Genomic DNA, 56523 nt, shown 5'->3' on the forward strand with positions numbered 1-56523 from the left:
GCAAACGAGCAAAGCCTGACAAGAAAGGCACTCGCGCTCAGTTCGGTACGCCTCTCTCTGCGCCAGCAACACGTTGTTTTTCAACAATATCGGCTCTCTGCGGACTTCGGATGCGATGCGGCATCCAAACCCTGAGTAACAATTAGCACTGCGAGTTCGGCCCAAAGGAGACATTTAGGGTACCGTTCGGATGCCGCATCGGCAGCCCGCATTGCCGCCATTCGCTGCAGGTGCGCAGTCAAAGGGAAATCGAACTGGTGGTCTGCGGGACAAACCTGACATTCGGAACTACTACGTGTACCCTATCGGCATCGATTAGGGAGGCTTCGAAATGACCAATCCCAATGAAGTCGCGCACCATTACCATTCTGGACACTTGCTCAAGAGGATTTCCGATGGTTGCGCAGCATTGGACTTGACCCCACCAATTTCCCACGACGCTTTGGCTCCGGTTGACGAGTTCCACATTGGCGGGCGCCTCGCGACCGAACCGTTTGTGAAGGCTCTCGGTCTTTCCCCCGACAGCCGGGTTGTCGATTTTGGATGCGGTCTCGGCGGTCCAGCACGATATGTCGCTGCTGCTACCGGGGCGCATGTAACTGGCGTCGATTTGACCGCTGAGTTTGTGGAAACAGGACGCGCGCTTACAGAATGGACAGGTTTGTCTGATCGGGTGCAACTCATCGAAGGCAGCGTACTTGAGCTGCCGCTAGAAGCTCAGTCAATGGACGCTGCATACATGATCCATGTTGGCATGAACATCGCGGACAAGGCCGGCATAGCGCGCGAGGCAAAACGGGTTCTAAAGCCAGGAGGCATCTTTGCAATCTACGATGTGATGCAAGTGGGAGAAGGGCAAATGGACTATCCTGCGCCTTGGGCGTCTTCATCAGATCAAAGCGCGCTTGCTCCACCTGAGACATATGAGGCTGCTCTGAAGTCTGTTGGTTTCGAGATCAGAGCCCAGATTGACCGCACTGCATTCGCTAAGCAGTTTTTTGCAGATCTGGCGGCTGCGCAAAGCCGTTCAGATGGCCCTCCAGCTTTGGGTCTTCATCTGATCATGGGCGACGACACTGCACTTAAGGTTCAATACATGGTTCGGAACATCGAACGTGGTTTGATTGCTCCAATTGAAATTCACGCGCGCTTGCCGGTTTAGAAGACCGTCCATTTGATAGTTGTACGGACTAGTCAAGCATTTCTGAACGGCAACCGTTCAATACTTAGTCGCCTAAATCAGAAATAACGGACTTTAGCCGACGGATGGCTTCCGCGGTTATACGATCCTGGTCCACAGTGAGGGTGTAGCCCTCATCCTCCTCGTGAATGATGCGGCTCTCTCGCGCCGCGGCTTCGTAGATTGCTGTTGCCGCGTAAGTGCGGATCGGATTCTGAAATCCTTTTACCTGAACCGGCTCACGCTCTTCAACCTAGAGCCAATCTTTCACCAAAGAATAGGTTTCCGCTGCCAGTAATATGCCTCCTGGATCGCACTCGGCCTCAAGCCTTGCAGCAAGGTTCACTTCTCGCCCAATCGCCGTGTAATCCATCCGATCATTGGAGCCGAAATTGCCTATTGTGCAGTAGCCCGTGTTAATGCCTATGCGGGCCTGAAATGCTCGATCAATCAAGCCTTTGCGCCGCCATCCAGTTTGCAGGTCGTTCAAGGCGCGTTGCATGTCGATCGCCATCCGAACGCAAGCGGCTGCATCTTCCTTTGCGCCCAGACTTTCGGGTTCGCCAAAATACAGCATCATCGCATCCCCAATGAACTTGTCGAAATAGGCGCCGTGTCTCTGGGCGATCTTGGACATTTCCGACAAATATTCATTCAGTAACGAGGTCAATTCCTCTGCTTCAAGCTGATCTGTAATCTCGGAAAAATCGACGATGTCGGAAAAGAAGATCGTGAGTTTGCGGCGGCGGCTCTCGATTGCCGCTTGCTGGTTACCAGCTATGATTGACCGATAAAGTTGAGGCGGCATGTACTTGGCAAGCTGTTTGGATACGTTCTCCAGGGTCTCATTCGCTTCACGCATTTGGTTCAGCAAATGCAAGTTATCCAGCGCGATGTTTGCCTGTGCTGCAAACGTCTTGAGAATATCGAATTGCTCTGTTTGCAGCTTGCCGATCGAATGCCGCAAGACGGCAAGAGCTCCAACTGTCTGCCCGCCTTGAGAAATTGGGACCATCGTTACGGCCCGAGCTCCAGACGCAAGGAAGTTGCCAGCACCAATTCGAAACTGATCTTGTGCCGCCGCGACGTCTGGCAAATCAATCGCCTTGCCATTCAAAATGACGTGGCCGTGAATAGTTTCTGGATGGAGAGGTGCTGGAAAGCGACGTCGCCAAGCCTCAACACCATTTTGGTAAAATCAGGGCTGATTTGCAGATCAGACGCCGACGGCGCCTGTTCCTGCTGATCTGCCACGTGACGAACACGGATGGGGTGCGCCTCCCCATTTCCAGTTGGGCTCGTATGCTGTGAAGTCCCGGTTCAACAGGTTCGGAGCGATATTGAAGGCGTTATTGCAGTCGGTCGTCACTTTGTATTACTTCGATCTCTCGACTCGTATGCCATTTTCACGCATCAGCCGACCAACACGACGATGCCCGACGCTCAGACCAAGTTCCTTCAACTCGTCAGTCATTCGTGGACGGTCGTAGCTGCTCAGGCTGAGACCAGATCGCTCCTGGACATGAGTCAGCACGACCACGTTGGTCCGCTGCCTTTGGCTGGCTGGGCGGCTGCGATAAGCGCGCTGGATACATGAGCTGACATTCAGAACTTGGCAAAGGCGGTTAATTGGGAATTCGCATCCATGCTCTTAGATGAAACTAAACTTCATGGCTTCTGGCTCGCGAGGTAGGTTGTGGCCTTTTTTTAGAATACCCCTCTCCTCATTGAGAACCCGGTTCTCCCGTCGAAGTCGCTCGTTTTCGCGGACGAGGTCCAGATCCTTGTCCGACACAACGCCGGCATAACGATGCGCTGGTACCCACTTGTTCAGCGTCGAAAGGCCAACACCTAAGTCTAAATCAACCCGCCGACGTGTCAGCTCGCTCGTCAGCGGAGTCTGCACTGCATCAGCACGGAAATCTTCCGTCCGTTTCAGTCCCAAAGTTCGTCTCCTTTGCTGCAATAAGTGCCATCAAAGGAGCGGCATCAAACCGCGACACGTCCAGATCGGGCTTGAGAGCGATCGGATTTCGATTGCATCGCAAGAATTACTAGCCGGGATAGCCCTTGTCTGAATCTTTTGTAGAGCTGAGCAATGCACCTGGGCTGCAATCCATTTGAACTTATCCCGGTTAGGGCAACCTGCCTTCCAGAACGACTGAACGTGCAAAGCGTCCCGACCCGTCGAACCATTGTGTAGGCACGATCTCACTCAGGTCTCGGCGTCCGTTTCGTTCATACTGAAACTGAGCGAAAGCCTTGTTGCCTTTCCCATGGGTCTTGTTCGGTTTCGATGGCAACCAGTTCGTGTAATTGACCGGCTCTCCGGTGTACCACCGCCAGCCTGTCACGGCATTTTCTTCCTTTGGGTCCTTCCGGAAGCCAAAATAGGGGCCAGCCTTGTAACTGGTGTTGGTTCGACTGTCATAGCCTTGTTCAAACAAGGCTGGATCATGGGCGATCATGCGCACCACGAATGCGTTCTCGTCAGCCGATGTCAGGGATGCAAGATCGATGCCACAGCTCTCGGCGAGGCGGCGTGCGTCGTCGATCGAGCCGGAATAAATCATGGCGATGTAGAAGCTGCCCCGGTACTTGCCATAGATGCTTTTCCGCAGCCCAAGGCACCTGAGCACTGTTATGATCTCTTCGTTTTCACCCAGCATTTCAAGGTCATCCGGCATTTGACGCACGGCAAATGGATTGCTGACAAAACTATCGTCAGCCCCATCCTGCCATTCCATTCGCAAGCTTGCCAGAACGGCCGCATCGACATGGCCCGTCGGATCAAGCCCTCGGGCCTCCTGCAAAGCCTTTATTCCCGCCCGCGTCTTCGGTCCGAACGCGCCGTCCGGCACGCCGACCTCGAAACCGGCGGTATTGAGCGCCTCTTGCAGACGCTGTTTCCGTTCGCGGTCCGGTACAAGGAAATCCTCCATTGTGGACAGGTGGCCCTGTTTCTTCAGCCAATCCGGCGTAATCTCGGCCATGCGCCCCAGAATCTCGGGCTCGACGATGGTGGCCGCCCGGTACTTGCCGGCGACCAGCGACCAGCCACGCATGGTGTTCACTTTCATCGCGGCGCTGATTGCAGTGTCACGGGTCGCAAGGGGGCGCACGGCGGCGGGTTGGGTCGTCTGGTCTGCAGGTGCCACCATTGCCACCTGTTCGACCTGTGGCACAAGGTAGATGTCTTCGCCAGGCAGTGAGCCATATGTAAATGGCTCCTGAAATCCATCCGTAAGCTCCACCACCCGATCGCGCACCCGACGAAACATTTTCCCAAGCTCCAACCCCGGCTGTTCGATATGTTCCAAAAGTGCCGTCGCATAGGGGCTGTTCCGGCCGCCCCCGTCCTGCGCCAGCGTTCCACCACGCGCGGCATAGCCCACGACAACCCCACCAGGTTCCACTGCGGCCAGCCCACGCCCGATCGACCGAGTGGCCGACGCGCGCGACATCTGCGCAACGAAAGGATTGTTGCGGCAGGCATCGACCAGAACCAGTTTCAGCCCCGGCGTATCGGCAATCGAATTCACGATTGCATCCAGACGGATGGCCTCGAAGTCGACGTCGCGGTCGCTTTTCAGGGCTGCGTTCACCGGGATCAGGTAGTTGGTGTTCTCGATCTCAATTCCGTGGCCCGCGAAATAGACAAGCGCCACATCGGCACCTGCGGCAGTTTCGGTAAAGTCCCGAAGCGCGATGCGCATACCGTTGTAATCCAGGTCCAGACCCGTGGTGACCTCGAACCCTATACGTGCCAGCGATTTCGAGATGTCCTGAGCATCATTGATCGGGTTCTCCAGACTCGAGACATGCTGATAAGCGGAATTGCCAATAACCAGAGCCACGCGTTTTTCCGTCGCCGCAAAGGCCGCTGCTGAAATGGTGCAGATCAGTGCAACGGCCAGCAGAGCGCAGCGTAGAGCCAGACCCGAAAAAGACCGGTATATCATCATGCGTCCCCCGCCTGTTTGCCGAGGGGTTGGAGCGTGTCCTATGGCAGCGAAATGCCAGCAGACCGGACAAGGCTCGCAAACCCCGCATTCCGGTTGACCCGAACTTTACCCGATAACTCGATTTCGACAAAGGGGTGCAGGGCATCGAACCATAATCCCTTGGCGGCCAAGGCCGGCACATCCTCTGCGGCGGGCTCTGGGGCGGTGACCCGTTCCACGTAAGTCGTCACCGTCGCGATGACGGCCCCCGCCTCAGGTTCCGCCAGAACCACTTTCCAGACATAAATACGCCCCGGCTCCAGCACGAGTTCCGAGCGCGACAGGTCGAGCGCGTAGAACCCTTTTCGGAACCGACCGTTGCCGGAAATACCGACTCCGTTCTGCTGCGACCCGACCGGGGCCAACTGCGCGGACATCTGGCCTGAAAAATTATCAGCCAAGTGCCAGATCAGCGGGGGTTTGCCCAATGTGGTCACGCCGCCGCCAGCCGGTGCGAGCACGGCCAGTGCTCCAGCCTCTTGCCCGACATCGCGCGTGGCAGCGCCGACGCGGTCCGCCGGGGCACCGATGGTGGGCGGAATGAAAATGACCTCGTCTGGATCAGCCTGCTGACTGCCTTCGCTTTCTTGCGCCGACAGGGAAATGGTCGAGCCCAGAAGCAGCAGCAGACCGGTTATCAAAGCGCCAAGAGTGTTTCCCGAACATGCCGGTGTCATCATTGCGATGCCCCCCTCTGTGCCGATCCTGTCAGCAAGAATAACGCAATTTCCCGCGACTTGTCGTCGTGGATAAGGTGCCCGACCAACTGAAACGTGAAATAGCGTCCAACGAGTTCTCGAAGATCAGCGCTGGCACAGATCGTGGTTGCCGACGCGCGCCTAACTTGCAACGCTTTTCCGAATGCCTCGATACGGGCTGCGATGTTCACCGTGTCGCCCATGATGTTGTATTGAAGGCTGCCCGCGCTGCCCAACGTGCCGCCCAAAACCACGCCACTATGGAGCCCGATCCGCAGACCATAAGGTGCCAACAGACCACCTTCTGCATTCAGTCTGTCAATCCGGTCAGAAATTTGCAGTGCCGTCCGGCAGGCCGCGACAGCGTCCTTCTGGATGTCCTCCTCGGTCGTTCGAGGCAGCGGCGCACCGAACACCACCAGGATTCCGTCACCGGTGAACTTCTCAATGAACCCGCCATTTTCGCGAGCGACCTGGCTCATTTCATCCAAAATCCGGCTTGTCCAGTCCATGAAGGCACCCGGTTCGGCCGAGCCGCCGACGGTCGTCGAGCCTTCCAGATCGGCAAGAAGGACACTGACGCGCAAGCGGCGGGGGCGCGGCTTTCCGCCAGCAAAAAGGATATCACGCGCGTTCCATATCTCGGCTGTGAGTTCCGGGGACAGATGATCCGAGAACAGTCTGGCGATGGCCTGGCGTTGCCGACGCGAGATGATCCCGACAGTGAGGAGCGCTAAAAGAAAGGCGGTAAACCAAGCAACCGATGTCGGAACGACCGGCAACCATATGCCACGAGACAAAAGGTTCGAAAGCGCCACTCCAATAGCGATGGCAAGGCCTGGTCCAAGTAGTATGACGGTCAGCACAGTGCGCGACAGAACCCCAGCTAATGCCCCGAACAATGCGCTGGCGAAGATTATCGCCAAGTGCGCACTTTGCCCGGGGCTGCGCATCGGTTGGCTGCGGCCCGCGGCATAATCGATTAATTGCTGGGTGGTGGCTGCATGCACCAATACGCCATAGCTGAATGGCGTCTGTGGCGGGTTGTTCAGCGGTGTGCGGAAATCGTCTTTGATCGACTTGCTGGTAACCCCGATCAGGGCGACTTTTCCTTCGATCATGTCCGCGTCTGCTTGTCCGGCGAGCAAGTCGCGGGCCAGTATGATCGGGGCCATCGGCAATGCGTTGGTGTAATCCAGCAGCACCTGATAGCCCGTATCATCTAGCCCGCGATAGCTGCCGAACCTGTCTTCCAGCCGTCGCACCGGCGTCTGACCAAACAACAGGGTCCGGGGATCGTCCGGCCAGGCTTTCAGGCTGTTTTGACCCGTGGCGCGCAGGGCCAACTGTGTGCTGAACGCCAAAGAAATGCGATCGGTGCCGCTGACCAGCAGAATACTGCGCCGGGCGACACCATCCGCGTCGACGGGGATATCAGCAAACCCCACGCTGCCGTCGTTCTGCGCAAAATCCGGCGCCTCGATGCTCAGCCCGCCGCTGTCGTTCAGTTTCACAACCCAGATCGCATTGGTCTTCAGGAACGCCGCTTCGAGTTGCTGCCGCCCCTCGATCACCTCATTGTCGCGATAGATATCGATACCGATTACAGCGGCACCTGCCGACGACAGTGCGTCGATAATATTCGCAATCTGACCATCTGAGAGGGGCCAGCCCCAGGTGCGCAAATCCTCGTCATCGACCGCGACCACGACAACATCCTGTGCCAACGCATCGCTGGCCCTGCGGTCCAAAACCCAGTCGTAATGTGCAAGCTCGGGCCGCTGCAGGTAACCTTCAGAACGAAGGCCTGCGAGGATCGTGAAAACTCCAAGCGCGGCAAGACCCGCCACGAAAAGCGCCTGCACCGGACTAAGAAGCCTTCTGTTCATCTTACAAGTTTGCAGTTGTTCGAAGGTAAATAGCAACTTACGTTCGTTGTTTTCTCAAGACCATCGGGGAGTTTGCGGGGCTGAACGCCGCTCAAACCGTGTCTTTGAGGGTGAACTGTACATGGCGGTCTTTTGAGGAACCTGCTAAAGCTATCGGTTCAGGGTCGAGAAATTGACTCCGATATCGGCCACCACTCGTTTTCACTTCAGCTTGGCTGTCAACGCGGTGCCCATTGCCTTAGTGTGCGAAGCCAGGGTTGGTTTGCATGCCATGTTGTTTCTCTTTTGTGGTAAAGTTTCAGGTCACAAAGGCTGAACATGTCCGGGACAGGGTCGCAGAGTCTTTCTTTGCCCTGACGTCGTTGGCTTGATCCAAAGCAAAGCCCACGGTTCAGCAGCAGTATAGAGGAATACCCGCAGCGAGTTTTCAGGCGGTGGATAATGAAGAAAAACTCATTGATTTTTTTTGCTTTGGCTGCGCTCGCGATGGTGGGCGTGGTGCTCTATTCCCTGGTCTCTGAAAATGGAAGCCAGTTGCCTGATGGATTTGCCCGGGGGAATGGTCGGATCGAGGCCGAGCAGATTGAAATTGCGCCGACCTTAGCCGGACGTGTCGAAAGCGTCATGGCGGTTGAAGGCGGTATGGTCGCCACCGGTGACGTGCTGGCCGAAATGGACAGTGATGAGTTGTCCGCCACGCTAGATCGTGCCAAGGCCGAAGTGGCGCTGGCGCATCAGACCAAAGTGGAAGCAGAGGCACTTGTTGTGCAGCGGAAAAGCGAACTGCGCCGGGCCGCGCAGGAGCTTCAGCGCGCTACGGCTCTTCTGACGGGGCAGAATATCTCTGAAACGGTTTTCGAAGAACGCGAAACCATACATCAGGTTGCCGCGGCGGTTCTGGGTGCCGCACAGGCGCGCGTGGCCACTGCAGAAAGCCAGATTGCGGCCGCCGAGGCCGAAGTGCGCCGTATCGAGGCGCTGATCGAAGACAGCTCGCTTTTGGCTCCGACACGCGGGCGTGTGCTTTATCGGCTGGCGGAACCCGGCGAGGTCGTTGCCGCGGGTGAACCAATCCTGACTCTGCTCAGCCTTGAGAATGTATATATGGAGGTGTTCCTGCCTGCGCGCGAAGCCGGATTGCTGCCTATTGGTGCCGAAGCTCGCATCATTCTTGACGCCCTGCCGGACTATTCCATTCCAGCCTTTGTAACCTTTGTCTCTCCTGAAGCACAATTCACACCCAAGCAGGTCGAGACTTTGGATGAACGCGAACAACTGGTGTTCCGCGTCCGTGTGCGCATCCCCGAGAATCTGGTCCAACGCCGGATTGAGCACGTCAAAACCGGGCTTCGCGGTGTTGCCGTGATCCGGATCGATCCAAACCTTGCGTGGCCAGAGGCGTTGGAACAGGGTATCCCGCCCGAGCTGTTCGAATGACGCCAGAGGCCGACATTGAGATTCGCATCACGGGTGTCACGCACCGGTATCGCAGCGATGTCGCGTTGCAGTCGGTTTCGCTTGATCTTCCCAGGGGCCAGCTGGTCGGCTTCATCGGACCGGATGGGGTGGGAAAGTCGACCCTGCTGGGGTTGATCACCGGTGCAAAAAAACTGCAAACCGGATCAATCAATGTTCTAGGTGGCTTGATCGACGACGCCGCGCACCGACGCCTTATCTGCCCGGCCATTGCCTTCATGCCACAGGGCTTGGGTCGAAACCTTTATTCTGAGTTGTCAGTACGCGAGAACCTTGAGTTCTTTTCGGGGCTTTTTGGCCAAGGGCAAGAAGAATGTGACATCCGGATCAATGCGCTGTTGTCGGCGACAGGGCTGGCGCCGTTTGAAGACCGGCTTATGGGCAAGCTTTCGGGCGGGATGAAGCAAAAGCTCGGCCTGTGCTGTGCTCTGATACATGATCCGAAGTTGCTGGTTTTGGATGAACCGACAACCGGTGTCGATCCACTCTCACGCCGTCAATTCTGGGCATTGATTAATGCCATTCGGGCAGAGCATCCCAGACTGTCCGTCCTTGTGTCCACTGCTTACATGGAGGAGGCGGAAAGCTTTGACCGAATTGTTGCAATGGACGGAGGTCGCGTCATCTTTCAAGGCAAACCTGCTGAACTGAAAGGGCAGGACCGGGATCTCGAAACCGCATACCGGCGCTTGCGGTCACACGATGGTTTTGGATTGGCGTCGGAACAAACACCTGTTCGGCAGGTCAACCCAAACCCTGTGATTTCTGCCCGAGGCCTGACACGTCGGTTCGGGGATTTCACCGCTGTCGACAGTGTCGATTTCTCGATCCATCGCGGAGAGATATTCGGTTTTCTTGGGTCAAACGGTTGTGGCAAATCCACCACGATGAAGATGTTGACCGGCCTGTTGCCAGTCAGTTCCGGAGAGGCATTGTTGTTTGGCAACCCGGTTGATGCACGTGATCGCAAGATGCGTCGCGACATCGGATACATGAGCCAGGCTTTTTCGCTCTATGGCGAGTTGTCAGTTCATCAGAACCTACAGCTTCATGCCCGGATATTTGCAATCCCTGATCGAGAGGAGCGCATATCGGAATTGACCGAACGTTTTGGTCTGACGGCCCATCGCGACACACTAGCTGCCGCGCTGCCTCTTGGAATCAAACAACGTTTGTCATTGGCGGTGGCGGTTATCCATCGTCCCCGAGTTCTCATTCTTGATGAACCAACCTCGGGTGTGGACCCCGAAGCACGCGATGTCTTTTGGGCTTTGCTGGTCGAACTTTCGCGCAAGGACTTGGTGACGATCTTTGTCTCCACCCATTTCATGGCCGAGGCAGAGCGCTGCGACCGCGTATCATTCATGCATGCGGGCCGTGTTCTGGCGGAAGGTACGCCCGCGGACCTGATCGCCGCAGAAGGCACCGGCAGCCTTGAGGAAGCTTTCATTTCAGTTTTGGAGGCCGCAGAAAAACCTGCACCTGTCGTGGCACCCAAAGTTGACTTTGTCACCAAGACCAAGGTCACCGGACAAGGTATCGGTCGTGCCCTGACTTACACACGACGCGAAGCGGTTGAAGTGGTCCGCGATCCAGTTCGTCTGGCATTTGCATTTCTTGGCTCGGCGATTTTGATGCTGGTGTTCTGCTTTGGCATATCACTCGACATAGAAGATCTTGAGTTTGCCGTTCTGGACTTGTCTCAAAGCCCGGAAAGCAGGGCTTACACGGAAGAAATATCGGGATCGCCTTATTTCAAGCAAACGCCGCCTTTGATCAGCGCCACAGAAGGGCGCAGACGGTTGCAGGCAGGGGACGTTTCGATGGTGATCGAGTTGCCACCTGATTTCGGGCGCAAGTTGCGCACAGGTGAACCTACCCAAGTGCTGGCAACCGTTGATGGCGCGATCCCCTTCAAGGGGGAAACAATCGAGGGGTATGTCGCCGGGCTGCACCAGTCGTTTCTTGACGGGCAGTCGAGGACCACAGGCGAACACGCGGTTGAGATCGCCCGTATTGAACCCCGGTTTCGCTATAACCAGAGCTTTGAGAGCATTGCCGCGATGGCCCCGGCCATGCCCGCCATCCTGCTGATCATGCTGCCTGCCGTGTTGGCTGCGGTCAGCGTCGCGCGAGAGCGCGAGCTGGGCTCGGTCGTCAATTTCTACGTAACACCGACAACGCGGCTCGAGTTCCTGATCGGCAAACAGATACCCTATATCATGATTGCCTACGTGAATTTCCTGTTGCTGGCCGCAATGATTATTTTTGTTTTCGATGTGCCGCTTAAGGGCGATCCCCTGCCTTTGGCATTGGGTGCGTTTTTGTATGTTTGGGCGACGACGTCTTATGGATTGCTGATCGCAACCATGACATCCAGCCAGGTGGCAGCGACTTTTGCCACTGCTATCGCTTCGGTCGTGCCTACCATCCAGTTCTCGGGTCTTTTGCAGCCCGTTTCGACGCTAGAGGATGGTGCGCAGCTTATCGGCTCTCTCTGGCCCTCATCCTACTTTCTGCACCTCAATGTCGGGGCCTTCACCAAAGGGCTTGGATGGGAGGCGCTCGCACCGGACATTTTGGCACTGGCCTGCTTTGGACCGGCGTTGACACTGATCGCCGCGCTTTGCCTTCGCGCGCAGGAGAAGTGAATGCAGCGATTGTCCTGCATATTCTGGCTTGGCCTGAAAGAAGTGATGAGCCTGCGTCGGGACTGGGTGATGATGGCGCTGTTGGTCTGGTCTTTCACGCTGGCACCCATGATGGAGGCAACCGGCGTAGCGACCTCGGTCAACAACGCGTCGATTGCATTTTCTGATGAGGACAATTCTCCACTGTCCCGAGCGCTTGCCACGGCATTTTTTCCACCCGAGTTCCAGCCGGTCGTACAAATCGAACCAGGTAGCGGTCCAGCGCAAATGGACGACGGAGAATTCATCTTCATAGTTGTTGTTCCACCGGGATTCGAGAAAGACCTGAGGGCAAGGCGCAAGCCTGAAATCCAAGTTCTGATCGACGCCACGGCGATGGAGCAGGCCGGGATCGGTGCCAGCTATATCACCAATATTTTGGGTGCCGAAATTCGCCGCTTTGCGATCGGTGTCGATCTTGTAGATCCACCGCTGGTCGATGTCATCCTAAGAAGCGCTTTCAACCCCAACCGTGATACCGTGCGTTTTGCCGGGATCGTTGCCCTGATCGGACAGATCATGTGGCTTACCACCATTCTGACCGGCGCTGCCATGATCCGAGAGCGGGAGCACGGGACGATTGAGCATCTGCTGGCAATGCCACTGACCCCGTTTGACATTGCAGCAGCCAAGATCTGGGCCAATGCAGCAATTGTCCTGATTGCTGCCAGCCTGTCGCTAACCTTTGTCATGCAGGGTGCGCTGGGAATTGAAATCTCGGGATCAAAAGGACTGTTCCTGTTTGGCACCGCCCTGTTTCTGTTCACCGCGACCGCACTCGGGGTTTTTCTGGCAACGATTGCGCGTTCGATGGCGCAGTTTGCGCTTTTGGTCATGCTGATCGTCCTTCCCATGCTGATGCTGTCCGGAGGAGAGACGCCGGTTGAAGGGCAGCCAGACTGGTTGCAGGTCGGGACGCTGCTATTACCATCTCGTCACTATATGGCCGCCAGTCAGGCGATTGTTTTCAAGGGCGCCGGTCTCGAAACAGTTTGGCCAGAGTTCATCTGGATGGCTTTGCTGGGCGCTGTCCTGCTGGCAACAAGCCTGATCCTCTTTCGGAGGTCTGTTGAGTAATTGAACCAAACCGGTTTGGGATAATGTTCAAGGGCGATGTCATAATGCCTCTGGGACGATTGATTAATTCATATGTGACCGAATACCCCGGCCGCCGATCAACTGTTAGAATCTCCTTCTCCCGCTTCGAAAACTTGCACGCGTCGTTTGGCAGAACCTTCAATCATCCACCTCTTCCGGGCCACATCTTTGGATCGTGTGGGAAGTTTTTGCGCAGGCTGCGGATAAGAGTGGTCGTATTCGCAAAACCGCAACGCAGAGCGATTTCCCCAGGCGCAGGATCACTGTAGCGAAACATTTCGCGGGCGCGTGCCAGACGTAGAAGCAGATAATACCCCGGTGTTGTCTGAAGCTCCGTCCAGAACAGACGCCGCAAGGATCGTTCGGACATATGAACCTGTTTTGCAAGGGCGGAGACCGGCTGCGGTGTTTCGAGTGCTCCGGACACCAATGCGACAATCCGTTTGAGTTTTGGCGACACCGCTGACGACAGCGCCTGATCTGGATAAGAGGCACCGTGCCGCCTGGAATTGTCATGCAGGAACATCGCCGCGGCGTCAAAGGCAACTGATGGGCCAAACCTGCTCCGGATAAAGTGCAGCATCAGGTCTAGGGCCGCTGCGGCGCTGCCGCATGTCCAGAAACGGCCATCCTGAACATAACGGTCAAAGAGGACATGGGTTTCGGGAAACTCCTCTGCAAACTCCTCAAGAAGTTGCCAGTGTAACGTCGCCTTCCGGTGGTTCAGAAACCCGCCCCGCGCCAACACCCATGCTCCTGTATCCGCTGCAATCACGGTTGCGCCCTGCATCAGCCGGCCAAGGCCCCGGCCACGCGCAGCGCAGCACTGCCGAATGGCTGGCCGACGACCATGCAGTCACTTAGGGGCTGGTGGCCGTACTTGATGACCCCCGCCACGGGCGGATGCGTCAGATGGGCAAGTTGGCCTGGCTGGCCGACGATCCGGGTGTGATGACCAAAACCGCTGGCACTTAAGCGGATGGATATCGCAGCGAGCTTGCCCGTGTTTTCGCGGAACCACCCCGAAATTTCAGCGTTGGAGAAGGACAAGGCGATTGGCTTGATGGGCTCAAGGTTCTGGATCTGACCAACGTCATTGCCGGGCCGACCATCGGGTCGACATTGGCCCGTTTTGGGGCGCAGGCCACACTGGTACAGCCGGTACGACCTTCGGTCGATCCGTGGAGCGCGGTGTTTTTTGGCCTGCATGCTCAGCGCGGCAAGAAGAGCATCTTGCTCGATCTGCGTTCGGAGGGCGGGCAGCACGTCTATTGGCAAATGGTCGCTGAAGCAGACGTAATCACAATGAACGGAACAGACCTGCAACGAGAAAGCTTGGGGCTGAGTGAAGCCCGGCTGACAGAGGTTAACCCGCGTCTCATCGTTGTGCAGCTTGAAGCCTGGGGCGGACCGCGTCGGGGACCAAAATCGGATCATCTGGGTTATGACGATCTCGCACAGCCGCGACCGGCGCGATGACCCGCTTTGGCGGCGGGCCGGAAACGCCCGAGGAACACGCCCATTTTGGCACGATTGATGCATTGACGGGGCATTGCGCCTGCGTGGCGCTGGGCGCCGCGCTGGAGCGGCTTAGAATGACAGGCAAGGGTGGCATCGCCCGCGCGTCGCTAGCCGCCGCAAGAGAGTTGATTCAAGCGCAGTTCATGTATCATTTCGACACGCGCGCGCCGTTTGACGAACCTTCGGGGCGAAAAACGCTTGGTTGGGGGCCGTTCTATCGCTGCTATGCCGCGTCCGACGGCTGGATGTTCTTCGCCGCACCGACCGAGGGTCACGCCGCCTTGGCGCGCGTGCCTGACCCGTCCGATCTTGCCGGCTTGGACGATACTGATCTGGACTCCGCTCTGTCCGAGCGTTTCGCGCAAAAACCAGTGCTCAGGCTTTCGCTGGGAGCTCGGTGGGTGTGACCCGCCTCGGTTCGCTGCACGACACCCGCGATGTGGGCCTTCACGCTGAAAGCACAGGCGCTATCGACATCCGCAATGCAACCTTCCGAGCCGTTCGACATGACCAGCACCCGATGGGCCGCTGGGTTGATCTGGTTGCCCCCAATGCGGTGCGACCGCAGAATGCCACGATAACCATCCCCGGCCCGGCACCAAAATACGGACAAGACACGCGCGAAATCCTTGCGCGTCTGGGTTATGGTGACACCGAGATACAACGTATGATCGAAAAAGCCGTGGCAGCTGAGAGCTGGTCGGAAAATATCTGCCAGAATAGACACATGACCCAAGACAAGTTCGGACCGGAAATCACGCCACGCACCCGTGCAAAGGCGCGCCATATCCTAGATCATTATTACATCGGCCCGTCCCGAAATGATGCGGTTCTCGAGATCTGGGGATATACCCCAAAGATGAGCTATGCCCCCGGAGATCGCGTGGCACTTCATGTGTCGACCACGGCGCGTGAATGGGATCTTGAGATCGGTCGCGACGGGCTGGTCTATCAACCACTCCTGACCGAGACGGGTTTGCCGGGGGTGTATCACCCCACGCCGGAGGATTGCTCGGTCAAGGGTTGTGGCTGGCCCGAGGCCTATGGTTTTTGCATTCCCGAAGACTGGGCGCCTGGCGGCTACCCCGTCACCTTCTGCGCCCGCAGTGGCGACGAGATGGTCGAAGAGCATCACATCATCCTTGTAAGAAGCGCCCCTGAATCCTTGTAAGAAGCGCCCCTGATGCCACGCCATCACCCTATGTTCTGATTTGTGCCACCGGCACATGGCTGGCTTATAACTGCTGGGGCGGCTCGAACCATTACGAAGGCATCACCGGTCCCGAAGGTAACGCCTTTTCCCCGGTTCTTTCGACCCAGCGACCCTGGTCGCGCGGGTTTTGCAGGCTGCCTGAAGGCGCCCCGCGGGCGCTGCGGGAAAAGCCGACCAGACCGGGCGAAATGGTGCGCTACCCCTATATGGAATGGGCTTACGCTTATGGCTATTCCAAGAAATACGCCTCGGCTGGGTGGGCCAGCTATGAACGCTATTTCGCCCGTTGGGCCGAGGGGGAAGGCTATGATTTCGACGTGATCGCGCTGCATGATCTTGAGCACGACCCGAAGCTGCTTGGCCAGTATGCCTGTGCCGTGTTTGTCGGCCATGACGAAAACTGGAGCGCGATTATGCGTGATGCTGTTGACGCCTATGTCGATGGCGGTGGCAACGTTGCACGGTTTGCCGGAAACTTCCTGTGGCAGACCCGGATCGAAGACGAGGGTCACACGCAGATCTGTTACAAGTATATCGCGGATCAGGACCCGCTTATGGGCAACGAACAAGAGCACCTCGTCTCGGGTGCCTTCGAGGTCGCACCAGTTGACCGCCCGGGTGCCTTGACATTCGGAGTTAACGCTCTGCGCGGTGTTTACGCCGGTCTTGGGAATTGCGTTGGCGGCGGCGCAGGCGGCTTTACGGTCTACCGCCCCGACCATTGGGCATTTGACGGAGTCGGGGTCGGCTATGGCGACATTTTAGGCGCGCACGCCCGGATTTTTGGCTATGAGGTCGATGGTCTGGATTACCGTTTCGAAGACGGTCTGCCATTTCCCACCTGTACCGACGGCGCTGTTCCAGAGATCGAGATACTTGCCATGGGGCTTGCCACCAATATCGAGGCAGATCACGGGGTCTGGGGTGAAACGCTCTACATCGGTGCCGACGATGCGCGGTTCAAGGCGCAGGTGCTGTTCGGCGAAGTCACGCCCGAGACGCTCGACACCTGTAAACGTGGCAATGGGATGATCATCTCGTGGCGTCGCGGCAAGGGTCAGATCTTTACAGCCGCAACCTGCGAATGGGTTGCCGGGCTGATCCGCCGGGACGAGCAGGTAGAACAGATCACCCGCAATGTGCTCGACAGGTTGGGAAAGGGTTAGGTTAAGTGCTCAAATGAAGGTTGGGGCGTATTGCCTTTCCAAAGAATTACTTGTTTCGCGGATACATGACCTTCACGTTTACTACCGGCAAGTGATGCGGTGACTAACAACTCGATCAGACGAGAGACGATCAGCAAATTTAAGCCCAAGCCGAACTGGTTTTTTCAGGTTTCACCACACAACAGGAATGGCTTAGCGAATTAGCAAAGGCCGTTTAAGATATCCGGCAAATGTCCGATACCGTGCAAACCAGAATACAATCGCGCAGCAACGTGGCGTTCGCCGAAGAAGAGCGTCAAGGGACATTGCTGGCAGCTAAAGTCCGAACACTTGCATTGGCCGTTGTTCTTCTTTGGCAGGCGATCGACAGCCCGGAAACAGGACCGGCTTATTACTTCAATCTTCTGGAAATTTTTTTCTTTATTTTACTGGGAGGTTTGCAGTTTGTCGCTGCCTACACGCGTCGCGGCGGGCGTGGTCTTCCGTATGTGTTCGTTACGTTAGATTGTGTTTCGCTTGCAGCCGTTTTTACCTTGGGATCACCATATATCGACAGCCCCTTGCCACCCGCCATTGCGATGGACACGGCGCGGTTTTTGTTTTTCTTCCTATTTCTGATGCAGACATCTTTCAGTTTTCGGCCTTCCCTTGTGGTTTGGTGCGGTGTCAGCATCATTGTGTCCCGCCTCGGGATGTGGGCATGGTTTCTGAGTCAGCCTGACGTACGCAGTAACTTGGAGTTGACCGAGCAATCCGTTGAAGCCTGGCTTGCCGGGGCAAGAGACTTGAACTTTCTGTTTCTTGGCTATGCAGCCATAGAATTGATGGTCGTGCTGATCGTGTCTGCCGGGCTTGCAATCGTCGTCGCGCGCTCTCGCAGGCTGGTTCAGAATTTCATTTCGACCGAAAGAAAGCGAGCCAGCCTGGCGAGGTATTTTTCACCCAACGTGCTTGACGAATTGAGCAGTCTGGAAGCCGGAATTGCGGCTGGCAGGCAACAAAACGTTGCCGTGTTATTCGCGGACATAATGGGGTTTGCGAAGCTTTGCGAGAACGCGATTGCCGACGAGGTGATCGAACTTTTACGAGACTACCATGATCGGTTGGGTAAATCGGTATTCGATAACTCTGGCACTTTGGACAAGTATATCGGCGACGGTCTTATGGCCACGTTTGGCACTCCAACGCCCAGTGCACACGACCCTGCCAATGCGTTGAACTGCGCATTCGAGATGATAGAAGCGTTGGACAAATGGAACGCAGAAAGAGAGTTGTCCGGGAAGGAACCGGTGCGTGTGGGAATCGGGCTGCATTGGGGATCGGTTGTAGCTGGCGACATAGGCAACGAGCGGCGACTGGAATACGGCGTGATTGGGGACAATGTGAATGTCGCAAGCAGGATCGAGCACCTGACCAGAGAACTGAACACGCAATTGGTCGTGAGCCACGATTTGGTGCAGGCCATCGGGCACAACGATGCAATCCCAAACTTAAGCCGGTTGACTGACGCCGGAGAACAAAAAATCCGGGGGCGCGCCGCTCTGGTTAAGGTTTGGGTTTATCCGGCAAGCCGATGACATCTCAGCGCGACAGCATCGCGACAGTTGAGCTCGCATTTATTTCCGAGCTCATTTGTAGACGGTGATCCTATCAAGGCATTGGGCGATTGAGACCGGCACGGCAGTGAGGCCTGTCAAACCTCCGCCCCCCCGTAAACCAGGCAGGGGTTACTCGATCCGAGAAAGCAATTGGAAAACCGGCAAGAGTTGCCCAAAAACACCTTTCGTTCGTTCAATGAGGTTTGGTTCGATAGCTAAGGCAGGATTGCTCAAATCTGTCCAGACGGTAAAGCCTTTGCGGCGCAATGCCTCTTCATTTGGATGATCTTTGTCGAAACCGGAGGGAACACGTTTCAATTCAGGATCCCCGACCCGGAAACCACGCTTTCGCATCTCAGCGACAAGCTGTATCACCTCTGCCCCATTGGGGCCTGCCATCTCTGTTCGGAAGGCATCCAACGCTTCCTTTTCGTACTGAAACACCCCGCAGCAAAGCGCCAGATCATCGGGTGAGAGACCGAAGAACCACATCGGCGGCTGATCCGCACTCCCGTCTGGAATAAACGCAATATGCAGGTGTGCGTTGTAAGGTGTTTTGTCCTTGGAAAATCGGACATCCCGATGAATACGAAAAATCTTGCTGCTATGGGTCTGGCCGGTCAGATCACGCAAGGCATCCGCCAATTCATTCGCGAACTGCGTGCCTGCCTGCTTCAAATGGGTCTCGTAAGTTGATTTGTTGGCTGCAAACCATTCCTTCGTGTTATTGGCCCGCAAATCCCTGAGAAAACCAAGCGCTTCGGGTGAGAAACTTTCAAACTGAGCCATTGCTTTCTCCGTTCAGTCTTTCGCGGGAAGGGCCGCGGCGTGTTCGAGACAAAGGTGTAACCAGCGCAGCAAAGCGGCGTCATCGCAATCACTCTCATCCACGCGGATAAAGCCACTCAGTTTGCGTGTACCGTGGATCACTTCTTGGGCCGTGGGATCCGCCAGCGCCATGCTTTCGTTTTCCTTGCCCACCCGGAACATGAACCGGCCCAGCCCGTCGTTATGCCGCCGTGCCCCGCACAGCATGTTGCCGTTCAAGAAAAAGCAATTACCACCCATCATGCGCTTTTCTGAAATGCCCACATGCGCGGCCAAAGCATCACGAATACGGGCGTTGAGGGTTTCATCCACCGGCATCAGCTGGATGCTTCAAGCTGCCGGTGGATTGATGGCGTGAAGGGAACATAATCGACGAAGTTTCCATGTGACCGCATTACGCGCACGAACCTGTCGCCCCCATCCCATAGCGGATGGGCAACCGTCCTGAATCGACGCAGGTCAACAGCAATCGCCAGTGGAACGGTTACCCAGTCTAATAACGCTGCAACAACCTGCACAATGTGCGAACTTTGTTCCATCTGCGCCCTCCTTTCAGACAGTTCTCAGGGTCTCATGCTTTCATAGGTGATCAATGCAAAGCGAGCACCTTGGGGGTCGTTCAGCGTGGCCATGCGCCCGACCCCCGGCATATCCATCGCGGGTTGAAGAACGGTGGCGCCTTTGGCTTCGGCCTTTGCAACACTCGCATCCACATCGGCCATTGTGAAGAAGACCGTCCAGCTTCCACGCGCCTCTGGCATTGGTGAAAAGCCTCCGATAGCGGTCTCGCCCACAACTGCAGCTGAATAACTGGACCCATCCTGCATCGGCATATCGCTGATCGTCCAGCCCAGCACATCCTGGTAAAAGGACTTGGCTTTGCTCTGATCCGGCCCGGAATGCCCGATCCATCCTGAATTTCCGACAGCCGTTATCTCAAGTATACTCATGGGTACCTCCGTTGGTTACGCCCGCCACATGCGGGTCTGACCCAAGGACGTATGAGGAGTGTGTGTTCCTACAGGCCCTCCAATTCTTTTTGACTGATTTTGATTTTTTCTTTGATCACGTCACATTCCAACGCGGTGGGGGAAAGCGCCAACACGGTTTCAAAGGCGGAAATGGCGTCGTTATGATCCCCCGCTTCTTGCAAAAGGCCACCTCGCATCGCGTGAAACCAACGATAGTTGGACAACTCCTGTGACAGCGGATTCATTGCTTTCAATGCATAGTGTGGGCCGTATAGCTTGGCCTTTGCGGCAATCTGGTTGAGCCGGATCACCGGTGTCGGTTGTAATGCGTAAAGGGCAGCATAGTGACTTTCGATCAACGCCCAGTTGGTTTCTTTCGATGAGGCGGAACAGGCATGTGCCGCTGCGATTGCAGCCTGGATGATATATACCCCGCGGTGGCCAGTCCGCTGGGCTTTTTGCAACAGCGATGTAGCCTCAGCGATATTCGAGCGATCCCAAAGATCGCGGTTCTGATCGTCGAGTGCGACAAGCTTGCCTTCCACGTCAATCCGGGCCCGGCGCCGGGCGTGTTGAAACAACAATAGCGCCAGCAATGCGGCCTGCTCGCCCATTGCAGGGAACAATGCGACAAGAAGGCGGGCAAGCCGGATGGCTTCTTTACACAGCGTGAGCTTGATTTGCTGTGGCCCGGCCGAGGTCGACCACCCTTCGCTGAACATCAGATAAACCATTGTCGAGACTTCGCCCAACCGGGCTTGCCTCTCAGCCGGGCTTGGCGTTTCAAAGGCGACCGGGTTATTTGCGATCTTCTTTTTGGCGCGGGTAATGCGCTGCTCCATGGTTTTGGATTTGACCAGAAATCCGCTGGCGATCTCATCGACACTCAGCCCCACGACCACCCGCAAAGCAATGGCGATCTGATCCCGCCGATCCAGTTCCGGATGACAGCAGATGAACAGCAAGCGCAGGACATCGTCCCGCATCTCGTCTGGGTCGGGTGTTTCCGCCGGCATCGGTTGAAACTCCTCTGCGTGGCGCGACAGGATTGCCGCGCGCCGCCGGGATTTGCGTAATTCGTCCAGACCCGCATTCCGGGCCGTGGCCAGAAGCCATGCCAATGGATCACGAGGCGCCCCGTCCTGGGGCCAAACTGCCAAGGCTTTCAGGCAGGCGTCGGCAAAGGCCTCCTCTGCGGTGTCCAAGTCCCGAAAAACCCGCGTCAGGGCAGCAATGGCGCGCGGGCGTTGTTCAGCAAATGTGGCCTCCAGCCAGACTGACATGATCTATTCCGACGATATGGCACCCCCGGCCCAGGCCACAGGCCGAACTTCCAGCCGCGCGACCGGTGAAGAGATCAGTTTTGCATGTTCCAACGCTTCTTCAAGATCTTTGAAATCAGCGGCGTAAAACCCAAGGAAGTTTTCCTTGGTCTCGGAAAACGGGCCATCGGTGATCAGGGGGGCAGCACCTTCGGACGCCGCCGGTTCGACCATTACCGCTGACGTTGGCGGCATCAGTTTTATCGACACGAACTCTCCGCGTTCCGACAATACTGCTTGCAGGGCGCGATGGCCTGACATCACTTCGTCCTGGCGATCTTTCGGCAATGCCTCGAACACGCCCGGTTCCCCATAAATTGCGATTGCGTAAATCATTTTCGCCTCCTTGGGTTGGTCGCATTGTGCAAGGACGCGCGACGCCATGCAAATCCGACAACGACCAGAACCGACAAAATTGCCTAGGCCGCTTTTGTCTGAAATCCCAGCGGCCCGGGCTTCCATTTCCATCCAGATAACAGGTCGGGGGTTTTCAATAACCGGTGCAAAACCCGTGCCTTGAAAACCGGTTCCCAGAAAAATGTCCAAATGGTAGGCTGCGAAACTATGGAAAGCCGGCCAAATCGTCGATTAGCAGCCATCTTAGCCGCCGATATCGCAGGCTATTCAAGATTGGTTGGCTTGGATGAAGAAGGCACCATCGACAAGCTGCGCCGGATCCGCGCTGAAGTCATCGAGCCCTTGATCGCCGGGTATTCAGGGCGCATTGCGAACACAGCGGGTGACAGTTTTCTGATCGAATTCCCCAGCGCGGTCGATGCGGTTCGCGCGGCCGTCGCGATACAGGCTGAACTGACGAAAAGAAACTCAGATGCGGAACCCGACCGCGCAATCGTTCTTCGGATCGGTTTGAATGTCGGCGATGTCGTCTCAAACGCAGACGACATCCTGGGTGATGGTGTCAACGTGGCCGCACGGCTTGAGGCGCTGGCAGAACCTGGGGGGATTATCGCATCGCAGGCGATTGTCGGATACGCGCGCAACAAGGTGCCCTTCGCCTTTACGCCAATTGGCCCGCAATCCGTCAAGAATATTGCGGACCCCATTGAGGCGTTCCGCGTCGAAACAGATGCGTTGACCCCGGCGGTAAAGCGCAAAACGAAGAAAGCACCGCGTCTAATGAAGCTGGCTGCAATCCTGATCGTGTTGGGTGCGACCGGGTATGTCGGGACAAAGACATGGGAAAAGGGTCGGCTGCGCGCCTCTGAGGCACAGATGGCTTACCCACTTCCAGACCTGCCTTCGATCGCCGTGCTTCCGTTGACGAACTTCACCAGCGACGTGTCCAACAAGATGTTGATTGATGGCGTTTCCGAGGATCTGATAACCGACTTGTCCCGCATATCAGGGTTATTTGTCATCGCCGGAAACACATCCTTCGCATTTCAGGACCGCGATATTGATGTGGCAGGCTTTGCCGAGAAACTGGGCGTTCGCTATGTCGTTGATGGAAGCCTTAGACGCAGCGGAGAAGGTTTTCGGGTCAACATCCGCCTGACGGACACTTTGAACGGCAGATTGATCTGGGCGGAGCGTTTCGACGGTGAAATCGATGAGATCTTCGACCTGCAAAACAACATTGTACTGGCGATTGCGCACGAGTTGGATGTTCCGCTCGACATGCAAAGCCGGATTGCCATCGAAAACATAGAAACTGGAAAGATCGAGGCGCGCGAAGCGTTCCAGCGTGGATGGGAGCTATATTCACGCTTCAATGAACAGGACAATCTGGCCGCAATTCCGCATTTTGAGCGCGCGGTCGAGTTGGACCCGAATTATGCGCGCGCCTGGGCGACGTTAGCTCTGGCACACTTGCGACCACACATCTTCCACCACTGGTCAGGCTTTGCGAATGCTGACGAACAGATGCATATCGGGCTGTTCTATAAATACTACCGTGAACTGACGCATCAGGACACCTCGCTTATCCATGTTATCAGGGCAATAGTCGCTCTCAACCTTCCGGATTGGGAAGGCGCCGAGAGCGTAAGTCGGGGAACAGAAGAAGCGAGACAAGAAGCCGCGAAAGCCATTGCCCTGCAACCAAGCGACCCCGAAGCGCATGTGACAATGGGATGGGCCTTGATCGCGGGCGGCGAGCCAGAGGAAGGGCTGGCATTTGTGCAGGCCGCAATGCGCCTAGATCCGGAATATCCCAGCCACTACGCGTTATTTCAGGGGGCTGCACTGTTTGCCATGAATGATCTGACCGGTGCAGGGGCCGTTATAATGTCTGAGTTGGACCGAAACCGGCAGGCAGTTGAGTTGATGCCATTTGCAGCGTCGGTTCTGGCCTTGAATGGTGACCGAAGCAACGCGCGCGCAATGATCGAACAATGGCAGGATGGAGAAAACGAGAAAGTTCTGAGCGAAGCGGTACGCGATTATTTCTTTATCGTGCGATGGATCGGCGAGCATCAATATTTGAACAACCGTTTGAAAAAAGGCCTTCGATTGGCCGCGCTTCCGCCGAGTACGACAGTTGCAAGTCTCAAAGCTGATCTGATGCGCGGAGATGCCAAGGAACAACGTGACGCGGCTCAGTCTTTGGCGCTCTTTGGTGCCGACGCAGCTCCAGCCGTTCCGGAACTGATCAAGCTGTTGGGTAGCCCTTCGGTTTTTGTCAGAAAAGAAGCGGCCATCGCCTTGGGTGAAATCGGAGGGAAAGCATCCCCCGCTTTACCTGCATTGGAAGCAAACGCAGACGAGTCTTTGTCGGGAAGATTTGCCGCCCGAGCCATTGAACAAATACGCGGAGCCTCACAATAACGACGACTTTGGGCGCTATCGACCTCTTTGCTCCTGCTGTTATTTGGAGACTGTTGGCTGGAAACCCGGGCAGATATCCTTCGCCCCGTTGACCGCAGCCTCAGGCAAGTGTTCTGAACGCATTCAGGCTTTCGCTGAAATGCTCGATGAACTCCAGTGTTATCAAAGACGGCTGCTTCAAAACCGGGCGTACCAGCGAAAGCGTATGCGGTAAAAACGGCTTGAATGGCCTGTAGCTTAGCCCCCGGTCTGTGTAATGGACAGCGTCCAGCTCGCTGACAATTGAAACACCGACGCCTTTTATCGCCAATTCACATGCCGCCGTGAATTGCCGGACTTCGATATGCGAGTTGAGTGTAACATTGGCCTGCTGAAATGCCTTCGAAAGCCGTCCGAAAAAGTCGCTATCGCGCCGCGTATGTATGATGCTCTCATCTGCAAGATCGGAAGGCGTCACCTCCGAGAGGTTCTCAAGTGCGTGATTTTTCGGGAACACGCAAACCGTGCGCACATCGACATTTCTGCTTTCGACTCCAGGATGACCGTTAAAGCCATCGGTGATTCCAAAGTCATATTGTTCGCCGACCATCCATTCCAAAATCCGTTCCGGCCTGTCCGGTTCGATCGTCATAGTAACACCTGGCCGGTCTTTCAGAAAACTTGCTACAACATCCGGCAGATGGCTGGTGGCAAAACCGGGAAGGCAGGCGACGCGGATATGCCCGGCTTTTCGCTGTGTGATATTCTGACTGGCGTCTGATATCTGCTTCATCAATTCCAGAACACGATCCACGCTGGGTTGCAGATAGCGAACTTCCTGGGTTGGTACCAATCGCCCTTTGCGGCGATCAAAAAGTTGAAATCCAAACGATTTTTCAAGATCCGAAAGCAACCTGCTAACAGCTGGTTGGCTTATCCCCAAATCGGCGGCAGCTGCTGTGACCGAACCATTGGTGGTCACCGCCATGAGCGCTTCCAGTTGCCGAATTCTCAAAGTTTGTCTCATTCCAGACCCGGTGCTGCTTGTACATTCAATTTGTATAACACCGTATTATGATTTTTGCCAAAAAATAGGGCTTGAATTATATTTCTTTAGCGGTAACGTCGTGAAATCGTCATGTGTGTCGAATACGCGTTGAAGTCGGTACTCAACGAAGCATCGAACCTGATGCATGGGAGGAATCATGAAAAAGAATTTGCTTGGCGCTCTTGCCGTTACAACTGCCTTGTCCCCCTTAGCGGCAATGGCACAAACCGAAGTTCAATTCTGGCATGCCTTCACCGGCCGCCTTGGCGAACTTGTCAAAGCGCAGGTTGAAGAGTTCAACGCCAGTCAGGATGAGTTTGTCGTGGTCGAAAGCCACAAGGGCAACTACTCGGAAACCCTGAACGCTGGTATTGCCGCTTTCCGCGCAGGTGAACAGCCACATATCCTGATGGTTTTCGAAGTCGGTACCGCAACGATGATGTCGGCAAAAGGCGCGATCAAGCCGGTCTACAAAGTCATGGCCGAAAGTGGCGCGTCTTTTGATCCCGATGCCTATATCGGTGCGGTGAAAGGTTATTACACCACCACCGACGGAGATATGTTGTCGCTGCCGTTCAACTCTTCCACGCCGGTCTTGTGGGTCAACCGCGATGCCATGCAGGCGGCGGGTGTTGATCCTGACACCGACCTGTCGACTTGGGAAAAAGTCGGCGATGTGCTGGAGCAACTCAAAGCCGGAGGCGAGGACTGCCCGCTGGTGACGGCATGGCAAAGCTGGATCCACCTGGAAAATCTGTCTGCCTATCACAACGTTCCGTTTGCATCGCAGGACAATGGTTTTGCCGGTCTGGATACAGAACTGATGCTGAACGGCCCGGTACAGGTCGCGCACCTGAGCGCCATGGGCGACTGGGCAAAGGATGGGGAATTCATCTATACCGGTCGCAGAAATGAAGGCGGCGCAAACTTCCGGGCCGGTGAGTGTGCCTTGTTCACCGAAAGCTCGGCCGGGTATGCCGGGATAAAAGCCGAGGCCGAGTTCGACTTTGATGTGCGCCCGCTGCCGTATTGGGAAGCGGTCACAAACGAGCCGCAGAATACCATCATCGGCGGTGCTTCCCTTTGGGTGATGGAAGGTCATGATCCGGAAGAATATAAAGGCGTTGGCGAGTTCTTAAGCTTCTTGTCTTCGTCTGACGTTCAGGCGGCATGGCACCAGAATACTGGGTATCTTCCGATTACCGCGGAAGCCGGTGAAGCGACCCGTGCGGCCGGTTTCTATGATGAAAACCCGGGCACCGATATCGCTGTGATCCAGATGACCGCGAAAGAGCCGACAGCAAATTCGAAAGGTCTGCGTCTGGGATCGTTCGATCAAATCCGCGGTATCATCGATGAGGAGCTTGAGGCCATCTGGTCCGGTGAGAAAACCGCCCAGGAAGCCATGGACAGCGCAAAAGAACGCGGTGACGCGCTTCTGCGCAGGTTCGAATCGGCAAATCAATAAACCTCTGAAATCCGGTGCGGGCTCGGCAGAGCCCGCATCCACTTTTCCCGGCGGGTCATCAGGATGGAAAAACGCGTCACATTCCGCGGCTGGCTGTTGCCATTGGCGCTGATCGCCCCGCAGGTCGTCATTTCTGCCGTATTCTTCTTCTATCCCGCTGCGCAAGCTGTATGGCAGTCGCTGTTCATCCCAGATCCGTTCGGGTTGTCGTCCAAGTTCGTCGGTCTGGGCAATTTTGAATTTCTGCTGAGCGACAAGTTTTATCGCGCATCCTTTGTAACCACGGCGGTGTTTTCGACGCTTGTTACTCTCTGCTCCATGATCCCGGCCCTGTTTCTGGCAGTCATTGCAGATCGGCTGATCAAAGGATCCGGAGCTTATCGGACTCTGTTGATTTGGCCTTATGCAGTCGCACCGGCGGTTGCGGGTGTGCTCTGGCTGTTCATGTTCAACACGCGCGTCGGTGTCGTGTCGTGGTATCTTGGACAGCTGGGCTATGACTGGAACCACGTCTTGAATGGTACCGAGGCGATGGGGCTTGTGGTTGTCGCTTCGGCCTGGGGGCGCATCAGTTATAACTTTTTGTTCTTCTTCGCTGCACTCCAGTCGGTTCCGAGGTCGGTCATCGAGGCCGCCGCGATCGATGGCGCACGATTCTGGCGCAGGTTTTTCACGATTGTCCTGCCGTTGCTGTCACCTACAGCGTTCTTCCTGCTTGTTGTGAATGTGGTTTACGCGTTCTTTGAAACTTTTGGCGTAATCCACACAATCACCGGCGGCGGGCCGCAGCAGGCCACGACCATACTGGTCTACAAGGTCTTTTCAGACGGGTTCGTCGGTCAGGATCTGGGCTCGTCTTCGGCGCAATCGGTCATTTTGCTGATTGTCGTCGGCCTGCTGACCGTCATTCAGTTCAAATACGTGGAAAAGAGGGTGCATTACTGATGGCAGCCCAGCAGCACGGAATGGTCGAAAAGCGCGGAGCGGGTATCTGGCTGACGCATGCCCTGATGATCCTTGGCGTTCTGGTCATCTTCTTTCCGATCTGGCTGGCGTTTGTCGCCTCAACCGTTACCCAGCCGGAAGTTGTATCACCACCCATGCCGCTTTTGCCGGGTGATCAGTTCTGGGAGAACTACAAGGCAGCCCTGTTTTCCGGCGTGAATGTCCCCGTCGCAACGATGCTGTTCAACAGCCTTGTGATGGCCATCGGGATTGCAGTGGGCAAGATCGTCATTTCACTGCTGTCGGCATTTGCAATCGTCTATTTTCGTTTTCCCGGTCGAACAACGTTCTTTTGGCTGATCTTTCTGACCCTTATGCTGCCGGTCGAAGTGCGGATCGTACCGACATTTGAGGTCGTGGCCGGGTTCGGAATGCTCAATAGCTACTACGGGCTGATCTTTCCCCTGATCGCCTCGGCCACGGCGACCTTCCTGTTCCGTCAGTTCTTTCTGACAATTCCGGACGAGCTGGCCGAAGCTGCGCGTGTGGATGGTGCCCGGCCAATGCGGTTTTTCATCGACATCGTCGTTCCGATGAGCCGGACAAACATTGCGGCACTGTTCGTCATCCTGTTTATCTATGGGTGGAACCAGTATCTGTGGCCGCTGCTTATCACCACCGACCCTGAAATGAACACCATTGTGATGGGCATCAAGCAGATGTTCCCGTCTGGCGATGATGTGGCAGATTGGCCGGTCATCATGGCGACCTCCATTCTGGCAATGATCCCGCCAGTCATCGTGGTGGTGTCAATGCAAAAGCTTTTTGTCCGCGGCCTTGTCGATAGCGAGAAATAAGAAATGGCAACAGTAACTCTGGAGAATGTCAAAAAGAGCTTTGGCCCGACAGATGTCATACATGGCATCGACATCCAAATCGAAGATGGCGAGTTCATTGTCATCGTCGGCCCTTCGGGTTGTGGGAAATCCACGCTGCTGCGGATGGTGGCAGGGCTTGAGACCGTGACCTCGGGTGAAATCCGGATTGGTGAGGAACGGGCCAACGAAAAAGAGCCGATGGATCGCGACATTGCCATGGTGTTCCAGAACTATGCGCTCTACCCCCATATGTCGGTCCGGCAGAACATGGGCTATGGCCTGAAGATTGCAGGGTTGCCCAAGGCCCAGATCGATCAAAAAGTGACCGAGGCGGCCAGGCTATTGCAGCTTGAACGATTGCTGGACCGCAAACCCAGACAATTGTCAGGCGGCCAACGTCAGAGGGTGGCTATGGGTCGCGCGATTGTCCGTGAACCTGCGGTCTTCCTGTTTGACGAGCCTCTTTCGAACCTGGACGCCAAGCTTCGCGTGCAGATGCGGCTTGAGATTCGTGAGCTCCAGGAAAAACTGGGGATCACGTCGCTTTATGTAACCCACGATCAGGTTGAAGCCATGACAATGGCCGACAGGATGATCGTCATGAACGGCGGTATCGCCGAACAGGTTGGCACACCGCTAGAGGTATACGAAACACCAAGAACCCTGTTTGCGGCGCAGTTCATCGGCAGCCCCGCGATGAATGTCTTTGAAGCCCGACGCGAAAACGGAACCGCCATGATTGGTGAGGTCGCGGTTGGTTCGTCGCCGGGTCCTGATATTGCCTTCAAACTGGGGGTACGACCCGAGCATCTATTGCTGGATGACAATGGCCCGATTGAGGCCACGATTCAGATGGCAGAGCCATTGGGGGCAAACACGCTGTTGCACGGTCAACTGACCGGCTCGGGGGATCCGATCACGATCAGCCTTCCGGGTGTGCATCCGATTGAAGGCCGACATCCGAACATGCGGTTTTCTGTGTCCTCAAACCATTTGCATCTGTTTGACCGATCTACCGGTGAAAGGCTGGAAGGCTGATGGCATTCCCTCAGGTCGAGGCTTTCCGGGGGGGCGACAACCTGATCCGCATCGTAGGCCACCGGGGTGCGCGAGGTGTGTTGCCTGAAAACAGCATGATTGGCTTCGACTTTCCGCTCTCCATTGGCGTGCCGCTTCTGGAGTTTGATGTTGTCCTCACGGCTGACGACATCCCTGTCATAACCCATAATCACCGGCTGCACGCCCCCAGTTTTCGCGATGTTGACGGCCAGTTTCTGACCGGGGAAGAGCCGAAGGTTTCAACCCTGACGTTCGAGCAGATTCAGAAGTTCGATGTCGGGCGGTTGGATGGGAATTCTGCCTATGGTCGGCGTTTTCCTGATCAGGCACAAATGGATGGCGTTCGCGTTCCAAGGCTGCTTGACCTGCTGGATCTAGTGAGTGACCCCCAACATAGCGATGCCTGTCTGATGCTCGAGCTGAAGTCGGACCCCGATTTGGCTCATGACGCGCGCTACAGAGAGAAGTTTGTCCGCCTTGTCCTGCAAGAGGTCCGTTCCAGGGCCCTGTCGTCGCGCGCCGTTCTGCACAGTTTCGACTGGAATCTGTTGGAAGAATGTCAGCGGCAAGCGCCTGATATGCCATCTTCTTATCTGACCCAACTTCCCGAAAACGCCGAGGATGTAGGGGAGGATTCTTCAAAAGCAGTCTGCCCGGATTTTCGAGGCCGCAAAGGCGATATTCCGCTATTGGTCAAGCAAGCGGGCGGCTCACTGTGGTGCCCGTATTATGCAGATGTAACTGCCGAAAACGTCGAACTGGCCAAGGATTTGGGCCTTTGCGTTGCGGTTTGGACGGTCAATGACCCTGTAGACATTGCCAAGATGATCGACCTGCGTGTGGATGCCATTGTTTCTGATTATCCGGGTCGGGTGCAAAGGCACTTGTCTGACCGGGGTATGAGCTGGCGTTAAACCGCCCTGAAGGCCGGGGCTGAATGCCTCGCCCTTCAGTTTATCAAATTTCCTTCGTACGGGCAGAGAACCGCTAGAACAGTTGCAAATCCTTCGCGCCGCTTTGGATTTCAGCAAAGTTCGGCATGTTCTGGATCGTAACAGGTGCGGGTTTCGTGCCCGGCATCGCAACCGTCGGTTTCGCCACGTTCGCCATTCCAAAGACCGGTTTTTCCAGCTCCCCCCGGATATCGCGCAGCAGCGTTTTATGATCCGGCATCACTTTGACGATCTGCGCAAGATCCTCTTTCGCACGCTGCATGCCCTGGAACCAGATCACTTTCTTCAACGGCCGCAAACGATCTCGGATGCCGGTGCCGTAACCCGTATCATAGACCTGTTTGCCCAACAGAACCGTCTGGTACACGCGATGATCAAACAGCGTGGCAAATTCCACATCGTGATCCATCGGCAGACGGTGCTGCCACAACTCCAGATTCTCGGCCAGCCGATCCGGTATCTTCATCTCTGTTCGCGCGTCGATCCAATACGGGTCATCCTTTCGGTTACCCAATCGGTAATGCAGGCAGATGAATTCCAGAACCTCGTTATAAAGCTTATCCATCTGCCGGTTGTATCTTGCCCGCAGCGACGGGGCGACGTCGCGCGTCGGCAAGTGTTCTGCAAACCAGCGTACTGCGTGGTCAATCATGTGGATCGCGGTACTTTCCAACGGCTCGATAAACCCGCCGGACAGACCGATTGCCACACAATTCTTGACCCAGGCATTGCGCACGCGCCCGACGCGCATCGGGATGATCCGCGGCGTCAAACCCTTACCGCTGTCACCCAGCCATTCAAGATATTCGTCTGCCGCCTGATCATCCGTTCGATGCGCCGACGAGAACACATAGCCCGTACCCACGCGATTGTAGAGCGGCACCCGCCACGTCCATCCCGCGCCCAGCGCGGTCGACCGCGTGAGGCTTTCGATCTTGTTGGGATTGCGGTGTTCGACCTGCAACGCCATGGCGCGATCATTGGGCAGGTAGTCCGAATAATCCAAGAACGGCTCGCCCAGCGCCTGATTGATGATCAAACCGCGGAACCCGGTGCAATCGATGACCATTTCGATGTCATGACGGCCCGCGCGCTCCAGCATCAGATGGCTGACGTTGCCCTGTTCATCCAGCTCGACTTTCTGTACCTCGTCCTGGATATGCTCGACGCCGCGCTTGGTGCAGACCGTGGTAAGCATGCCCGCAAACTTCACGGCATCCAGATGATAGGCATAGCCAAAACGCTGTTCAAACTCGGGCTGACCCAGCTGCCGCGCGCCTTTGCACAGACGGCCCAGATGATCGTGGGGCGAGATGGACTGTGTAAAGTCCCGTTCTCCGTTGCCAAAGCGCAGGAAATACTCGGCGGCGTCCAACCCTTCCAGCATCTGGCCATGGGCAAAGGGGTTCACGTAATCGATGCGTTTTCCTTTGGGGTCCTTGTTCCAGTTGCAGAACTTCACGCCCAGCTTGAAGGACGCGTTCGTCTCGCGAAAAAAATCCCGTTCGGAAATGCCCGCCTGACGGAGCGTGACCGGCATGCGCGGCACCGTAGCCTCACCCACACCCACGGTCGAAATATTAGGGCTTTCGATCAGGCAGATATGTGGCCGGTCCGCTGTTGATGAAGTGCGTGAAAACACCATGTCCAGGATCAACGCGGTCATCCAGCCTGCCGTGCCGCCACCTACGATGGTGATCTTGCGCAAACGATTGTTCATATTCTTCTATCCCCATTGGTTTTGAGGACTATATCAAGTTTCCAACGCTTATCTAGGCTCTGCCATTATGTGCCTTGTGACCCGGCTTTGAACATGTCCCTGAACTGGTCGCGCAAGATGTTCTTTTGGACTTTTCCCATTGTATTGCGGGGCAATTCATCCAGTTGAATAAGCGTGCGGGGATGTTTGAACCGCGCCAGGCTGTCGCGCACAGTATCCATCAACGCGTCGAGATCCGGAGATTGCCCAGGTTCGGCAACAATCAGGCCCAGCACGGTTTCGCCGAAGTCGGGATGCGGCACGCCGATCACTGCGCTCTCCAGAACACCGGGCTGGCTGTCCAGAACCAGCTCAATTTCCTTGGGGTAGATATTGTAGCCACCCGAGATGATCAGGTCCTTGTTGCGCCCGACAATATGGACATACCCATCTTCGTCGACCCGTCCCAGATCACCGGTGATGAAGAACCCGTTTTCACGCAGCTCGGCAGCCGTCTTTTCCGGCATCTGCCAATATCCCTTGAACACGTTCGGACCACTCACTTCGATCTCGCCGATTTCACCCTGCGGCAAAGGGTTACCGTCTGCATCGCATATCTTTAGTTCCACCCCCGGCAAGGGAAACCCGACCGTGCCCGCGCGACGTTCGCCGTCATAGGGGTTCGAGGTGTTCATATTGGTTTCGGTCATGCCATAGCGTTCTAGGATACGATGACCGGTACGCTCCTGGAATTGTGCATGGGTATCCGCCAGCAGAGGGGCTGAGCCCGATACGAACAGGCGCATATGTTCGGTCAGCCCCCTGGTAAAACGCGCGTCTGCCAGCAGGCGCGTGTAGAAGGTTGGCACGCCCATCATCGACGTGGCTCCGGGCATCCTGTCAATGATCTGATCAGGGTCGAATTTTGGCAGCCAAATCATGCTTCCGCCAACCGTCAGAATGATATTGGTGGCCACAAACAGACCATGTGTGTGAAAGATAGGCAACGCGTGCAACAGAACGTCTTCGGACGTAAACCGCCACTCTTTGACCAGTGTCCGTGCATTGGACAACAGGTTGTTCTGGGTCAGCATCGCGCCCTTTGAACGTCCGGTGGTGCCCGACGTATAAAGAAACGCCGCCAGATCCTCACCGTCCCGATCCACAGTCGCAAAGCTGTCTGGCATTGCAGCCGCCAAATCCATCAGCGAGCCAGAGCCGTCCGCATTCAGCGTTTCCACCCTGCCCCCAAAACGCGCGGCAATCGGGGTCAGTTGGTCTTTGCTTCGGCCATCGCAGACAACAAGTGATGCGCCGCTGTTTTCGATGAAATACGTCAACTCGTCCACGGTATAGGCGGTGTTCAGCGGCAGGAAAACCAGACCGGCCTGCGCGCATGCCGCGTAAAGCGCCAGCGCCTCAGGCGATTTATCGACCTGAGCCGCAACGCGGTCCCCGGGTTTTAGACCCAGTTGCGTGGCCACATGGGCGATCCGGGCGGCTGTGCTCAGAAAGTTTCGATAGGTGATGGTCGTCCCGTCTGTCAGGTGCAGGAAAGCCGTATCTTTGCCGGCGTGAATGCCAAACAGATCATCATAGAGAGGGTTGGCCATGTTCGATCCTCCGTTTCCTCAGCCATAACGGCGAACCGCTTCTCAGGGGAAGGTTCAACTGTGTCACACTGCGCTTTTGCTTGCAGTTCAATGTCTGGACACGTCGCATTTATTGCGCGGCGCGAGTTGCAGCTCGAAAATTGTGGTTGGTAATGCCTTTCACCGCCTCTGCACATTTTCTGCACGAAAGCCCCATGAAGGCTGCGGATACGTCACGCCAAAGATGCAAGCGCCGCAGGCAATCTGCCGGGAACACAAACCTGCAAGCAGGAGACAGGACATGAGGCAGGAACTGACAATTCGCGGCGTACCGGACAGCATCGTGTTGGACGCGTGGTGGCTGGGAAAGATGGACGAAGTCCCCCGATGGGGAGGCAACAGACGACAGCAGAGTGGTTCTCTGATGTCCACGCTGAAAATGCGCCATGCAATCCCGCTTCTTGCATCGCTGGTAGCGCTTGCTGATTGGTTGTTTTGGGAACAGCCGCTAGGCATTTCTGTCTCAGTCTTCGCGCTGGTCTTGTCCGCCGCGATCATGGCGATGAAACCCCGGCGTGCGACTGCAAAGGAGTGGCTCATAGCCGCCGCATTTGCCTTGATCACCAACCTGCCGGTAGTCATCGATTTGCAGCTTCTATCTTTATTGTTCAGCCTTGCTGGTTTGGTCAGTCTGGCGACCTGGGCGCTATTCGGTCAGACCGTAAATGAACGTCTGCTGCTGCGCACCGCCCTGCGCCTGCCTTCCATCGGCGCGACGCTTTTGCTGCGCGACACATGTCGTACCGCTGTGGCCGCCGATCTTGGGTCCGACAGCCGCCGCCACGCAGCCTCGCTGGCCTTGCCGTTGCTATTGGGCGCGGTCTTCCTTGCTTTGCTGGCCGCCGCCAATCCAGTGCTGGAAGACCTTCTGGCTGAGCTGGACCCAAGTCTTTTGTTCGAAGGGTACTTCTGGCTGCGACTTCTGTTCTGGAGTGTAATGGCCTCGCTGCTGTGGCCGTTCCTAAACCTCAGCGATCCATGGCTGGGCGGCATTGCCCGTCCCGCCACCATGCCCAAGACAGGCCCAAGCCGGGCCGCATTTCTGGTCAATCCAATCTCGGTGCGCAATTCGCTGTTGCTGTTCAACCTGATGTTCCTTGTGCAAACCGTGATGGACCTCGGCATCCTGACCGGCGGTGTATCCCTGCCTCAAGGGATGAGCTATGCCGCTTATGCCCACCGAGGCGCTTATCCGCTGGTGGTGACGGCCCTTTTGGCGGGCGTATTCACTCTGGTCACTCACAGCATGATCGGCGCGGACCGGACGTTGCGCTTTCTGATCTACATGTGGTTGGCGCAGAACATGTTCCTGGTGCTGACAGCTGCCATCCGGCTGCATCATTACGTCGACGCCTATGCGCTTACCTATTTGCGGGTCGCCGCCTTTATCTGGATGGCACTGGTTCTCACCGGCCTGCTGCTGACCGTGGTGCAAATCCATCGCGGCTTCGGTGCAACCTGGCTTCTGCGGCGTTGTTTTGCAGCGCTGCTGGTGGTCTTGTATACCTGCAACTTTGTGAATTTCGCATCAGTCATTGCCAGCTACAATCTGAGCCACGGCAGCGCTCTGATGCAACAGGACACTGGTTACATATGCAGCCTTGGCGCTGATGCTTACCCCGCTATCCGCGATCATGAAACCAGAACGGGACAGCAAGTCTGTGACGCGTGGATGCGATATGATCTGAAAAAGGATGCAATCACCAACTGGCGCGAATGGGGCTTTCGGAGATGGCGAATCCAAGCCTATTATCAGCAGCAGAGTTGAAGGACCCCATTTGATGCCTGCACGCATTCTTGTTGTCGACGATGATCCGGATATCCTTGAGGTGACAAGGTTCGCGATTGAAAAGGCAGGATATGCGCCACTTCTGGCCAGTGACGGCCTGACCGCGCTTGACACAAACCGCCAGGAAAGCCCCGACCTGATCGTGTTGGATATCGGGTTGCCCGAAAAGGATGGTCTGGAAGTATGCAGGGAAGTCCGCAAATCCTCGGACGTGCCGATCCTGTTCCTGACCGCCCGCGATGACGAGGTCGACCGTATCGTCGGGCTGGAGCTGGGCGCCGATGATTATCTGACGAAACCCTTTTCCCCACGCGAATTGGTGGCCCGGATCAAGGCCATCCTGAAACGCAGCGCGCCGACACCTGCCCAGCCCGACCCGGTGTTGTCGCAAGGCAGCCTGCACCTGGATGCAGAGCGGCACCTGTGCAGGTTCGCTTCAACCCCTGTGACGCTGACCGGATCGGAATTTCGGCTGCTGGCAACTCTGATGGCCCGTCCCGACCGCGTTCTGTCCAGGGCGCAGCTGATCGATGCGCTTTACGGCTATAACATCCACGTCTCGGACCGCACCATTGACAGCCATATACGCAATGTCCGTGCCAAACTTGCCCAGGCCGGCTGTGCCGAGGGGATCGTGACCATTCACGGTGTCGGCCTCAGGATGGGTGCATGCACGCCCGGCTGAACCGCAAATGGCGCCCCAGATTGTGGACCATCGTTCTGCTGGTGCTGGGCATTGTCCTGTGCTTGCCCTTTGCCGGGCTGGTCCTATTCCGCTTTTATGATAGTCAACTGGTGCAACAGACCGAAGAAAGCCTGCTGACACAGGCTGCGGTTATGTCAGCGGCGTATGCCGAGCTTTATGCAGATGCAGCCGGGATCAAGCCGCCCCGCCCGAGTGCAATCTCAACCGAGCACGCGGTGTTCCCATCACTGTCGGTCAATCGCGAAACGGTTCTGCCACCGCGCCCGGACGCGCGGCCCGCAACCGTCCGACCCGGTTCGGTTTATCAGGCCATCGCCGCCCCGCTAAGCCGCATCGCCAACGCCGCCCAAGCGCAAACCCTTGCGGGTTACCGGATGCTGGATGTCGATGGGAACGTGTTTGCCGGAACCGCGGAAATCGGGCAGAAGCTTGGCTATGTTGACGAAGTTCGCGAGGCCCTTTCGGGTAATACTGTCTCGGTCGCGCGCACCCGCGTGCGCGAGGATGCAACGCCTGCGCTTTATACCCTCAGCCGCGGTGCCCGCGTGCGCGTTTTCGTGGCGATGCCAGTATACGTGGATCAGACCTTGATCGGGGCGGTTTACCTGAGCCGCACCCCGAACCATATTTTCCGCTTTCTGTACGGCGAACGTTTCAACCTTGCCAAGGCCGCGGCATTTGTCGCTTTGTCCACGGCGCTTATCGGGTACGTATTCTGGCGGTTCATCACCCGGCCGATCCACCTGTTGATCCAGCGCAGCCAGATGGCGGGCCACGGTGGTCAGGCATGGGAACCACCAGACCAGCTTGGCACGCGGGAAATCGCGGATCTGAGCCACAGTTTTCAATCGCTGACGGAACGCTTGCAGGACAAGCAGGACGGATTGAAAACGTACACCGCCCATGTCACCCACGAGCTGAAGTCACCCCTCACCGCCCTGAAAGGCGCGGCAGAGCTGCTGCGCGACGACGATTTGCCATCTGCGCAGAAACACCGCCTGCTGGACACTGTAGAAAAGGGCGGAAAGCGGATGGAGGATCTGCTGGCCAACATGCGCGCCTTCAGCCTGGCCGATCAGAGTGCCATCAACGGTACATGCTGTCTGAACGACATCACTGATCAGGTCGTCCAGACGTTCCCGGCGCTTGCCATCAAGGCTGAGAACGATCACCTGCCCTTACCCGTCGCGGCACCCACCCTGCACATCATACTGACACATATGCTCGAGAACGCTCAGCAACACGGCGCGCAGAATGCCGTGCTGACAGCCTATCAGAACGACGGTGTCATCAGTCTAAAAATTGCGGATAATGGCGCCGGTATCAGTGAAGGGAACAAGGACAAGATTTTGCAGCCCTTCTTTACGACAAAAAGAGAGGCCGGTGGCACAGGTATGGGCCTGAATATTGTCAAAGCGACCATGGAAGCAATTGGTGGGCAACTCAGTGTTGTACCAAGCAATCAAGGCGCTTGTTTTCTTCTCACCTTCAACTAGCCGGGCGAGGTGAGAACTCATCAAACGGGAGGAAACTCAACATGCGCAAATTGCAGGCACAGGGCATTCACCACATCACCCTGACTGGTGCAGACCGGCAAACGTCAATAGACTTCTGGGAGGGTCTTCTCGGGTTTTCGCTTATCTTCGATCAACCAAACCTGGACGATCATTCACAGGGTCACTTGTACTTTGCCGCTGGTAACGGCCAGACGATCACGGTGTTCACCAATGAAGATCGAAAACCGTCCGGCAGTTTGCTCAGGGATCAGGTTGGCGCGGTTCATCATCTGGCCTTCGCGGTGTCACGCTCGGTTCTCATGCAGGTCGAGGAACGGCTTGACGAGAGGGGTATCAAGCACACGCCAATCAAAGACCGGGGCTTCATGAACTCGATCTATTTCCACGATCCGTTGGGTTTGAGGATCGAGCTTGCGAGTTACCGCTTTGAGCCGCCTGAAGGTGCAACTCATGGTGACGTTCTGGCCGAAGCGCACAGGCTGCGCGTTGAACGTGGTGATCTTGCGATTGCCGACGTCCACCTTGCCGATGCGATCGAGAATATCGTCTCGGAGCGTACTCCACGGATGTAACCTTTTTGTCGTTTACCCTGAGCGGTGGGCATCGTGATCCCCAACAATCGAAATTGGCAAAGTCGTTTGATCGATCCAACGTCCCTTTACAGGTCTTCTTTAGGCAAAAAACCTAATCGGGAAGCGTGGCTGCTGTGAGCGACCGCAGAAATTCGGCAATGTTAGACACCTCTTGTCGGCTCACCGCGCGATTTGTGAACATGTCAATATTCCGCCCTGGAACCGTGTCTTCAACGCTCGCGGCCACAACGCGAATGTCGGCCAAAGGATCATCGCAAAGGGTGCGTCCCAACTGAGAAACGGCCATAACTCTGATCGCCTCTTCCAGATCGCTTACCGAGCCATTGTGGAAATAGGGCGCGGTCAGCGCGACATTGCGCAGGCAGGGCACGCGAAACCGGACGGGACGCTCCTCAAGAAGCAGATCGTATTTTTCCAGATAGGGATTGCCGTCCCAAAACACCGGGAATATTCGGTAAGTCCCAAGTGGCTTTTCAGTGCCCGCTGCGGAGAGCGCGGCATCGATATGGCAGTTTCGGCAGCCGATCTTGTCGAAAAGCACGAGGCCGCGCAAATCTGCTTGTAACAGCGCCGCATCCTCGCCTTTCACAAAGCGATCATAGGGCGTATCGGGCGTGACAAGCGTGCGTTAGTAAGCCGCGATCGCGCGGGTGATATTGCGGAGAACCAGAAATCCTCCGTTGCTCAAACCCCTAAATCTGTCCGGTGGGTGCTGACGTCACACAAGGCCCAAGTGAAGCAGTTGGTTTGACAACAACGTCGCCCATAAACTCCATTTATGCTATATTAGGTCCGGTTTCAGTGGACGATTTTGCCATGTTAACGCGCCAATTGCACCAATGCTTCTTTGGATCGTGGATATATCTGAGCTTCGTTTTGATGTTCGGACTGAACGCAGCACTTGCGGAAACGCCTCATGCAAAACGTGTGGCTTTGGTAATTGGAAATGCACGATATGAGCATGTGTCAAACATCCCAAACTCAGCCAATGACGCCCAGGATATTTCTGCCGCCCTCAAGAGGATCGGCTTTCATGTCACAGCAAAACAAAACCTCGACTACCGCGAAATGCGCCTGACCTTAAGAGACTTCTCTGAGGATGTAGTCGATGCGGATATGGTATTAGTCTATTTTGCAGGTCACGGGATCGAAATCGACAACACAAACTACCTGATACCGACCAATGCCGAACTCAGGAGTGACAAGGACGTAGAATTCGAGGCAATCCGTCTGGATACGGTGCTCAACGCCGTTTCGACCGCGAAAGGCTTGAAGCTGGTCATAGTGGATGCGTGTCGGAACAACCCGTTCGTGAGCGATATGGTTCGAACCACTGCAACCCGATCAATTGGTCAAGGGTTAGGCCGCATCGATCCCAGTGGGGTTCTTGTCGGGTATTCAGCGCGAGGCGGGACTTTGGCGCTGGATGGTGACGGTCGCAACAGCCCGTATGCAGAGGCCTTTCTTGAACATATCGAGGTACCCGGGTTGGAGCTTGGGAAGATGTTCCGGAAGGTGCGGGATACAGTTTACGAACTTACAGATGGGTATCAGGAGCCATTCACCTATGGGTCTCTGCCCGGTCATGACATTTTCCTTGTCCCAGCAGCACTCAAAGAGCCAATCAAAAGTGACGATGCCACTGCAGATGCTGCCAATGTCGTTCGCCCTGTCGATGAGCGCGAGCGGTCGGCGCAACGTGTTCTGGGCGAGGCCATGCAGCTGGAAGACGAAAGCGCGAAGCAGGGCGCTTTAAAGCTGATCGCGCAGCTGTATCCAGACACCCGCGCGGGGCAATATTCTCAACAGGTTACGGATGTGGTCGGACACACAAATCGGAAGATTGCCACACTCGTCACGCCGAAAACGACGATTTCACCCCCTGGAACCGAAAGCCGCCTAGACGCGCCTGCACCGTTGCCACGCTCGAATTCGGACATCGAGGCCAGTCTGAATCTGAACCGAAACGAATACCGGAGCATTCAACGCGGCCTGAACGCGCTTGGGTTTTCAGTTGGATCAGTGGATGGGATCTTCGGGCCTCGGTCCCGTGAAGCTCTGAAAGAGTTTCAGAGGCAAAATGGCGCAGAAAGAACCGGATACCTCACAGCACAAAGCTACGCCTTTCTGAAAAATGTAGCAAAACCAGAACCATCCGCGCAAAGCGACCAACAAGCAAACCCTCAGATACTGGTGGCCGTACCCAAGTCGCCCCCAAACGAGAACGCCCAAACCGCCTTCTATGGTGACTATGTCATCGAATTCAAAAGACGACCGGACCCACGTTACAATGGCGGCGAACTTGCCAACGAAAAGCCTAAAACAATGCTGCGAGTGGTGTACCGCAAATCGGCCGCCGGGTTTCAACTTATTAGTGCTCAAGACAATACTGGAACCGGTGCGTCGCGTCCGCAAAAGTTTCGCGCATCGCTGTCTGACAACGGAAAACTGCGGATCTCAGGAAACGTGGGATACCTGTTTGGAAAAACCCGAGTTGTACCATTCTCGGTCACTCAGAGTTTTTCGAAGGAATTTACCAGTGGCAAAACCGTGCATTCCAATCAGGGTCGGTTTGATGCTGCATTTTTCTTTGATATGACAATTACACGGCGCTGAGTGAAGTCGGAATGGGTGTAGCGCGGCCCAGCAGACAGGCTCGCTTGCCCAAGCGCATCCGCGTTCGCCACGTGGCGGATCAGCAGGAACAGGCGCTTTCGGCAACTGATCTGCGTATCTGCGCTGATTGTCACAAAAAGAAGTCAGGGTCATTCCAACGGGTTTGGATGCCAATGTAGGAAGTGAAGTGCTCATGCACCTTTGTGCGGAGTTCGCCGTGGTTCGTGCCCGATGCTTCTATGTGCCTTGCTATTGTGTCACCGCACACTGCAAGACGCCGTGCCAGAGTACCAGTCTCATTAGGGCATCTAGTACGCAATGAAACACGAAGGTTCTACGCGGGGTGTTTAGTCTGGTGCGGTGTTTTGGTGCCGCGTCGGGTAGGGGCCAACGAAAGTAGTAGATGCCGTGTCGGGACAGTGAGAGATACGCATGCAGCTTCATTTTGCGTCACACTTGTGTGTCACGCCGCTCTATTGCTTGCTAACTGGTTGTATTGTTAGGTTTTGGCGGAGCCTGGGGGAAACGCTGCCGAACGCCTAATGCCCTGATAGTAAACACTATTGTAGTGTGCTGGTTTACAGAGTGTCTCACCTTAGTGTCACACTTAGAAGCACTCAACCTGCTACGTTGAACTGTGTATACCCAAACCGACACCAGACTACTGCCCTTTACTGATGAGGAAGGTTGCGACTAGCCTGCATTTGCTGAACATCGTCAGGCCAAGTGGAGCGTATGTAAGCCAGCACGTCCCATATGTTGTCGTTAGTCAGGGTGCCCTCAAAGCCCGGCATGCCGCTGTTGAAGTCTTTAATACCGCGTGCTGCCAATGCGTCTGCCCCACCTAGTTTGGTATACTCGAACAGTAGCTGGTTATCATGGTGCCATGTGTGCCCTGTCACGTCATGTGGTGGGGCGGGTAACACTCCGTCATCGCCGGGTGTCTGCCAGTCGGGTAGGCCTTCCAGATTAACTCCATGGCACGAGGCACAGTACTCTGCGTAGAGTTTTTGCCCATTCGCGAGGTCCCGGTCTAACAACTCATGATCTGCAGCGACGCTAGTACCAATACTGCATATAGCGAGTGCATACAGGTGTTTGTTCATCTCTACCTACCTTAACTCGGAAGCGTTAGTACGCTGGTGAGTGTCGCCGTTGTCGCCAGAACCGCAAATACGACTATTGCCTCAACCTCGATAGATTGGGCGAGGCGTTGCGCTGCTTTAGCCTCTCCGCTTTGTAAGGCCGGAACAAATCGGAGCTTGTTGGCAGCGGCGAGGATCAACAACAGCGCCACAAGGAACACTTTGAGCAACAGAGTCTGACCGTAGCTAGTGAACAAGAGCCCTTGGAGATTGCCAACAAACAACCAAGCCATCCAGAGACCCGCCGCGACCAGCGTTGGCACAATCAGTGCAGCAGCTTGTCCGAACCTGTGCCCTAGTTCAGCAGCATCTGTCAGGTGTTCAGGCATGAGAGCCATACCCCGCAGCGGGCTAAAGATACCCACCCAAAAGGCTACACATAGAAGATGCAACAGGAGCAAGAGTTGGACACCAAAACTCTCCAGTTCCGGCACATGTCCGATCTGTGCAAAGGACCACATGGCCAATGCGCCACCCAACAGCGCGATCCATAGGCCAAAGCGAGGAACAGACAGTCCCACAAGGATCAACACTGCGCCTGCAAGGCGATAAACAAGTACGTCGCCTACGGATGTTTGCCAAAGCAAGCCAAGCATCTCTGGATCGACCATGCCGTCAACTCCGCCTGTTAAGGCGGCTCCTCGGAGCATGAAGCCAAATACCGTTGCTGCGAGGGAAAGCCACGCCAAGACCATGGCTTGGCGTTTCATCGCAAGGCTTATCGGCGCGACTAGTTCGGAATAGAGGCACTTCACGACGACAAGCCCGGTGGACCCAGCAAAGCCGATGTAGAGCACCAGCTTTGCGAGGATTGCGACAACTCCCCAAATGTCTGGCATGCTCATTCCACGGAAAAGGAAAATTCGCCCTGCATCGCATGGCCGTCTTTACCTAAACCACGCCACTCGATGACATAGGTGCCGGTTCCATTGCCCGGCAATGGGATCGTGAACACCTGACGGAAACTTGTTTGGTCCCCCAAATCCAAGCGTATCGCCGCTTGCTCTTCATGGGCCATCTCAATCCGTGTCAACCGGATGTCCTTGGTGAAGCTGAGGCCAATTTCGGCGGGCACAGAGGTTACAGTAGCCCCGTTGGCAGGTGTCGTTTCTTCGGCCTTGGAATGCGCCAGTACCCCGCTGGGAATAGCAGCCATGATTGCGAGCGTTATGATCTTCTTCATGGTTCTGTCCTCAATTTATTCCATTAGCACGCTGGATTTCACGAATGTACGCGATCACCATGGCAACGTCGCCTCGCGTCAATCCTTCGACCGGCGGCATGTCACCAAACTGCCAATGATGGCTTCTTACACCTTGTGAAACCGCCCTCTGAAAGGCTTCGTCAGCGTGGTGGCTGGGCTCGTATATCTTGTGGATCAGAGGCGGTCCTGCGCCTTCTACTCCGACCGCGTTGACGCCGTGGCAAGTAGCGCAGGAGACATCAAAGACACGCTGACCGATTACAGCATTGCCCTCAATTGACGGCATCTGAATTGCGACCATAGCATCGCCTTCAAGTGCCTCCTGCGGCGTAGTCTCTTCGATTGAACCGGGCCGAAGGGTTATGAAAGCGGCGACGGCAGCGACGGTGCATACGCCGACTAGTAAGTAGCTTTTTTTCATGGATTGGTCCTGACATTTTGGAAGCTTATAGTGCTGCGGTTCATTGCGAACAGCGGCACGCGCAGGTCGCAGATGTTCGCAAGGATTTACGCTGCTTCAAAGGTCAGGGGGCTTGTATGGGTTATCCGGTTCAATCGGCTTGGCTTGAGTTCCAATCTGAAACTCTGGATCAATTTCACGTTGATCCTGCGCGGCTTCTCCGTTCTGGGCGAGCAAAACAATGGCTTGGCAGATAGAGGGATTACACTCGCCGGTTCCTGAACTGTCCGGGTCATGGTCGCTGTTTGGGGCCGACTTATCGATGCTATTTTTTGCCACGGAAGCGTGTTTCGTTGATTGCATTTGGCTTTCACAGTGAAGGCCGATGCAGCCATCTGATAGCGCATGAACAACGGTGCCAAAACCGGTCAGGGTGACCAGAACGCTGACTAGTAGCACAATTGAGTATCGTCGGATGACCATGGTTCAGGACGCTACTGCAGCAGACCAAGCATGACAACGCCATCACGTTTATAATTATGGATTGTGACCAACTTAATTTCGAGCTTTTTAGGCCCGCCTCCTCGTAGCTAGCAACATGAGAAGGTCCTTCGTACTAAACCCCTAACTGCAGTGATGTGGACGACGTTGCAGTTGAGTGTTGACTTGTGTCAAAGCGTAGGTTGCCAAATTGTTGGTAAGATGCTTCGCAAATGGGTCAGAGCAACAGCATAAAAGCAACCCGGAGAACGGTGGCGTTTTTGGCTATACTCATAGCTATGGCCGCATGCACGGACAGGCATCACCACGGTGACTGGCACGGCCATGGTGCAGAGGGATGCTATGGACCTCACCATGACGCTATCGGCGAAGCTCGTTGTGGGGCGTTTGAGTAAGCTACTTTGCAAGGACGCACTCGCAAACAACCAGTCTAGCCAGTTTATGTTTGTTGATCACGAGGCCGCCGTTGATAGTGAACAGCCTCATTTGACTAGTCCAGTTTGATTGTTAGTGCATCGTCGGCCTCTGATCCATTGGAATGATGGTTTCCGGGGCTGGTGGGCGATAGCCCAATGCACTGTCCGATGTGTGGTGCTTGGTCCAGTGTGGGGTTTTGGTCTTGTGTCGGGCAGGGGCCAACGGAAGTAATATATGCCGTGTCTAGACAGTGAGAGGTACGCATGCAGCTTCATTTTGTGTCACACCTGTGTGTCACACCGCTCTAATGCTTGCTATCTAGTTGTTCTGTTAGGTTTTGGTGGAGCCTAGGGGAGTCGAACCCCTGACCTCTTGCATGCCATGCAAGCGCTCTCCCAACTGAGCTAAGGCCCCATCATTGTACCATCGGTATGGTGGACGGACGTTTAGGAGACAGCGGCTGCGAGTGCAAGTCCAAAATTGGAATTGGACGCGAATTTCCGTCCGGGCTGTCCCTCTCAAGTAAAAGGCGATCCCAGGGGATCGCCTTTTACTTGATCAGTTGTCGTCGTCTGACGTCATGTCGGTGATGTCGTCCAGTGAAACGTCATCACTGTCGTCATCATCGTCGTCCAGCAGATCGTCATCCAAATCCACGTCGACGCTGTCATCATCGTCCAGAACCAGATCGTCATCCGCCGTGTTTTCACGTGCTTTGACCGAAGCCGCGTCTTCCGCATCCGCCGCGATCATGCGGCTTTTGACTGTTTCAAGCTCCACAATCTCGCCAGTGTAGGGGCTGATGATGGGGTCTTTGTTCAGGTCGTAAAACCGCTTACCAGTTGTCGGGCAAACACGCTTTACGCCCCATTCTTCCTTGGGCATGTCAAATCCCCTTGATATCAGGTGAGTCGTCTAAATGATTCAGCTCACCTGCCACAGGCAGAGGGCACTGTCAAAGTCTTTGCGCAAGAGAGGTCGCGATATGGGAGAGCACGCATTGCCAGGGACACCGCCGGTGCCACTGAGATTGCGCAAATCGGCTCGGGCGCGGCGTATCAGCCTGCGAATCTCCCAGCTGGATGGGCGCGTCACGTTGACTTACCCGAATGGCGTGCCGGAATCCGAGGCCTTGAGCTTTGCGCGCACCAAGGAAGGGTGGATCCGGCAGCATCTTCAGGGTCGGCCCGATATGGCCTCAGTGCAGTTTGGGCAAGTGATCCCGATCGAGGGGAAAGCACGCCGAATCGTCCCTGCCACCGGGCGGCGGGTTATGCTGAATGCAGATGAGGTTGCCGTGCCGACAGGGGCCGAGGCCCGCAGACTGGGCCGGTTCCTGAAGGAACTGGCGCGAGACCGGTTGACCGGCGCCTGTGATGATTATGCAGCTATGCTGGGGCGTTCGTACACGACACTCAGCCTGCGTGACACGCGGTCGCGTTGGGGGTCGTGCAGCTCGCATGGCGGGTTGATGTTTTCGTGGCGCCTTATTCTGGCACCTCCTGACGTGTTGCACTATGTCGCGGCGCATGAGGTGGCACATCTTGCCGAGATGAACCACTCGCCTGCCTTCTGGGCGCAGGTTGAAAAGATCTTTGGCCCGTATCAGCCGCCCCGCCGTTGGTTGCGCGACAACGGGGCCGAGTTGCATCGCTACAGATTTGACACAGAGCCGAGTTGACGTGGCGCCTTTTTGTGATCACATGAGCATATGTTGACCGCGCGCCCTTCCGAAACCCAGACCGCAACACATGACCGGGTGTACCGGGCGCTGCGATCCCGGATCATGCATGGTGAGATGGCACCGGGGCAGGCCCTGACCCTGCGGGGCATCGGCAAGGAATTTGGTGTTTCAATGACTCCGGCGCGAGAGGCGGTCCGCCGCCTGGCCGCAGAAGGGGCATTGTTCCTGTCCACATCGGGCCGGGTTTCGACCCCGGAGCTGACGAATGACCGGATTGAGGAACTGGCCGCCTTGCGCGCCTTGCTTGAGGTCGAACTGGCAAGCCGGGCCTTGCCCAGGGCACACATGGCCCTGATCGATAGGTTGCAGAGCATCAACATGACAGTTGCCGAGATGGTGACCAAACGGGATGCGGTTGGCTATATCCGTTCAAACCTGGAATTTCACAGAACCCTGTATCTGCGCGCTCAGGCCCCTGCGATGCTGGCCATTGCTGAAACCGTCTGGCTGCAACTTGGCCCAACGATGCGGGCGCTTTACGGACGTCTCAGGCGCGCAGAGCCGCCACATTATCACAAGCTGATCATTGCGGCGCTCAAGGCCGGGGACGAGCCGGGATTGCGGCTGGCAGTGCGCTCGGATGTGACGCAGGGGCTGCGTTTGCTGGTCAGCTGAGCGGCTTCCTGCCGACATCGTCAAAGCGCCCGTCCAAGGTGTCACTGTTCTGGCCTGTGCAACCCGGCTGGGTTACTCTTGCGGCAAATCACAAACAAGAGCAGACCCAAACCATGATCACTCGCCGGACTTTTTCCATTTGCCTCGGATCAACGCTTTTGGCCGCCTGTACAGGCGGTGCCGCTCCGTCCGGCACGCCTGCAACCCGGATGCGGGCTGTTCCTAATGCCGGGTGGGATGCCTGGGTTGCCGGTTTCAAGGGCAGGGCAGCGTCGCAGGGGATCTCCCGGACAACCGTTGACCGCGCCTTTCAGGGGGCCGGGTATTTGCCCGACGTAATCGAACGCGACCGAAATCAGGTCGAATTCAAGCGCAGCCTCGAAGACTACCTAGCCATCGCGGCCTCGGACGAACGGATCAGCACCGGCCAGCAGATGCTGCGGCAACATAACGGCACCCTGTCGCGGATCGAGGCGCAATATGGCGTGGATAAGGGAATCGTCGTGGCCGTCTGGGGGCTGGAGAGCCGTTACGGCGCGCGCCGCGGTGATGTGCCCGTTGTATCGGCGCTGTCGACGCTTGCTTATGATGGCCGGCGTGGGCAGTTCTTTGAAAGTCAGTTGATCGCGGCGATGAAGATCCTTCAGAACGGCGATACCACGCCTGCCAACATGACCGGCAGTTGGGCCGGTGCGATGGGGCACACGCAGTTCATTCCGACCTCGTATCTAGCCTATGCCGTGGATTTCACCGGCGACGGGCGGCGCGACATCTGGTCGGATGATCCGACGGATTCGCTGGCTTCCACCGCTGCTTACCTGTCGCGTGCAGGTTGGGTGCGGGGGCAGCCCTGGGGGGGCGAGGCGGGGCGTGTTTCCGGTACTCCGGTGGCCGTGTTGCAGCCGCAAATACCGGGCCCCCGCATCGCCGTGTTCCGCAATTTCCAGGTAATCAAACGCTATAACAACTCGGACAGCTACGCGATCGGCGTCGGTCATCTGGCGGACAGGATCGCGGGCGGGGCGCCGTTTCAGGCCTCGTTCGGGCCGGATGCAAGTGGGCTTACGCTGGACGACCGCAAGGAATTGCAGCGCCGCCTGACATCTGCGGGGTATGACACGCAAGGCGCAGATGGCGTGATCGGAAACAACACCACCACAGCCATCAGCGCTTATCAAAGCGCCAACGGTCTGCCCGTGACAGGTGAGCCTTCGGTTGCTTTGCTGCGCAGTTTGGGTGGCTGACGGTTACGCCGCCAGCCCCTTCGACCCGATATCAAGGAATTTCTGACGGCGGTCTTTTATCAGGGCCGCCCCATCCTTGCCGTCCAGTTCAGTCAACATGGCGGTGATGGCCGCGCGCACCGACTCAACCGTTGCCGGGCGATCGCGATGTGCGCCACCCTTGGGTTCCGGGATGATCCGGTCACATACGCCCAGCTTGTGCAAATCCTGAGCGGTCAAACGCAGCGCCTCGGCCGCTTCACGCATCTTTTCGGCATCTTTCCACAGGATCGATGCGCAGCCTTCCGGCGAGATCACCGAATAGACCGAATGCTCCAGCATCGCCACGCGGTTTGCGGTAGCAAACGCCACAGCGCCGCCCGAGCCGCCTTCGCCGATGATGACCGAAACCAGCGGCACGCCGATTTTCAGACACATTTCGGTCGACCGGGCAATCGCCTCGGATTGGCCGCGTTCCTCTGCTCCTTTGCCCGGATAGGCGCCAGCAGTGTCGATCAAGGTAATGACAGGTAGTCCAAAACGCCCGGCCATCTCCATCAGACGAACTGCCTTGCGATACCCTTCAGGTCGGGCCATCCCGAAATTGCGTTCGATCCGCGACTTGGTATCGCTGCCCTTTTCGTGACCGATCACCATCACCGGCTTATCGTCAAAGCGTGCAAGACCACCGATAACGGCCAGATCGTCGGCAAAGTTCCGGTCACCGGCCAGCGGGGTGAACTCGGTGAACAATGCGTCCACGTAATCCTTGCAATGCGGGCGCTCCGGGTGACGCGCCACCTGGCACTTCCGCCAGGGTGTCAGGTCGCGATAGAGTTCATCCAGCAGCTTGGAGGCTTTGGCATCCAGCGCGGCGGCTTCTTCTGCCACATCCATTTCTTCGTTGGCACGGGCCAGCGCGCGCAGCTCTTCAGCTTTGCCTTCAATTTCGGCCAGCGGTTTTTCGAAATCCAGATACTGGGTCATGACGCCTCATCTGCGTGAAATTTCCTAGCTATATGCCGCTGGCTGGCCTCAGATGCAACTAGATGACACTGAAGCGGCATCGTTCATGTCAAAAGCCGTTGATCAGATTAAGAGATTCGTTTGCTTGCCAGCACATTCCCGACATGCCCAGCAAAACAATCGCTGAAATCGACTAATGGGGAAACTCACTCCGGCCAAAGCACGGGGTAGAGCGAAACCACAAGCAGCACGGCCATTGTCCAGTTGAAGACAACCAATCGGCGCGGGTTTGTCAGCATCCGCGCCATCTGCTGTCCCAGAACGGTCCATGTGCTGACGGACGGTAAGTTGATCGCCCCGAAGACAAACGCAACGATGGCAATCGCATACATCGTCCGATCCGGTGTATAGGCCGTGGTGGCGGTCAGGGCCATGGCCCAGGCTTTTGGGTTAACCCATTGAAACGCTGCGGCTTGCAGGAATGTCATCGGCACTCCAGTCACTTCTGCGCTGCTTGCCGGCGCGGCATGTGCAATCTTCCAGGCCAGATAGAGCAGATAAATCACCGACAGGGTTTTCAGCACCGAATAGCTGACGGGATACCGATCAAAGACCTGCACCAGACCAGATCCGACGAGCAGCACCATGAAGGTAAAGCCAAGCCCAATGCCCAGCATATGCGGAATCGAACGTCGAAAGCCGAAATTTGCCCCCGAAGCCATCAGCATCAGGTTGTTCGGCCCCGGTGTGATCGAGGTTACGAAGGCAAAGGCGATCAGGGCCATCAGGATGTCATAAGTCATGGCGCGAAGTATTGTCCGCTCTGCGGCAAATGAAATTGCTTTTTTGTGCGTGTTTCCTGTAGCTGTGCAATCAATGATGAAAAATGACAGAATAAACCGCCAGATATTGCAGGAGCTGACCCGTGACGGACGGATCAGCAATCTGGATCTGGCTGAGCGTGTGGGCCTTTCCCCTTCGGCCTGCCTGCGCCGCGTGCAAGAGCTTGAAAGGGCCGGGGTGATCACAGGCTATCGCGCAGTTCTGGACCCGGCGGCGATGGGTATCGGCTTTGTCGCTTACATCGGTGTAGGGCTGGGCGAGCATACAAAGGCCGCGCAGGAGGGGTTTGAACGCGCGCTCCAACTAGCCTTGGAAGTTGTCGAATGCCACAACATCACGGGAACAATCGAATACCTGCTACGGGTCGAATGTGCAGACCTGCCGTCTTACAAGACCTTCCATACCGAGGTGTTGGGGACCTTGCCGCATGTCACCTCGATCACATCCTATGTGGTTATGGATTCACCCAAGAATTTGCGGGCGTGACGTCTTGAATTGTGAAGGCACACTCTCTTGCAGGGCGAAAACTCACAGCCTAAAGTCATGGAAATGACGTTGCCTTGGGATACGCCCAGCCAGAACGGCACGCAAACAGGGAGATTACGATGAAACGCGTTGGAACAGTGGCGGCCGCAGTTGCCTTGTCAGTGGTTGCCGGGGCCGCCTTGTCTGCCCCGCTGAAACTGCAACCTGCCAACCCGCAGCCTTCTCCGAAGGCGGGGCTGAATGTGAAGTACATTGGCACAGGCAATCAACACAAGAAGATCCGTGATCTGAGTCAGGCAAAAAGCATGCTGTCCAAAGCGCAGCCTGGGCAACCGCTGCAGGGACTGGATTACAGGGACACCAGTCAGGGTGACAATGTCATGACATTCGACGGCGCTTACAATGTTGCTGCCGAGATTACGGGATATATGCGGTTCGACTCGCCTGGGGTTTACGAGTTGGAAACCTGGTCGAATGACGGGATAGAAGCATTCGTCGGAGGCCAAAATATAGGCTATGTCACGGGTATTCAGGGTTGTGAGGCCAACCAGCGGACCGAAGTCGAAGTGCCCAAGGCAGGGTGGTACCCGCTCAAGATCATCTATTTCCAAAAGCTTGGAACATCCTGCCTGATGATGAAGTCGGGTAAAAAGGGCGAAAGGTTCACCTGGACGCCGAATGCTGTTTTTGGGCGGTGATACCAGAACAAAGTTGGAAAAAGGCGCCGGGTCGGGCGCCTTTTTTATTGTGCATCAGCCGTTGGCCGCGATCAACTCGGCTTGTGCCACGATCACCTCGGCCTGCTTGATCGAAGCGATGTCGACCAGACGTCCTTTGTAAACCGTCGCACCTTCGCCATTGGCTTTGGCTTGCTCCATCGCGGCGAGGATTTCGCGGGCCTCTGACACGGCTTCTTCCGAGGGGGTGAACACCTGATTGGCCAGCGCGATCTGCTTGGGATGGATGGCCCATTTGCCCACCATGCCGAGCGTGGCCGAGCGTTTGGCCTGCGCAATGTACCCCTCGTCATCGCTGAAATCACCGAAGGGCCCGTCGACTGGCAGCACGCCATGGGTGCGGCATGCGGCAACGATGGCGGCCTGTGCCCAGTGCCATGGATCGGACCAGTGTTTCGCACCCTCGTGCAGCATGTAATAGTTTTCCTGCGTGCCGCCGATGCCGGTGGTTTGCATCCCCATCGAAGCGGCAAAATCAGCCGCGCCAAGGCTCATAGCCTGCAAACGGGGCGAGGAGGCTGCGATTTCTTCGACGTGGGCGATGCCGGCGGAAGATTCGATGATAACCTCAAAGCTGATTGGTTTGGGGCGACCTTTGGCGCGTTCGATGGCGGTGACCAATGCGTCCACCGCATAGACATCTGCCGCGCAGCCGACTTTGGGGATCATGATCTGATCCAGACGGTCGCCCGCCTGTTCCAATACATCGACAACGTCGCGATACCAGTACGGGGTATCCAATCCGTTGATGCGAACGGACATGTATTTGTTGCCCCAGTCTACGGTGTTCAGTGCTTCGATGACATTGGCGCGGGCCGTATCCTTATCCGAAGGCGCAACCGAGTCTTCAAGATCGAGGTTGATCACATCCGCAGCGGATGCTGCCATCTTCGGGAACAGTTTGGTGTTCGACCCCGGGCCAAACAGCTGACAGCGATTGGGACGCGCCGGTGCGGCAGGTTGGATGCGAAAGCTCATCTGGACCTCGTGTGAGTAATGAAATTACGATTTTCCTGCTCAATGAGGTATTAAATTGCGCAGTGCGGCGCAAGAGCGATTGTGCACCTGCGGCAATGCGGTTGCAGAAAGCAGCTTCAAAACTGCCCGAGTGGGGTGATTAAAGTTTAATCACTTTAAAAACTTCGAAGATTTTTGCGCACATCGAGAACACTGCGCAAGAAACTCGCGCATAGGCCGTGGTTGACGGGCCAAAACGCGAAGCGCTCGTTTTATCGCTTCTCTAGCCTGCCCCGGAATCAAAGGAGTGACCGCAATGATCGAGACACCGTACCTGCTGTTCCTGGGCGATGCGCCCGACCAATTGGCGGCCAAAGTGGCTGTTGGGATCAAGGACTGGCGTCCGGAAAACGCCGTGGGCCAGTATCGAATGGACGGCTGCAAGGCCGATCTGGGCTTGGCTGACATGACCCTGACCGAAGCGAAGGAAGCCGGCGCCAAGACACTGGTGATCGGTGTGGCAAACCGCGGCGGTGTGATCAGCCAGGACTGGAAAAAGGTTCTGGTCATGGCGCTTGAGGAAGGGTTCGACCTGGCCTCGGGGTTGCATAACCTGCTGCGGGATGAGCCGGACCTGGTAGCGGTTGCCGAAGCAACAGGACGGAAACTGCACGACGTGCGGGTGCCTGAAATCAATTATCCGATTGCAAACGGGATCAAGCGCAAGGGCAAGCGGTGTCTGGCCGTCGGAACAGACTGTTCGGTTGGCAAGATGTACACCGCGCTGGCGATGGACGCCGAGATGCGTGAGCGCGGGATGAAATCGACCTTCCGCGCGACCGGCCAGACCGGCATCCTGATCACCGGTGACGGTGTGCCGCTGGACGCAGTCATTGCCGATTTCATGGCTGGTTCGGTCGAATGGCTGACACCGGACAATGACGAGGATCACTGGGATCTGATCGAAGGGCAGGGATCATTGTTCCACGTATCCTATTCCGGCGTGACCATGGCACTGATCCATGGCGGCCAGCCGGACGCCCTGATCCTGAGCCATGAACCGACCCGTGCGCATATGCGCGGCTTGCCAACCTATCAACTGCCGACATTGGAAGCCCTGCGCGACACCGCGCTGGCGCTTGCCAAAGTGGCAAACCCGGATTGCCAGGTTGTTGGCGTTTCGGTCAACACGCAGCACATGTCCGAGGCTGAGGCGACCGCCTACCTGGCCAAGATCGAAGCGGATATGGGCCTGCCTGCGACCGACCCGTTCCGCTTTGGTTCGGGAAAGCTGGTGGACGCGCTGGCCGCAATGTGATCTGAACAACGCGCCGGTGGCGGGGCTGTTCCGCCTCCGGCGTGAGTATTTGGGAAAAGATGAAGGAACGGGTGCGTGCAGATTGAGGTTTCTCGCGATGTGTTCCGGCTGGCGCAGGTCTTCACCATCTCGCGCGGGTCGCGGACCGAAGCAAAGGTGCTGACGGTTCGGGTGTCGGACGGAACTCATCAGGGCTGGGGCGAATGCGTTCCTTATGCGCGTTATGACGAAACGCTGGAGTCTGTTGAGGCCGAGATTGCCGGTCTGCCCGCGGATTTCACCCGCCAGACGCTGATGGATCTGCTGCCAGCAGGTGCCGCGCGGAACGCCGTGGATTGCGCCCTGTGGGATCTGGAGTGCAAACGTGTTGGCAAGCGCGCCTGGGACCTGGCGGGTCTGCCCAAGCCCGGCCCCGAGATCACCGCTTATACATTGTCGCTGGACACCCCCGAGGCAATGCAGGCGCAGGCCGCCGGGAACGCGCATCGCCCGCTTCTGAAGATCAAGCTGGGCACGCCCGATGATATGCCCCGGCTTGAGGCGGTGCGCGCCGGTGCTCCGAATTCCAAGATCATTGTGGATGCAAACGAAGGCTGGTCGGCCGAGGTTTACGCCGACCTCGCCCCGCGTCTGGTGCGGCTGGGCGTGGCATTGGTGGAACAGCCTTTGCCCGCAGGAGATGACGATGCATTGATCGGGATGAAGCGCCCGGTGCCAGTCTGCGCTGACGAATCCTGCCATGACCGTGCCAGCCTGCCCAAGTTGAAGTGTAAATATGATGTCATCAACATCAAGCTCGACAAGACCGGGGGCCTGACCGAGGCGCTGGAGTTGCGCAAGGCAGCGATTGCCGAAGGTTATGACATTATGGTGGGATGCATGGTCGGCAGCTCGCTTGCCATGGCACCTGCGACATTGCTGGCACAGGGTGCGATGGTAACGGACCTTGACGGTCCGCTTCTGTTGGCCGAAGACCGCGACACCCCGCTGGATTTTGACGACGCCGGAGTGCACCCGCCTGCGGCCGCACTTTGGGGTTGAGGAGACGAATATGACCCGTACCGTTTACGTAAATGGCGAATACCTGCCGGAGACCGAGGCCAAGGTTTCCATATTTGACCGTGGCTTCCTGTTTGCGGACGCGGTTTACGAAGTCACCAGTGTGCTGGACGGCAAGCTGATCGACTTCGAAGGTCACTCAGTCCGTCTGAAGCGCTCGCTGGACGAGCTGGAGATGGCGGAGCCCTGCACCAAGGACGAACTGCTGGAGATCCACCGCAAGCTGATTGAGCTGAACGGCATCGAGGAAGGTCTGGTCTATTTGCAGGTCTCGCGCGGCAGCGATGGCGACCGGGATTTCGTGTTTCCGTCGGCAGATACCAAGCCCAGCCTCGTTTTGTTCACGCAGAACAAGCCCGGGCTGGCTGACAGCCCGGCGGCCAGGAAAGGCGCCAAGATCATCTCGATCGAAGACATCCGCTGGGGCCGGCGCGACATCAAAACGGTGCAATTGCTCTACCCGTCGATGGGCAAGATGATGGCCAAGAAGGCAGGTTGCGACGACGCATGGCTGGTCGAGGACGGCTTTGTGACCGAGGGCACCAGCAACAACGCCTATTTCGTCAAAAACGGCAAGATTGTCACTCGCCCGCTATCCAACGACATTCTGCACGGCATCACCCGAAAGGCCGTGTTGCGCATGGCGGCTGAGGCGCAGATGGAAATCGAAGAACGTCTGTTCACCATCGACGAAGCCAAAGAGGCTGATGAAGCATTCACCACCTCGGCCAGCGCCTTTGTGATGCCTGTGGTTGAAATCGACGGAGTTGCGCTGGGTGACGGTACGCCGGGACCGATTGCAAAACGCCTGCGCGAGATTTATCTGGACGAAAGCCGCAAGGCGGCGATCTAAAGAAAAAGGCCCGCCAATCTGGCGGGCCTTTTTCGTATTGGGCCTAGCCCTTTTTTGTTACATTCTCTTCAAACGCGACCTTGAAGGCGGCCTGTTTTTCAGTGCTGGCCTCGGTTTGATAATTGGCTTTCCATTCATCCATGGTCATGCCGTAGAAAAGTTCACGGGCCTCGTCCTTGCCCATCTCGATCCCCTTTTCATTGGCCGCTTCCTGATACCAGCGCGACAGGCAGTTGCGGCAGAACCCGGCCAGATTCATCATGTCGATGTTCTGCACGTCGGTGCGGTCTTCCATCAGGTGCTTTTGCAGCCGACGAAATGCGGCAGCCTGAAGTTCAATTTCGGTTTGCTTGTCCATCTTGTGGCTCCGGAAGGCAGTGTGTGTTTCTTCTGACGTAACAATCCTGCCGTGTCGTTACAACAACGGTGCTTGTGGTCAGTGCTACCTACATCAGTTTCAAGGCCAGCCAGGGCACGATGCAAAAGATCAGTGTCAGGATCTTGTAGTTGGCAAGGTATCTGAAATAGGCTCGTTTCACGTCGGCGCGATCCATCTGAAACATCCTGCCGTGAATGCCAGCGATCCAGTCCTGCAAAAGCAGAATCATGACGGTGGTGAACAGCAATACCGCGATATTAAGCGCGGCCATCCAACCAAAAAACGTTGTCAGAAACTCATGTGTCATGACGATCCCCTTTCCCGCATTATATG

The 56523-nt window shown here is 56.3% G+C and carries 53 protein-coding genes, 1 tRNA gene and 3 pseudogenes; 27 read left to right on the forward strand and 30 right to left on the reverse strand.

From position 1 onward, the window contains the following. The first annotated feature begins 331 nt into the window (after positions 1-331). Entirely contained in the window at positions 332-1162 is an 831-nt protein-coding gene (locus ACR0ID_RS12335; protein WP_480605777.1) for a class I SAM-dependent methyltransferase, read from the forward strand. Between the two features lie 271 nt (positions 1163-1433). Here the strand turns inward: ACR0ID_RS12335 and ACR0ID_RS12340 are convergent, their stop codons facing one another. From ACR0ID_RS12340 to ACR0ID_RS12365, 6 genes and pseudogenes are all read right to left on the reverse strand, one after another. Then, complete coding sequence (locus ACR0ID_RS12340; RefSeq protein ID WP_480606008.1) at positions 1434-2042, reverse strand: adenylate/guanylate cyclase domain-containing protein; 609 nt, start codon at positions 2040-2042, stop codon at positions 1434-1436. Positions 2043-2075: 33 nt separating this feature from the next. Continuing rightward, a pseudogene (locus ACR0ID_RS12345) lies at positions 2076-2333 on the reverse strand (GAF domain-containing protein); the annotation flags it as partial. A gap of 123 nt (positions 2334-2456) precedes the next feature. Next, positions 2457-3125 (reverse strand): annotated as a pseudogene (locus tag ACR0ID_RS12350) (IS3 family transposase); the annotation flags it as partial. Between the two features lie 190 nt (positions 3126-3315). Then, entirely contained in the window at positions 3316-5145 is a 1830-nt protein-coding gene (locus ACR0ID_RS12355) for a caspase family protein (protein WP_480605779.1), read from the reverse strand. Positions 5146-5183: 38 nt separating this feature from the next. Continuing rightward, entirely contained in the window at positions 5184-5864 is a 681-nt protein-coding gene (locus ACR0ID_RS12360; protein WP_480605782.1) for a DUF928 domain-containing protein, read from the reverse strand. Further along, complete coding sequence (locus ACR0ID_RS12365) at positions 5861-7771, reverse strand: CHASE2 domain-containing protein (protein ID WP_480519321.1); 1911 nt, start codon at positions 7769-7771, stop codon at positions 5861-5863. Before ACR0ID_RS12365 ends, ACR0ID_RS12360 begins: the two co-directional genes overlap by 4 nt. Positions 7772-8212: 441 nt before the next feature. Here ACR0ID_RS12365 and ACR0ID_RS12370 point away from each other — a divergent pair, with 441 nt between their 5' ends. Genes ACR0ID_RS12370 through ACR0ID_RS12380 form a run of 3 tightly spaced genes read left to right on the forward strand, consistent with a single transcriptional unit; the run spans position 8213 to position 13014 of the window. Next, the gene (locus ACR0ID_RS12370; RefSeq protein ID WP_480519323.1) at positions 8213-9208 is read left to right on the forward strand and encodes an HlyD family secretion protein; all 996 of its coding nucleotides are present in this window, start codon (positions 8213-8215) and stop codon (positions 9206-9208) included. Next, positions 9205-11898, forward strand: coding sequence for a ribosome-associated ATPase/putative transporter RbbA (rbbA, locus tag ACR0ID_RS12375; protein ID WP_480605785.1), 2694 nt, complete (start codon positions 9205-9207; stop codon positions 11896-11898). Before ACR0ID_RS12370 ends, rbbA begins: the two co-directional genes overlap by 4 nt. Then, on the forward strand, positions 11899-13014 hold the full coding sequence (locus ACR0ID_RS12380; RefSeq protein WP_480605788.1) for an ABC transporter permease: 1116 nt from the start codon (positions 11899-11901) through the stop codon (positions 13012-13014). A gap of 163 nt (positions 13015-13177) precedes the next feature. Here the strand turns inward: ACR0ID_RS12380 and ACR0ID_RS12385 are convergent, their stop codons facing one another. Beyond that, a complete protein-coding gene (locus tag ACR0ID_RS12385; protein ID WP_480605790.1) occupies positions 13178-13825 on the reverse strand; it encodes a GlxA family transcriptional regulator in 648 nt (215 codons plus the stop codon). After that, positions 13825-14244: a hypothetical protein gene (locus ACR0ID_RS12390; RefSeq protein ID WP_480605793.1), complete on the reverse strand. Its 420-nt coding sequence runs from the start codon at positions 14242-14244 to the stop codon at positions 13825-13827. Before ACR0ID_RS12390 ends, ACR0ID_RS12385 begins: the two co-directional genes overlap by 1 nt. Between ACR0ID_RS12390 and ACR0ID_RS12395 the strand changes: the two are divergent. The 4 genes and pseudogenes from ACR0ID_RS12395 (at position 14146) to ACR0ID_RS12410 (ending at position 18512) form a co-directional block, all read left to right on the forward strand. Continuing rightward, positions 14146-14963, forward strand: a pseudogene (locus ACR0ID_RS12395) (CoA transferase). The gene ACR0ID_RS12390 and the pseudogene ACR0ID_RS12395 sit on opposite strands and share 99 nt — an antisense overlap. Further along, a complete protein-coding gene (locus tag ACR0ID_RS12400; protein ID WP_480605795.1) occupies positions 14960-15727 on the forward strand; it encodes a hypothetical protein in 768 nt (255 codons plus the stop codon). Before ACR0ID_RS12395 ends, ACR0ID_RS12400 begins: the two are co-directional and overlap by 4 nt. 38 nt (positions 15728-15765) lie before the next feature. After that, positions 15766-16935, forward strand: a complete 1170-nt coding sequence (locus tag ACR0ID_RS12405) for a N,N-dimethylformamidase beta subunit family domain-containing protein (protein ID WP_480606011.1) — start codon at positions 15766-15768, stop codon at positions 16933-16935. 230 nt (positions 16936-17165) lie between these two features. Beyond that, positions 17166-18512, forward strand: coding sequence for an adenylate/guanylate cyclase domain-containing protein (locus ACR0ID_RS12410; RefSeq protein WP_480605798.1), 1347 nt, complete (start codon positions 17166-17168; stop codon positions 18510-18512). Positions 18513-18662: 150 nt separating this feature from the next. Here the strand turns inward: ACR0ID_RS12410 and ACR0ID_RS12415 are convergent, their stop codons facing one another. The 6 genes from ACR0ID_RS12415 to ACR0ID_RS12440 all read right to left on the reverse strand — a co-directional run bounded on the left by ACR0ID_RS12415 (position 18663) and on the right by ACR0ID_RS12440 (position 21990). After that, complete coding sequence (locus ACR0ID_RS12415) at positions 18663-19322, reverse strand: DUF2461 domain-containing protein (RefSeq protein ID WP_480605801.1); 660 nt, start codon at positions 19320-19322, stop codon at positions 18663-18665. Positions 19323-19334: 12 nt separating this feature from the next. Then, a complete protein-coding gene (locus tag ACR0ID_RS12420) occupies positions 19335-19679 on the reverse strand; it encodes a TfoX/Sxy family protein (protein WP_480605803.1) in 345 nt (114 codons plus the stop codon). Beyond that, positions 19679-19900, reverse strand: coding sequence for an MAPEG family protein (locus tag ACR0ID_RS12425; RefSeq protein ID WP_480473988.1), 222 nt, complete (start codon positions 19898-19900; stop codon positions 19679-19681). Before ACR0ID_RS12425 ends, ACR0ID_RS12420 begins: the two co-directional genes overlap by 1 nt. 24 nt (positions 19901-19924) lie before the next feature. Beyond that, complete coding sequence (locus ACR0ID_RS12430) at positions 19925-20311, reverse strand: VOC family protein (RefSeq protein ID WP_480605806.1); 387 nt, start codon at positions 20309-20311, stop codon at positions 19925-19927. Positions 20312-20379: 68 nt separating this feature from the next. Continuing rightward, positions 20380-21615, reverse strand: a complete 1236-nt coding sequence (locus tag ACR0ID_RS12435) for an RNA polymerase sigma factor (protein ID WP_480605808.1) — start codon at positions 21613-21615, stop codon at positions 20380-20382. A 3-nt stretch (positions 21616-21618) separates the two neighbouring features. Further along, on the reverse strand, positions 21619-21990 hold the full coding sequence (locus ACR0ID_RS12440; protein ID WP_480605811.1) for a YciI family protein: 372 nt from the start codon (positions 21988-21990) through the stop codon (positions 21619-21621). A 228-nt stretch (positions 21991-22218) separates the two neighbouring features. On the opposite strand from ACR0ID_RS12440, the gene ACR0ID_RS12445 reads away from it, so the two are divergent. Beyond that, positions 22219-24441, forward strand: a complete 2223-nt coding sequence (locus ACR0ID_RS12445; protein ID WP_480605813.1) for a HEAT repeat domain-containing protein — start codon at positions 22219-22221, stop codon at positions 24439-24441. 100 nt (positions 24442-24541) lie between these two features. On the opposite strand, the gene ACR0ID_RS12450 is transcribed toward ACR0ID_RS12445, so the two are convergent. Beyond that, positions 24542-25447, reverse strand: a complete 906-nt coding sequence (locus ACR0ID_RS12450) for a LysR substrate-binding domain-containing protein (RefSeq protein WP_480473983.1) — start codon at positions 25445-25447, stop codon at positions 24542-24544. A gap of 178 nt (positions 25448-25625) precedes the next feature. Here ACR0ID_RS12450 and ugpB point away from each other — a divergent pair, with 178 nt between their 5' ends. The 5 genes from ugpB to ACR0ID_RS12475 all read left to right on the forward strand — a co-directional run bounded on the left by ugpB (position 25626) and on the right by ACR0ID_RS12475 (position 30732). Beyond that, entirely contained in the window at positions 25626-26936 is a 1311-nt protein-coding gene (gene ugpB, locus ACR0ID_RS12455) for a sn-glycerol-3-phosphate ABC transporter substrate-binding protein UgpB (RefSeq protein WP_480605817.1), read from the forward strand. Positions 26937-26999: 63 nt separating this feature from the next. Then, the gene (gene ugpA / locus ACR0ID_RS12460; RefSeq protein WP_209505975.1) at positions 27000-27881 is read left to right on the forward strand and encodes a sn-glycerol-3-phosphate ABC transporter permease UgpA; all 882 of its coding nucleotides are present in this window, start codon (positions 27000-27002) and stop codon (positions 27879-27881) included. Positions 27882-27901: 20 nt separating this feature from the next. Further along, a complete protein-coding gene (gene ugpE, locus ACR0ID_RS12465; RefSeq protein ID WP_267365578.1) occupies positions 27902-28738 on the forward strand; it encodes a sn-glycerol-3-phosphate ABC transporter permease UgpE in 837 nt (278 codons plus the stop codon). Between the two features lie 3 nt (positions 28739-28741). Beyond that, positions 28742-29797, forward strand: coding sequence for a sn-glycerol-3-phosphate ABC transporter ATP-binding protein UgpC (ugpC, locus tag ACR0ID_RS12470; protein ID WP_480605819.1), 1056 nt, complete (start codon positions 28742-28744; stop codon positions 29795-29797). Beyond that, on the forward strand, positions 29797-30732 hold the full coding sequence (locus ACR0ID_RS12475) for a glycerophosphodiester phosphodiesterase family protein (protein ID WP_480605822.1): 936 nt from the start codon (positions 29797-29799) through the stop codon (positions 30730-30732). Before ugpC ends, ACR0ID_RS12475 begins: the two co-directional genes overlap by 1 nt. Before the next feature lie 73 nt (positions 30733-30805). Here ACR0ID_RS12475 and ACR0ID_RS12480 read toward each other — a convergent pair whose 3' ends face one another. Beyond that, positions 30806-32491 (reverse strand): tryptophan halogenase family protein, encoded by a 1686-nt coding sequence (locus ACR0ID_RS12480; protein ID WP_480473978.1) that lies wholly within the window; start codon positions 32489-32491, stop codon positions 30806-30808. 65 nt (positions 32492-32556) lie between these two features. Continuing rightward, positions 32557-34083, reverse strand: a complete 1527-nt coding sequence (locus tag ACR0ID_RS12485; protein WP_480605825.1) for a malonate--CoA ligase — start codon at positions 34081-34083, stop codon at positions 32557-32559. A gap of 280 nt (positions 34084-34363) precedes the next feature. Between ACR0ID_RS12485 and ACR0ID_RS12490 the strand changes: the two genes are divergently transcribed. Genes ACR0ID_RS12490 through ACR0ID_RS12505 form a run of 4 tightly spaced genes read left to right on the forward strand, consistent with a single transcriptional unit; the run spans position 34364 to position 38706 of the window. Further along, positions 34364-35890 (forward strand): DUF4153 domain-containing protein, encoded by a 1527-nt coding sequence (locus ACR0ID_RS12490; RefSeq protein WP_480605829.1) that lies wholly within the window; start codon positions 34364-34366, stop codon positions 35888-35890. Positions 35891-35903: 13 nt separating this feature from the next. Beyond that, entirely contained in the window at positions 35904-36596 is a 693-nt protein-coding gene (locus tag ACR0ID_RS12495) for a response regulator (protein ID WP_480605832.1), read from the forward strand. Continuing rightward, positions 36581-38113, forward strand: coding sequence for a sensor histidine kinase (locus ACR0ID_RS12500; RefSeq protein WP_480605835.1), 1533 nt, complete (start codon positions 36581-36583; stop codon positions 38111-38113). The genes ACR0ID_RS12495 and ACR0ID_RS12500 overlap by 16 nt, the downstream gene beginning before the upstream one ends. A gap of 41 nt (positions 38114-38154) precedes the next feature. Further along, positions 38155-38706: a VOC family protein gene (locus tag ACR0ID_RS12505; RefSeq protein ID WP_209505961.1), complete on the forward strand. Its 552-nt coding sequence runs from the start codon at positions 38155-38157 to the stop codon at positions 38704-38706. 112 nt (positions 38707-38818) lie between these two features. Here ACR0ID_RS12505 and ACR0ID_RS12510 read toward each other — a convergent pair whose 3' ends face one another. Next, the gene (locus tag ACR0ID_RS12510) at positions 38819-39316 is read right to left on the reverse strand and encodes a hypothetical protein (protein ID WP_480605838.1); all 498 of its coding nucleotides are present in this window, start codon (positions 39314-39316) and stop codon (positions 38819-38821) included. Between the two features lie 290 nt (positions 39317-39606). Here ACR0ID_RS12510 and ACR0ID_RS12515 point away from each other — a divergent pair, with 290 nt between their 5' ends. Next, positions 39607-41343, forward strand: a complete 1737-nt coding sequence (locus tag ACR0ID_RS12515) for a caspase family protein (RefSeq protein WP_480605841.1) — start codon at positions 39607-39609, stop codon at positions 41341-41343. Positions 41344-42014: 671 nt separating this feature from the next. Here the strand turns inward: ACR0ID_RS12515 and ACR0ID_RS12520 are convergent. The 7 genes from ACR0ID_RS12520 to ACR0ID_RS12550 all read right to left on the reverse strand — a co-directional run bounded on the left by ACR0ID_RS12520 (position 42015) and on the right by ACR0ID_RS12550 (position 45895). Beyond that, on the reverse strand, positions 42015-42449 hold the full coding sequence (locus ACR0ID_RS12520; protein ID WP_480605844.1) for a c-type cytochrome: 435 nt from the start codon (positions 42447-42449) through the stop codon (positions 42015-42017). Positions 42450-42460: 11 nt separating this feature from the next. Further along, positions 42461-43327 carry a copper resistance D family protein gene (locus ACR0ID_RS12525; RefSeq protein ID WP_480605847.1) on the reverse strand — a complete coding sequence of 289 codons (867 nt, stop codon included), beginning with the start codon at positions 43325-43327 and terminating at the stop codon, positions 42461-42463. Positions 43328-43329: 2 nt separating this feature from the next. Next, entirely contained in the window at positions 43330-43671 is a 342-nt protein-coding gene (locus ACR0ID_RS12530; RefSeq protein WP_480494746.1) for a copper resistance CopC family protein, read from the reverse strand. Positions 43672-43681: 10 nt separating this feature from the next. Further along, entirely contained in the window at positions 43682-44113 is a 432-nt protein-coding gene (locus tag ACR0ID_RS12535) for a c-type cytochrome (protein ID WP_480473968.1), read from the reverse strand. A gap of 96 nt (positions 44114-44209) precedes the next feature. After that, a complete protein-coding gene (locus ACR0ID_RS12540; RefSeq protein ID WP_480605850.1) occupies positions 44210-44551 on the reverse strand; it encodes a hypothetical protein in 342 nt (113 codons plus the stop codon). 797 nt (positions 44552-45348) lie between these two features. Next, positions 45349-45424 (reverse strand) — tRNA-Ala (locus ACR0ID_RS12545). A 144-nt stretch (positions 45425-45568) separates the two neighbouring features. Continuing rightward, positions 45569-45895, reverse strand: coding sequence for a TIGR02300 family protein (locus ACR0ID_RS12550; RefSeq protein ID WP_480473966.1), 327 nt, complete (start codon positions 45893-45895; stop codon positions 45569-45571). Between the two features lie 100 nt (positions 45896-45995). On the opposite strand from ACR0ID_RS12550, the gene ACR0ID_RS12555 reads away from it, so the two are divergent. The 3 genes from ACR0ID_RS12555 (at position 45996) to ACR0ID_RS12565 (ending at position 48613) form a co-directional block, all read left to right on the forward strand. Then, the gene (locus ACR0ID_RS12555) at positions 45996-46691 is read left to right on the forward strand and encodes a M48 family metallopeptidase (RefSeq protein ID WP_480554776.1); all 696 of its coding nucleotides are present in this window, start codon (positions 45996-45998) and stop codon (positions 46689-46691) included. A 30-nt stretch (positions 46692-46721) separates the two neighbouring features. Further along, on the forward strand, positions 46722-47369 hold the full coding sequence (locus tag ACR0ID_RS12560) for a GntR family transcriptional regulator (protein WP_480473964.1): 648 nt from the start codon (positions 46722-46724) through the stop codon (positions 47367-47369). Between the two features lie 113 nt (positions 47370-47482). Next, positions 47483-48613 carry a lytic murein transglycosylase gene (locus ACR0ID_RS12565; RefSeq protein WP_480605854.1) on the forward strand — a complete coding sequence of 377 codons (1131 nt, stop codon included), beginning with the start codon at positions 47483-47485 and terminating at the stop codon, positions 48611-48613. Between the two features lie 3 nt (positions 48614-48616). Here the strand turns inward: ACR0ID_RS12565 and ACR0ID_RS12570 are convergent, their stop codons facing one another. Together ACR0ID_RS12570 and ACR0ID_RS12575 are read right to left on the reverse strand one after the other, a co-directional pair. Then, positions 48617-49579 (reverse strand): acetyl-CoA carboxylase carboxyltransferase subunit alpha, encoded by a 963-nt coding sequence (locus tag ACR0ID_RS12570; protein ID WP_480605856.1) that lies wholly within the window; start codon positions 49577-49579, stop codon positions 48617-48619. Positions 49580-49764: 185 nt separating this feature from the next. Further along, positions 49765-50361: a LysE family translocator gene (locus tag ACR0ID_RS12575; protein ID WP_480605858.1), complete on the reverse strand. Its 597-nt coding sequence runs from the start codon at positions 50359-50361 to the stop codon at positions 49765-49767. Between the two features lie 73 nt (positions 50362-50434). Between ACR0ID_RS12575 and ACR0ID_RS12580 the strand changes: the two genes are divergently transcribed. Beyond that, positions 50435-50887, forward strand: coding sequence for an Lrp/AsnC family transcriptional regulator (locus ACR0ID_RS12580; RefSeq protein ID WP_480605861.1), 453 nt, complete (start codon positions 50435-50437; stop codon positions 50885-50887). Positions 50888-51006: 119 nt separating this feature from the next. Next, positions 51007-51585 (forward strand): PA14 domain-containing protein, encoded by a 579-nt coding sequence (locus ACR0ID_RS12585; RefSeq protein WP_480605864.1) that lies wholly within the window; start codon positions 51007-51009, stop codon positions 51583-51585. Between the two features lie 54 nt (positions 51586-51639). On the opposite strand, the gene ACR0ID_RS12590 is transcribed toward ACR0ID_RS12585, so the two are convergent. After that, positions 51640-52602 (reverse strand): L-malyl-CoA/beta-methylmalyl-CoA lyase, encoded by a 963-nt coding sequence (locus ACR0ID_RS12590; protein WP_480473958.1) that lies wholly within the window; start codon positions 52600-52602, stop codon positions 51640-51642. Between the two features lie 295 nt (positions 52603-52897). Between ACR0ID_RS12590 and dgcN the strand changes: the two genes are divergently transcribed. The 3 genes from dgcN to ACR0ID_RS12605 all read left to right on the forward strand — a co-directional run bounded on the left by dgcN (position 52898) and on the right by ACR0ID_RS12605 (position 55811). Further along, the gene (dgcN, locus tag ACR0ID_RS12595; RefSeq protein WP_480605868.1) at positions 52898-53899 is read left to right on the forward strand and encodes an N-acetyltransferase DgcN; all 1002 of its coding nucleotides are present in this window, start codon (positions 52898-52900) and stop codon (positions 53897-53899) included. Positions 53900-53974: 75 nt separating this feature from the next. Beyond that, positions 53975-54940, forward strand: coding sequence for an N-acetyl-D-Glu racemase DgcA (gene dgcA, locus ACR0ID_RS12600; RefSeq protein WP_480605871.1), 966 nt, complete (start codon positions 53975-53977; stop codon positions 54938-54940). 10 nt (positions 54941-54950) lie between these two features. Beyond that, positions 54951-55811, forward strand: a complete 861-nt coding sequence (locus tag ACR0ID_RS12605) for a D-amino-acid transaminase (RefSeq protein ID WP_480473955.1) — start codon at positions 54951-54953, stop codon at positions 55809-55811. A 43-nt stretch (positions 55812-55854) separates the two neighbouring features. On the opposite strand, the gene ACR0ID_RS12610 is transcribed toward ACR0ID_RS12605, so the two are convergent. Both ACR0ID_RS12610 and ACR0ID_RS12615 read right to left on the reverse strand, forming a co-directional pair. After that, positions 55855-56169, reverse strand: a complete 315-nt coding sequence (locus ACR0ID_RS12610; protein WP_480519378.1) for a DUF1244 domain-containing protein — start codon at positions 56167-56169, stop codon at positions 55855-55857. 88 nt (positions 56170-56257) lie between these two features. Then, complete coding sequence (locus ACR0ID_RS12615; RefSeq protein WP_267365128.1) at positions 56258-56497, reverse strand: DUF6868 family protein; 240 nt, start codon at positions 56495-56497, stop codon at positions 56258-56260. Between the last annotated feature and the right edge of the window lie 26 nt (positions 56498-56523).

This window comes from Ruegeria sp. AL2 (assembly GCF_056540845.1).

Bases quoted from the DNA above. Each gene is read 5' to 3' on its own strand.
- ACR0ID_RS12475 (WP_480605822.1), top strand. From the start codon at position 29,797: ATGGCATTCCCTCAGGTCGAGGCTTTCCGGGGGGGCGACAACCTGATC.
- ACR0ID_RS12500 (WP_480605835.1), top strand. From the start codon at position 36,581: ATGCACGCCCGGCTGAACCGCAAATGGCGCCCCAGATTGTGGACCATC.
- ACR0ID_RS12535 (WP_480473968.1), bottom strand. From the start codon at position 44,113: ATGAAAAAAAGCTACTTACTAGTCGGCGTATGCACCGTCGCTGCCGTC.
- ACR0ID_RS12580 (WP_480605861.1), top strand. From the start codon at position 50,435: ATGATGAAAAATGACAGAATAAACCGCCAGATATTGCAGGAGCTGACC.
- rbbA (WP_480605785.1), top strand. From the start codon at position 9,205: ATGACGCCAGAGGCCGACATTGAGATTCGCATCACGGGTGTCACGCAC.
- ugpE (WP_267365578.1), top strand. From the start codon at position 27,902: ATGGTCGAAAAGCGCGGAGCGGGTATCTGGCTGACGCATGCCCTGATG.
- ACR0ID_RS12530 (WP_480494746.1), bottom strand. From the start codon at position 43,671: ATGAAGAAGATCATAACGCTCGCAATCATGGCTGCTATTCCCAGCGGG.
- ACR0ID_RS12450 (WP_480473983.1), bottom strand. From the start codon at position 25,447: ATGAGACAAACTTTGAGAATTCGGCAACTGGAAGCGCTCATGGCGGTG.
- ACR0ID_RS12550 (WP_480473966.1), bottom strand. From the start codon at position 45,895: ATGCCCAAGGAAGAATGGGGCGTAAAGCGTGTTTGCCCGACAACTGGT.
- ACR0ID_RS12490 (WP_480605829.1), top strand. From the start codon at position 34,364: ATGAGGCAGGAACTGACAATTCGCGGCGTACCGGACAGCATCGTGTTG.
- ACR0ID_RS12425 (WP_480473988.1), bottom strand. From the start codon at position 19,900: ATGGAACAAAGTTCGCACATTGTGCAGGTTGTTGCAGCGTTATTAGAC.
- ACR0ID_RS12445 (WP_480605813.1), top strand. From the start codon at position 22,219: ATGGAAAGCCGGCCAAATCGTCGATTAGCAGCCATCTTAGCCGCCGAT.
- ACR0ID_RS12585 (WP_480605864.1), top strand. From the start codon at position 51,007: ATGAAACGCGTTGGAACAGTGGCGGCCGCAGTTGCCTTGTCAGTGGTT.
- ACR0ID_RS12385 (WP_480605790.1), bottom strand. From the start codon at position 13,825: ATGCAGGGCGCAACCGTGATTGCAGCGGATACAGGAGCATGGGTGTTG.
- ACR0ID_RS12340 (WP_480606008.1), bottom strand. From the start codon at position 2,042: ATGCGTGAAGCGAATGAGACCCTGGAGAACGTATCCAAACAGCTTGCC.
- ACR0ID_RS12615 (WP_267365128.1), bottom strand. From the start codon at position 56,497: ATGACACATGAGTTTCTGACAACGTTTTTTGGTTGGATGGCCGCGCTT.
- ugpC (WP_480605819.1), top strand. From the start codon at position 28,742: ATGGCAACAGTAACTCTGGAGAATGTCAAAAAGAGCTTTGGCCCGACA.
- ACR0ID_RS12415 (WP_480605801.1), bottom strand. From the start codon at position 19,322: ATGGCTCAGTTTGAAAGTTTCTCACCCGAAGCGCTTGGTTTTCTCAGG.
- ACR0ID_RS12495 (WP_480605832.1), top strand. From the start codon at position 35,904: ATGCCTGCACGCATTCTTGTTGTCGACGATGATCCGGATATCCTTGAG.
- ACR0ID_RS12420 (WP_480605803.1), bottom strand. From the start codon at position 19,679: ATGCCGGTGGATGAAACCCTCAACGCCCGTATTCGTGATGCTTTGGCC.
- ACR0ID_RS12605 (WP_480473955.1), top strand. From the start codon at position 54,951: ATGACCCGTACCGTTTACGTAAATGGCGAATACCTGCCGGAGACCGAG.
- ACR0ID_RS12485 (WP_480605825.1), bottom strand. From the start codon at position 34,083: ATGGCCAACCCTCTCTATGATGATCTGTTTGGCATTCACGCCGGCAAA.
- ACR0ID_RS12525 (WP_480605847.1), bottom strand. From the start codon at position 43,327: ATGCCAGACATTTGGGGAGTTGTCGCAATCCTCGCAAAGCTGGTGCTC.
- ACR0ID_RS12575 (WP_480605858.1), bottom strand. From the start codon at position 50,361: ATGACTTATGACATCCTGATGGCCCTGATCGCCTTTGCCTTCGTAACC.
- ACR0ID_RS12610 (WP_480519378.1), bottom strand. From the start codon at position 56,169: ATGGACAAGCAAACCGAAATTGAACTTCAGGCTGCCGCATTTCGTCGG.
- ACR0ID_RS12590 (WP_480473958.1), bottom strand. From the start codon at position 52,602: ATGAGCTTTCGCATCCAACCTGCCGCACCGGCGCGTCCCAATCGCTGT.
- ACR0ID_RS12370 (WP_480519323.1), top strand. From the start codon at position 8,213: ATGAAGAAAAACTCATTGATTTTTTTTGCTTTGGCTGCGCTCGCGATG.
- ACR0ID_RS12390 (WP_480605793.1), bottom strand. From the start codon at position 14,244: ATGCAGGCCAAAAAACACCGCGCTCCACGGATCGACCGAAGGTCGTAC.
- ACR0ID_RS12505 (WP_209505961.1), top strand. From the start codon at position 38,155: ATGCGCAAATTGCAGGCACAGGGCATTCACCACATCACCCTGACTGGT.
- ACR0ID_RS12570 (WP_480605856.1), bottom strand. From the start codon at position 49,579: ATGACCCAGTATCTGGATTTCGAAAAACCGCTGGCCGAAATTGAAGGC.
- dgcN (WP_480605868.1), top strand. From the start codon at position 52,898: ATGATCGAGACACCGTACCTGCTGTTCCTGGGCGATGCGCCCGACCAA.
- ugpB (WP_480605817.1), top strand. From the start codon at position 25,626: ATGAAAAAGAATTTGCTTGGCGCTCTTGCCGTTACAACTGCCTTGTCC.
- ACR0ID_RS12380 (WP_480605788.1), top strand. From the start codon at position 11,899: ATGCAGCGATTGTCCTGCATATTCTGGCTTGGCCTGAAAGAAGTGATG.
- ACR0ID_RS12365 (WP_480519321.1), bottom strand. From the start codon at position 7,771: ATGAACAGAAGGCTTCTTAGTCCGGTGCAGGCGCTTTTCGTGGCGGGT.
- ACR0ID_RS12360 (WP_480605782.1), bottom strand. From the start codon at position 5,864: ATGATGACACCGGCATGTTCGGGAAACACTCTTGGCGCTTTGATAACC.
- ACR0ID_RS12355 (WP_480605779.1), bottom strand. From the start codon at position 5,145: ATGATGATATACCGGTCTTTTTCGGGTCTGGCTCTACGCTGCGCTCTG.
- ACR0ID_RS12335 (WP_480605777.1), top strand. From the start codon at position 332: ATGACCAATCCCAATGAAGTCGCGCACCATTACCATTCTGGACACTTG.
- ACR0ID_RS12440 (WP_480605811.1), bottom strand. From the start codon at position 21,990: ATGATTTACGCAATCGCAATTTATGGGGAACCGGGCGTGTTCGAGGCA.
- ACR0ID_RS12410 (WP_480605798.1), top strand. From the start codon at position 17,166: ATGTCCGATACCGTGCAAACCAGAATACAATCGCGCAGCAACGTGGCG.
- ugpA (WP_209505975.1), top strand. From the start codon at position 27,000: ATGGAAAAACGCGTCACATTCCGCGGCTGGCTGTTGCCATTGGCGCTG.
- ACR0ID_RS12515 (WP_480605841.1), top strand. From the start codon at position 39,607: ATGTTCGGACTGAACGCAGCACTTGCGGAAACGCCTCATGCAAAACGT.
- ACR0ID_RS12555 (WP_480554776.1), top strand. From the start codon at position 45,996: ATGGGAGAGCACGCATTGCCAGGGACACCGCCGGTGCCACTGAGATTG.
- ACR0ID_RS12560 (WP_480473964.1), top strand. From the start codon at position 46,722: ATGTTGACCGCGCGCCCTTCCGAAACCCAGACCGCAACACATGACCGG.
- ACR0ID_RS12430 (WP_480605806.1), bottom strand. From the start codon at position 20,311: ATGAGTATACTTGAGATAACGGCTGTCGGAAATTCAGGATGGATCGGG.
- ACR0ID_RS12565 (WP_480605854.1), top strand. From the start codon at position 47,483: ATGATCACTCGCCGGACTTTTTCCATTTGCCTCGGATCAACGCTTTTG.
- ACR0ID_RS12480 (WP_480473978.1), bottom strand. From the start codon at position 32,491: ATGAACAATCGTTTGCGCAAGATCACCATCGTAGGTGGCGGCACGGCA.
- ACR0ID_RS12435 (WP_480605808.1), bottom strand. From the start codon at position 21,615: ATGTCAGTCTGGCTGGAGGCCACATTTGCTGAACAACGCCCGCGCGCC.
- ACR0ID_RS12520 (WP_480605844.1), bottom strand. From the start codon at position 42,449: ATGAACAAACACCTGTATGCACTCGCTATATGCAGTATTGGTACTAGC.